50 protein-coding genes and 1 tRNA gene (1 of these 51 cut by a window edge) are annotated in these 56,419 nt (G+C 68.8%); 30 read left to right on the top strand and 21 right to left on the bottom strand.

Annotated elements, in window-relative coordinates; genetic code table 11:
• Positions 1-234: 234 nt before the first annotated feature.
• Together ACZ3HL_RS02635 and ACZ3HL_RS02640 are read left to right on the top strand one after the other, a co-directional pair.
• The gene (locus ACZ3HL_RS02635) at positions 235-1,311 is read left to right on the top strand and encodes a serpin family protein (protein WP_465528334.1); all 1,077 of its coding nucleotides are present in this window, start codon (positions 235-237) and stop codon (positions 1,309-1,311) included.
• 9 nt (positions 1,312-1,320) lie between these two features.
• Positions 1,321-3,120: a glycosyl transferase gene (locus ACZ3HL_RS02640; protein WP_465416212.1), complete on the top strand. Its 1,800-nt coding sequence runs from the start codon at positions 1,321-1,323 to the stop codon at positions 3,118-3,120.
• Here the strand turns inward: ACZ3HL_RS02640 and ACZ3HL_RS02645 are convergent.
• Entirely contained in the window at positions 3,110-4,360 is a 1,251-nt protein-coding gene (locus ACZ3HL_RS02645; RefSeq protein WP_465528336.1) for an aldehyde dehydrogenase family protein, read from the bottom strand. The genes ACZ3HL_RS02640 and ACZ3HL_RS02645 overlap by 11 nt on opposite strands.
• A gap of 175 nt (positions 4,361-4,535) precedes the next feature.
• On the opposite strand from ACZ3HL_RS02645, the gene ACZ3HL_RS02650 reads away from it, so the two are divergent.
• Positions 4,536-5,102, top strand: coding sequence for a carboxymuconolactone decarboxylase family protein (locus ACZ3HL_RS02650; protein ID WP_034316424.1), 567 nt, complete (start codon positions 4,536-4,538; stop codon positions 5,100-5,102).
• Positions 5,103-5,161: 59 nt separating this feature from the next.
• Here the strand turns inward: ACZ3HL_RS02650 and ACZ3HL_RS02655 are convergent, their stop codons facing one another.
• Positions 5,162-6,100, bottom strand: coding sequence for a sigma-70 family RNA polymerase sigma factor (locus tag ACZ3HL_RS02655; protein WP_465528338.1), 939 nt, complete (start codon positions 6,098-6,100; stop codon positions 5,162-5,164).
• A gap of 208 nt (positions 6,101-6,308) precedes the next feature.
• Here ACZ3HL_RS02655 and dnaG point away from each other — a divergent pair, with 208 nt between their 5' ends.
• Genes dnaG through ACZ3HL_RS02670 form a run of 3 tightly spaced genes read left to right on the top strand, consistent with a single transcriptional unit; the run spans position 6,309 to position 9,520 of the window.
• Positions 6,309-8,207, top strand: coding sequence for a DNA primase (gene dnaG, locus ACZ3HL_RS02660; RefSeq protein ID WP_465528340.1), 1,899 nt, complete (start codon positions 6,309-6,311; stop codon positions 8,205-8,207).
• Positions 8,208-8,209: 2 nt separating this feature from the next.
• Positions 8,210-8,722, top strand: coding sequence for a hypothetical protein (locus tag ACZ3HL_RS02665; RefSeq protein ID WP_465528342.1), 513 nt, complete (start codon positions 8,210-8,212; stop codon positions 8,720-8,722).
• A gap of 33 nt (positions 8,723-8,755) precedes the next feature.
• A complete protein-coding gene (locus ACZ3HL_RS02670) occupies positions 8,756-9,520 on the top strand; it encodes a trans-aconitate 2-methyltransferase (protein ID WP_465528344.1) in 765 nt (254 codons plus the stop codon).
• A 49-nt stretch (positions 9,521-9,569) separates the two neighbouring features.
• Here ACZ3HL_RS02670 and ACZ3HL_RS02675 read toward each other — a convergent pair whose 3' ends face one another.
• The gene (locus ACZ3HL_RS02675) at positions 9,570-9,749 is read right to left on the bottom strand and encodes a hypothetical protein (protein WP_007031230.1); all 180 of its coding nucleotides are present in this window, start codon (positions 9,747-9,749) and stop codon (positions 9,570-9,572) included.
• 163 nt (positions 9,750-9,912) lie between these two features.
• On the opposite strand from ACZ3HL_RS02675, the gene ACZ3HL_RS02680 reads away from it, so the two are divergent.
• From ACZ3HL_RS02680 to ACZ3HL_RS02690, 3 genes are all read left to right on the top strand, one after another.
• Positions 9,913-9,985 (top strand) — tRNA-Asn (locus ACZ3HL_RS02680).
• A 456-nt stretch (positions 9,986-10,441) separates the two neighbouring features.
• On the top strand, positions 10,442-12,178 hold the full coding sequence (locus tag ACZ3HL_RS02685) for an ABC transporter ATP-binding protein (RefSeq protein WP_465528346.1): 1,737 nt from the start codon (positions 10,442-10,444) through the stop codon (positions 12,176-12,178).
• Positions 12,175-14,007 carry an ABC transporter ATP-binding protein gene (locus ACZ3HL_RS02690; RefSeq protein WP_465528348.1) on the top strand — a complete coding sequence of 611 codons (1,833 nt, stop codon included), beginning with the start codon at positions 12,175-12,177 and terminating at the stop codon, positions 14,005-14,007. The genes ACZ3HL_RS02685 and ACZ3HL_RS02690 overlap by 4 nt, the downstream gene beginning before the upstream one ends.
• 85 nt (positions 14,008-14,092) lie before the next feature.
• On the opposite strand, the gene ACZ3HL_RS02695 is transcribed toward ACZ3HL_RS02690, so the two are convergent.
• From ACZ3HL_RS02695 to ACZ3HL_RS02710, 4 genes are all read right to left on the bottom strand, one after another.
• Positions 14,093-15,121, bottom strand: a complete 1,029-nt coding sequence (locus tag ACZ3HL_RS02695; protein ID WP_465416196.1) for a PLP-dependent cysteine synthase family protein — start codon at positions 15,119-15,121, stop codon at positions 14,093-14,095.
• Positions 15,118-16,260 (bottom strand): histidinol-phosphate transaminase, encoded by a 1,143-nt coding sequence (hisC, locus tag ACZ3HL_RS02700; RefSeq protein ID WP_465528350.1) that lies wholly within the window; start codon positions 16,258-16,260, stop codon positions 15,118-15,120. Before hisC ends, ACZ3HL_RS02695 begins: the two co-directional genes overlap by 4 nt.
• Before the next feature lie 61 nt (positions 16,261-16,321).
• Positions 16,322-17,299 carry an ornithine cyclodeaminase gene (locus tag ACZ3HL_RS02705; RefSeq protein WP_465528352.1) on the bottom strand — a complete coding sequence of 326 codons (978 nt, stop codon included), beginning with the start codon at positions 17,297-17,299 and terminating at the stop codon, positions 16,322-16,324.
• Positions 17,300-17,328: 29 nt separating this feature from the next.
• Complete coding sequence (locus ACZ3HL_RS02710) at positions 17,329-18,720, bottom strand: alanine racemase (protein WP_465528354.1); 1,392 nt, start codon at positions 18,718-18,720, stop codon at positions 17,329-17,331.
• Between the two features lie 256 nt (positions 18,721-18,976).
• Between ACZ3HL_RS02710 and ACZ3HL_RS02715 the strand changes: the two genes are divergently transcribed.
• From ACZ3HL_RS02715 to ACZ3HL_RS02730, 4 genes are read left to right on the top strand one after another with little or no spacing between them, the layout of a single operon-like run.
• Complete coding sequence (locus ACZ3HL_RS02715; RefSeq protein ID WP_465528356.1) at positions 18,977-19,996, top strand: ABC transporter substrate-binding protein; 1,020 nt, start codon at positions 18,977-18,979, stop codon at positions 19,994-19,996.
• 13 nt (positions 19,997-20,009) lie between these two features.
• Positions 20,010-21,107: a FecCD family ABC transporter permease gene (locus tag ACZ3HL_RS02720; RefSeq protein ID WP_465528358.1), complete on the top strand. Its 1,098-nt coding sequence runs from the start codon at positions 20,010-20,012 to the stop codon at positions 21,105-21,107.
• Entirely contained in the window at positions 21,107-21,949 is an 843-nt protein-coding gene (locus ACZ3HL_RS02725) for an ABC transporter ATP-binding protein (protein WP_465528360.1), read from the top strand. Before ACZ3HL_RS02720 ends, ACZ3HL_RS02725 begins: the two co-directional genes overlap by 1 nt.
• Positions 21,950-21,969: 20 nt before the next feature.
• Positions 21,970-22,404, top strand: coding sequence for a Fur family transcriptional regulator (locus ACZ3HL_RS02730; RefSeq protein WP_465528362.1), 435 nt, complete (start codon positions 21,970-21,972; stop codon positions 22,402-22,404).
• Positions 22,405-22,433: 29 nt separating this feature from the next.
• Here the strand turns inward: ACZ3HL_RS02730 and ACZ3HL_RS02735 are convergent, their stop codons facing one another.
• The 3 genes from ACZ3HL_RS02735 to ACZ3HL_RS02745 form a co-directional block, all read right to left on the bottom strand.
• Positions 22,434-24,044 (bottom strand): alpha/beta fold hydrolase, encoded by a 1,611-nt coding sequence (locus ACZ3HL_RS02735; RefSeq protein ID WP_465528364.1) that lies wholly within the window; start codon positions 24,042-24,044, stop codon positions 22,434-22,436.
• A gap of 33 nt (positions 24,045-24,077) precedes the next feature.
• On the bottom strand, positions 24,078-24,701 hold the full coding sequence (locus ACZ3HL_RS02740; protein WP_465528366.1) for a DUF1345 domain-containing protein: 624 nt from the start codon (positions 24,699-24,701) through the stop codon (positions 24,078-24,080).
• 628 nt (positions 24,702-25,329) lie between these two features.
• Positions 25,330-25,758: a hypothetical protein gene (locus ACZ3HL_RS02745; protein ID WP_465528368.1), complete on the bottom strand. Its 429-nt coding sequence runs from the start codon at positions 25,756-25,758 to the stop codon at positions 25,330-25,332.
• Between the two features lie 238 nt (positions 25,759-25,996).
• Between ACZ3HL_RS02745 and ACZ3HL_RS02750 the strand changes: the two genes are divergently transcribed.
• From ACZ3HL_RS02750 to ACZ3HL_RS02765, 4 genes are all read left to right on the top strand, one after another.
• Positions 25,997-27,091: a sensor histidine kinase gene (locus tag ACZ3HL_RS02750; RefSeq protein WP_465528370.1), complete on the top strand. Its 1,095-nt coding sequence runs from the start codon at positions 25,997-25,999 to the stop codon at positions 27,089-27,091.
• The gene (locus ACZ3HL_RS02755) at positions 27,088-28,194 is read left to right on the top strand and encodes a hypothetical protein (protein ID WP_465528372.1); all 1,107 of its coding nucleotides are present in this window, start codon (positions 27,088-27,090) and stop codon (positions 28,192-28,194) included. Before ACZ3HL_RS02750 ends, ACZ3HL_RS02755 begins: the two co-directional genes overlap by 4 nt.
• A complete protein-coding gene (locus tag ACZ3HL_RS02760; RefSeq protein ID WP_465416173.1) occupies positions 28,173-28,847 on the top strand; it encodes a response regulator in 675 nt (224 codons plus the stop codon). Before ACZ3HL_RS02755 ends, ACZ3HL_RS02760 begins: the two co-directional genes overlap by 22 nt.
• Positions 28,848-28,978: 131 nt before the next feature.
• Positions 28,979-29,665, top strand: a complete 687-nt coding sequence (locus tag ACZ3HL_RS02765) for a hypothetical protein (RefSeq protein WP_465528374.1) — start codon at positions 28,979-28,981, stop codon at positions 29,663-29,665.
• Positions 29,666-29,701: 36 nt separating this feature from the next.
• Here the strand turns inward: ACZ3HL_RS02765 and ACZ3HL_RS02770 are convergent, their stop codons facing one another.
• Positions 29,702-30,622, bottom strand: a complete 921-nt coding sequence (locus ACZ3HL_RS02770) for a phosphotransferase (protein ID WP_465528376.1) — start codon at positions 30,620-30,622, stop codon at positions 29,702-29,704.
• A gap of 198 nt (positions 30,623-30,820) precedes the next feature.
• Entirely contained in the window at positions 30,821-31,585 is a 765-nt protein-coding gene (locus ACZ3HL_RS02775; RefSeq protein WP_465416167.1) for a helix-turn-helix domain-containing protein, read from the bottom strand.
• Here ACZ3HL_RS02775 and ACZ3HL_RS02780 point away from each other — a divergent pair.
• From ACZ3HL_RS02780 to ACZ3HL_RS02790, 3 genes are all read left to right on the top strand, one after another.
• Positions 31,572-32,447 (top strand): FG-GAP repeat domain-containing protein, encoded by an 876-nt coding sequence (locus ACZ3HL_RS02780; RefSeq protein WP_465528378.1) that lies wholly within the window; start codon positions 31,572-31,574, stop codon positions 32,445-32,447. The two genes, ACZ3HL_RS02775 and ACZ3HL_RS02780, sit on opposite strands and share 14 nt — an antisense overlap.
• Before the next feature lie 211 nt (positions 32,448-32,658).
• Positions 32,659-33,489, top strand: coding sequence for a hypothetical protein (locus ACZ3HL_RS02785; RefSeq protein WP_465528380.1), 831 nt, complete (start codon positions 32,659-32,661; stop codon positions 33,487-33,489).
• Positions 33,408-33,950, top strand: a complete 543-nt coding sequence (locus ACZ3HL_RS02790; protein ID WP_465528382.1) for an outer membrane protein assembly factor BamB family protein — start codon at positions 33,408-33,410, stop codon at positions 33,948-33,950. The genes ACZ3HL_RS02785 and ACZ3HL_RS02790 overlap by 82 nt, the downstream gene beginning before the upstream one ends.
• On the opposite strand, the gene ACZ3HL_RS02795 is transcribed toward ACZ3HL_RS02790, so the two are convergent.
• Entirely contained in the window at positions 33,940-36,630 is a 2,691-nt protein-coding gene (locus ACZ3HL_RS02795) for an AAA family ATPase (RefSeq protein ID WP_465528384.1), read from the bottom strand. The genes ACZ3HL_RS02790 and ACZ3HL_RS02795 overlap by 11 nt on opposite strands.
• 76 nt (positions 36,631-36,706) lie before the next feature.
• On the opposite strand from ACZ3HL_RS02795, the gene ACZ3HL_RS02800 reads away from it, so the two are divergent.
• The 4 genes from ACZ3HL_RS02800 to ACZ3HL_RS02815 all read left to right on the top strand — a co-directional run bounded on the left by ACZ3HL_RS02800 (position 36,707) and on the right by ACZ3HL_RS02815 (position 40,892).
• Positions 36,707-38,071, top strand: a complete 1,365-nt coding sequence (locus tag ACZ3HL_RS02800; RefSeq protein ID WP_465528386.1) for an MFS transporter — start codon at positions 36,707-36,709, stop codon at positions 38,069-38,071.
• Between the two features lie 26 nt (positions 38,072-38,097).
• Complete coding sequence (locus ACZ3HL_RS02805) at positions 38,098-38,958, top strand: SDR family oxidoreductase (RefSeq protein ID WP_465528389.1); 861 nt, start codon at positions 38,098-38,100, stop codon at positions 38,956-38,958.
• The gene (locus tag ACZ3HL_RS02810; RefSeq protein WP_465416155.1) at positions 38,955-39,404 is read left to right on the top strand and encodes a Dabb family protein; all 450 of its coding nucleotides are present in this window, start codon (positions 38,955-38,957) and stop codon (positions 39,402-39,404) included. Before ACZ3HL_RS02805 ends, ACZ3HL_RS02810 begins: the two co-directional genes overlap by 4 nt.
• Positions 39,405-39,638: 234 nt before the next feature.
• Positions 39,639-40,892: an HNH endonuclease signature motif containing protein gene (locus ACZ3HL_RS02815; protein ID WP_465528391.1), complete on the top strand. Its 1,254-nt coding sequence runs from the start codon at positions 39,639-39,641 to the stop codon at positions 40,890-40,892.
• 538 nt (positions 40,893-41,430) lie between these two features.
• Here ACZ3HL_RS02815 and ACZ3HL_RS02820 read toward each other — a convergent pair.
• A complete protein-coding gene (locus ACZ3HL_RS02820) occupies positions 41,431-42,402 on the bottom strand; it encodes a helix-turn-helix transcriptional regulator (protein WP_465528393.1) in 972 nt (323 codons plus the stop codon).
• Positions 42,403-42,479: 77 nt separating this feature from the next.
• On the opposite strand from ACZ3HL_RS02820, the gene ACZ3HL_RS02825 reads away from it, so the two are divergent.
• Positions 42,480-42,818, top strand: a complete 339-nt coding sequence (locus ACZ3HL_RS02825) for a YybH family protein (RefSeq protein ID WP_465416696.1) — start codon at positions 42,480-42,482, stop codon at positions 42,816-42,818.
• A gap of 56 nt (positions 42,819-42,874) precedes the next feature.
• Here the strand turns inward: ACZ3HL_RS02825 and ACZ3HL_RS02830 are convergent, their stop codons facing one another.
• The 4 genes from ACZ3HL_RS02830 to ACZ3HL_RS02845 form a co-directional block, all read right to left on the bottom strand.
• A complete protein-coding gene (locus ACZ3HL_RS02830; protein ID WP_465416149.1) occupies positions 42,875-43,609 on the bottom strand; it encodes a hypothetical protein in 735 nt (244 codons plus the stop codon).
• A gap of 292 nt (positions 43,610-43,901) precedes the next feature.
• On the bottom strand, positions 43,902-45,323 hold the full coding sequence (locus tag ACZ3HL_RS02835) for an amino acid permease (protein ID WP_465416147.1): 1,422 nt from the start codon (positions 45,321-45,323) through the stop codon (positions 43,902-43,904).
• A 63-nt stretch (positions 45,324-45,386) separates the two neighbouring features.
• The gene (locus tag ACZ3HL_RS02840; RefSeq protein ID WP_465528395.1) at positions 45,387-46,016 is read right to left on the bottom strand and encodes a DUF2238 domain-containing protein; all 630 of its coding nucleotides are present in this window, start codon (positions 46,014-46,016) and stop codon (positions 45,387-45,389) included.
• Positions 46,017-46,050: 34 nt separating this feature from the next.
• The gene (locus ACZ3HL_RS02845) at positions 46,051-46,830 is read right to left on the bottom strand and encodes an isocitrate lyase/PEP mutase family protein (RefSeq protein WP_465528397.1); all 780 of its coding nucleotides are present in this window, start codon (positions 46,828-46,830) and stop codon (positions 46,051-46,053) included.
• A 101-nt stretch (positions 46,831-46,931) separates the two neighbouring features.
• Between ACZ3HL_RS02845 and ACZ3HL_RS02850 the strand changes: the two genes are divergently transcribed.
• Entirely contained in the window at positions 46,932-47,297 is a 366-nt protein-coding gene (locus ACZ3HL_RS02850; RefSeq protein WP_465528399.1) for an effector-associated constant component EACC1, read from the top strand.
• Between the two features lie 185 nt (positions 47,298-47,482).
• The gene (locus ACZ3HL_RS02855; RefSeq protein ID WP_465528401.1) at positions 47,483-50,425 is read left to right on the top strand and encodes a tetratricopeptide repeat protein; all 2,943 of its coding nucleotides are present in this window, start codon (positions 47,483-47,485) and stop codon (positions 50,423-50,425) included.
• A gap of 9 nt (positions 50,426-50,434) precedes the next feature.
• Here the strand turns inward: ACZ3HL_RS02855 and ACZ3HL_RS02860 are convergent, their stop codons facing one another.
• A complete protein-coding gene (locus ACZ3HL_RS02860) occupies positions 50,435-51,679 on the bottom strand; it encodes a PucR family transcriptional regulator (RefSeq protein ID WP_465528403.1) in 1,245 nt (414 codons plus the stop codon).
• 89 nt (positions 51,680-51,768) lie between these two features.
• Here ACZ3HL_RS02860 and ACZ3HL_RS02865 point away from each other — a divergent pair, with 89 nt between their 5' ends.
• Genes ACZ3HL_RS02865 through ACZ3HL_RS02875 form a run of 3 tightly spaced genes read left to right on the top strand, consistent with a single transcriptional unit; the run spans position 51,769 to position 55,003 of the window.
• Positions 51,769-53,262, top strand: a complete 1,494-nt coding sequence (locus tag ACZ3HL_RS02865; protein WP_465528405.1) for a flavin-containing monooxygenase — start codon at positions 51,769-51,771, stop codon at positions 53,260-53,262.
• Positions 53,259-54,158: an alpha/beta fold hydrolase gene (locus ACZ3HL_RS02870; RefSeq protein ID WP_465528407.1), complete on the top strand. Its 900-nt coding sequence runs from the start codon at positions 53,259-53,261 to the stop codon at positions 54,156-54,158. Before ACZ3HL_RS02865 ends, ACZ3HL_RS02870 begins: the two co-directional genes overlap by 4 nt.
• Complete coding sequence (locus ACZ3HL_RS02875; protein ID WP_465528409.1) at positions 54,155-55,003, top strand: SDR family NAD(P)-dependent oxidoreductase; 849 nt, start codon at positions 54,155-54,157, stop codon at positions 55,001-55,003. The genes ACZ3HL_RS02870 and ACZ3HL_RS02875 overlap by 4 nt, the downstream gene beginning before the upstream one ends.
• Here ACZ3HL_RS02875 and ACZ3HL_RS02880 read toward each other — a convergent pair.
• Complete coding sequence (locus ACZ3HL_RS02880) at positions 55,000-55,644, bottom strand: TetR/AcrR family transcriptional regulator (RefSeq protein ID WP_465528411.1); 645 nt, start codon at positions 55,642-55,644, stop codon at positions 55,000-55,002. The genes ACZ3HL_RS02875 and ACZ3HL_RS02880 overlap by 4 nt on opposite strands.
• A gap of 87 nt (positions 55,645-55,731) precedes the next feature.
• A protein-coding gene (locus tag ACZ3HL_RS02885) for a lipase family protein (protein WP_465528413.1) crosses the window boundary here: on the bottom strand, positions 55,732-56,419 show its 3' portion. The gene runs 623 nt beyond the window's last position; 688 of the gene's 1,311 nt are visible here — the last part of the coding sequence; the start codon falls outside the window, past its right edge; its stop codon occupies positions 55,732-55,734.

The following is a 56,419-nucleotide window of genomic DNA, read 5'->3' on the forward strand; positions in this document are numbered from 1 at the left end:
CCCGCCCCGTCCCCACCCCCCACCCCCACCCCACACCCGTGCCCACGCTGCTTGCCCCCACGTCGGGGGAGGCTGGGGAGCCGGTGACCGGCCCAGGGAGCGCCGAGCAGGTCGCGAAAGCCACTTTCGCAACGTCTGGTGTCCCGGAAGTGGCTTTCGCGACGCCCGCCCCGCGCGCAAGGCGGAACTTTCGGACAGGAGACGGGCGGCCCCGTCCACGGTACGGTCTGCGGCATGGGCGCCGTCGAAAGCCACCTCCGGTTTGGTCTGGACCTCTATCGGGTGCTGGCGAGCCGCGCGGAGAACGCGTGCTTCTCGCCGTACTCGATCGCGAGCGCGCTCGGCCTGGTGACCCAGGCCGCCAAGGGGAAGACCAGAGAAGAGCTGATCGCGCTGCTCGGCGACCCGGCCGAGCTGGCCGACCTGCTGGGCAAGGCCTCGTCGCTGCTCGACGACGGTCCCGAACTCGCGGTCGCGAACACGCTCTGGGCCTGGGACGGGCTCCCGCTCGAGGACTCCTTCCGCGAGGAACTCGCCACCTGGCCGGGCGGGAAGGTCGAAAGCGCCCCGTTCGGTGCCGATCCGGAGGCCGCGCGGCGGCTGATCAACGCCGACGTCGCCGAGGCCACCCGCGAACTGATCCCCGAACTGCTGAAGCCGGGGACCGTCGCGCCGGACACCGTCGCCGCGATCGTCAACGCCCTGTATCTCAAAACCGCCTGGACCAACCCGTTCTCGCGTGACAACACCGCGCCCGCGGACTTCCACGCGCCGTCCGGCACCCGTACGGTGCCGACGATGTGGCTCGAAAAGCAGCTCGACCACACCCACGAGGACGGCTGGCAGGTCGTCCGCCTTGGTGCGGAGGGCGGGGTGGAGGCGATCGTCCTGCTGCCGGACGGTGATCTCGACGACGCCGAACTCGACCCGGGCAAGCTGGCGCGGCTGCTGGAGAACACGCGGTCCAAGACCATCGCCCTGTCGCTGCCGAAACTCGACCTCGACGTCGACAGCCCGCTGACGGCGAAACTCCAGGACCTCGGCGTGCGGACGATGTTCACCGCCGACGCCGACCTCACCGGACTCGCCGACGACGACCGGCTCGAAGTGTCCGAGGTCGTCCACCAGTCCGTGCTCCGCATCGACGAACAAGGCCTCGAAGGTGCCGCCGCGACGGCGGTCCTGATGCGGTTGACGTCGCTCATCGTCGACGAACCGATCGAAGTCGTCGTCGATCGGCCCTTCCTTCTGCTCGTCAGGCATGCCTCGACGGGTGTGATCTACTTTCTCGCCCGCGTTGTCGAGCCGTGAGGACGGTCCGTGAGTCTTTTCCAGGCTGAGGCGGAGGTGGAAGCCGCGAAGACTCCCACGAGACCCCGCCGGTTCGCCGCCGCCGACGCCGCCATCATGGGCGGTTTCCTGCTGTTCGCCTTCCTGCTCTACAACGGGCTCTGGCTCGATCTCAAGGAGGGCTATCTCTGGAACAGCGCGTCGGACCAGAACCTGTGGGAGTGGTTCTTCTCCGTCACCGCGGACAACGTGCTGCACCTGAGGAATCCGCTCAGCACGCATTTCCAGAACCACCCGCTCGGCGTGAACCTGATGGCCAACACGGCCATGCTCGGCATCGGCATCCCGCTTTCGCCGGTCACGCTCACCTTCGGCCCGACGGTCACCTGGGCCATCGCGCTCACCGGCGGTCTCGCCGGCACCGCGGCCGCCTGGTACTGGGTGTTCTCGCGGCATCTGGTCACCCACCGGGTCGGCGCGGCCATCGGCGGCGCCTTCGCCGGTTTCGCCCCGCCGATGATCTCGCACGGCAACGCGCACCCGAACTTCGTCGCGTGGTTCGTCCTGCCGTTCATCGCGCTGCTGGTCTTCAAGATCGCCCGCGGCGAACGCCCCGTCCGCAACGGGATCTTCCTCGGTCTGCTGGCGGCGTACCAGATCTTCCTCGGTGAGGAACCGCTGCTGATCTTCGCGATGGCGTTCGCGATCTTCGCCATCGCGTACTTCGCGACGAACCACCGCGAGTTCCCGCCGATGGCGAAACCACTGGGGATCGGCGTCGGCATCGGGGTCCTCGTGGCGCTCGTGCTGTGCGCTTTCCCGCTGTGGTGGCAGTTCTTCGGCCCGCAGAGCTATCAGGCGATCGAGCACGGCCCGGTCGGGAACGACACGGCCGCGTTCACCCGGTTCGCGACGCAGTCGGTCGCCGGGCAGCCGCAGGCCGCCGCGGACGTGTCGATGAACCGCACCGAGGAGAACGCCTTCTTCGGCTGGCCGTTGATCGTGCTGATGGTGGTCGTCACCGTCTGGCTGTGGCGCGAGGTGTTCGCGCGGGCGCTGGCGATCTCCATGTTCGTGATGGCCTGGCTCTCGCTCGGCGTGCAGATCATCGTGGTGCACGAGGAAACCGGGATCCCGGGACCGTGGAAGCTCTTCTCGGAGCTGCCGCTGTTCGAGTCGCTGCTGGAATCGCGGCTCGCGATGGGCTGCATCCCGCTGATCGGCGCGCTGCTGGCGCTGGCGACGGAGCGCGTCTACACGGTCGCCTCGAAACTCCCGGAAGTGCCGGGGGAGCGGCGATTCCCGTTGCGGCTGCTGTGGATCGGCGTCGTCATCGCGGTCCTGCTGCCGATCGCGCCGACGCAGCTGATCGTCAAGGAACGGCCGCCGACACCGCGGTTCCTCGCCGACGGCACCTGGCGGAGCTACGTCGCGCCCGGCGGGACCGTGGTCCCCGTGCCGTTGCCGAGTTCCGGCGAATCCGAACCGCTGCACTGGCAGATCGACGCGGGACTCGGCTATTCGATGCCGGAGGGCTACTTCGTCGGGCCGAGCGGCCCGGACGACAAACGCGGCCGCTACGGCGCCGTCCAGCGGCCGACGTCGGTCATCTTCGACCAGATCAAGCAGACCGGGATACCGGCGACGATCACCGAGTCGCAGCGGATGCAGGCGCTGGAGGATCTGCGGTATTGGAACGCCGACGTGCTCGTGCTGATCCCGCGCGAACACCAGGACGCTTTCCGGACCACCGTGGACCTCCTGCTGCGGAAGCCCGCCGAGTTCGTCGACGGCGTCTGGGTGTGGGACGTCCGGACGATCACGCCCTGAGGCCGTCGCGGCTCGCCGACCACCGCGAGCCCGCGAACGGCCCGTCCACCGACAGCGCCAGGTGTGCGTTGACCCGGACCGTCCCGCTGCCGAGCCGTGCCGCGACTTCGGCGGCGTACTCCTCGTCCGCGCCCCACACCGAACCGCACAAGCCGGGCGCCGCGGCGTTCGCCAGGCCGACCGCTTCGTCCACTGTGGAGCATCGGACGACCGGCAGCACCGGGCCGAACTGTTCCTCGGTCACGACTCGCATCCCGTCGTGCGCCTCGGCGAGGATCGCCGGGGCGAAGAAGTACCCTGGCCCGTCGAGCGGCCCGCCGGTCACGATCCGCGCGCCGTCCGCCCGCGCCTCGTCGGTGAGACCGGTGACGCGGTCGTACCGCGGGCGGTTGTTCACCGGCCCGAGCTGCGTCCCGGGGGTCCGTCCGTCGCCGACCACCACTCGCGCCGCCACGGCCGCCAGCGCCTCGACGACACCGTCGTAGGCGGGCCCGACGGCGTAGACCCGCTCGACGGCCACGCCGATCTGACCGCAGTTGGCGAACGCGCTCCAGAAGAGCCGTTCCGCGATCGCGGCGGGATCCGTGCCGGGGAGGACGACCGCGGGATCGTTCCCGCCCAGTTCCAGCGTCAGCCGTCGCCAGTCCGGCGCGGCGGCCATCCGCTTCCCGGTGTCGGCCGAGCCGGTGAAGTCGACCTGCCGGATCCCGGGGTGGGCGACCAGGCACTCACCGAGGGGGTCCCGGCCGGTGAGCACGGTCAGCACACCGGGCGGCAGCACCTGCGCCAGCATCCGGCCGAGGTGCAGCGTGGTGAGCGGGGTGCGCGGCGACGGCTTGAGCACCACCGTGTTCCCGGCGGCGAACGCCGGCGCGAGTTTCGCGACGGCCGACTGCACGGGGAAGTTCCACGGCGTGATCGCGGCGACCGGTCCGCCGCTGTCGGCCCGCGGTTCCGGCCGCAGCCCGGCGAAGTACCGGAACCGCGACGCCGCCTCGGTGAACTCGGCTTCGGCCTCGTGAAGCGGTTTCCCCTGCTCTTCGGAGAGCACGGGGGCCAGCACGGGCGCGGCCTCCTCGACGACGACCGCGCACGACGTCAGCGCCGCGTGCCGGTCCGAGACGTGCCAGGCAGGCCATGCCGTGGCGGCGGCGCGGACCGCTTTGTCGACCTCGGCGGGCCCGCAGTCGGGGACGGCCGTGATCCGTTGTCCGGTGGCGGGATCCTCGACGGCGAGCATCGATCCTCCTCGGGGCCGACTCATCAGCCTACCGTCGATGATCGACTGGAGGTTCCGGCGAAAAGGCGAAATCGAGGCCCCGACCGGCCGCGTGGCTCACGTCACCGGCGTCGGTGTCACGTCCGCGCGGGCCGTCTCGTCCCTTCGGTGATCGCAACCGCACGAGGAGGACACCATGCCGCGTATTCCCGCCGTCAAGACCGCCGAGGCCGGCTTCCTGCTGAAGCTGTTCTACAAGTTCGCCGGCAAGCGCTTCGGCGCCGTGCCCGAGCCGATGGCCGTCTACGCGCACCACCCGGCCCTGCTCCGGGCGAACGGTATGCACGAAATGATGGCGGAGAAGGCCAGCAAGACGCTGCCGCCGAACGTGCGCGAGCTGGCCGTGTACCGCGTCGCGACCCAGCTCGGCTGCTCGTGGTGCATCGATTTCGGGACCATGCTGCAACTGCACGAGGGACTCGACATCGAACGGCTGAAGAACATCGACGACTACGCGAAGTCGCCCGCCTTCACCCACCAGGAACGGCTCGCGCTCGCGTACGCCGACGCGATGACCGCGAGCCCGGTGACCGCCACCGACGAGCAGGTCGCCGAGCTGGAACGCGAGTTCGGGCGCAAGGGCGTCATCGAGCTGACCTACCAGATCGGCCTGGAGAACATGCGTGCCCGGATGAACAGCGCGCTCGACATCACCGCGCAGGGCTTCACCTCGGGCGACGCCTGCAAGATCCCGCTTCCCTGAAAACTCCCGCGTTTAGTCCTCTGAATGCGCCCCAGGCGCATTCAGAGGACTAAACGCGGTCAGGGGCCGACGCGGGTCCGCGCGGTGGTGAGCTTGTCCGGGTTCGCCACGTCGTAGATCGCGACGATCTTCCCGTCGCGGATGACGAACGCGTCGACGTGCTCGTCGAGCGCCCGGAACCCGGCGGAGGCCGCCTGCGGCGGGATGTAGACCCCGAGGTCGCCGTTGACCAGCGCGAGCCTCGCCTGCTCCATCCCCGCCGGGTCGTACATCCGCATGAGGCCCTGGAACAGCCGGGTGACCTTGTCGAACCCGGCGACCGTGTGGATCGCCGTGCGCGCCTTGCCGCCGCCGTCGCCGACCAGGACGACGTCGGGATGCAGGACCTCGGCCACCGCCTGGATGTCGCCGGTGAGCATCGCGGTCATGAACTTCTCGATGATCTGCTGCTGCTCGGCGAGCGCCGTCCGGGGCGGCGGATCGGCGTCCGCGACCGCGCGGCGACCGCGGGAACCGTGCTGGCGCGCGGTTTCGGGCGTGCAGCCCAGGATCTCGGCGATCTCCCCGAACGGCACGGAAAACGCGTCGTGCAGGACGAACGCGACGCGTTGTTCCGGCGTCAGCCGGTCGAGGACCACCATCGCCGCCATGCGCATCCCGTCGTCGCGGACGGCGACGGTCAGCGGATCCTCCGACGACGGCGTGCCCAGCGGGCCGAGGACCGGTTCGGGCAGCCATTCGCCGACGTACCGCTCGCGGCGCACCACCGCGGACCGCAGCCGGTCGAGGCAGATGCGGCTGACGACGGTGGTGAGCCAGCCCTTCTGGTCTTCGATGGCCGAGCGGCGCCGTTCGTCCAGGCCGCTCAGGCGCAGCCACGACTCCTGGACCGCGTCCTCGGCGTCGGACAGCGTGCCGGTCAGCCGGTAGGCGACCGAGACCAGATGGGGGCGCAGTGCGGCGAAGTTCCCGGCGAGTTCGTCCAGGGCGGTGCTCATTCCCCGAGTGTGCCGCACAGCCCGTCGGAAGGAAGAACTCGGCCGTGTCCGGTTAGTCACTACGCGGTCTTCGCGCCCAGGCGGCCCCTGACGGCACGGGCGGATGCGGCCGAGTACGACCCGGTACGAGGCCGATCCGCCCGCACCGCCAGGAACCACCTGGATCACGAAGCCCATCGAAGCGACTAACCGGACACGGCCTAGAGTGATGAGCGTGGCAGGACGGATTCGGGAAAGCGACATCGCGGAGGTGCGCGAGCGCAACCGGATCGACGAGGTCATCGGTGACTACGTGGCCCTCCGCAACGCCGGCGGCGGCAGCCTGAAAGGGCTTTGCCCGTTCCACAACGAGAAGACCCCGTCGTTCAATGTGCGCCCCACCCACGGCACCTTCCACTGCTTCGGCTGCGGCGAAGGCGGTGACGTGATCAAGTTCATCCAGAAGATGGACCTGATCTCGTTCGTGGAAGCCGTCGAGCGCCTCGCGGATCGCGTGGGGTTCCGGCTGACCTACGAAGGCGGCGGCGGAAGCGTCCAGCGTGATCGCGGCACCCGCGCCCGGCTGATCGAGGCGCACCGCGCGGCGCAGGAGTTCTACGCCGAGCAGCTGCTCACCCCGGACGCGCGGGCGGCGCGGGACTTCCTGTCCGAACGGGGTTTCGACTCCGCCGCCGCGCAGACGTTCGGCTGCGGGTACGCGCCGGCGGGCTGGGACAAGCTCACGAAGCATCTGCTCAACCGCGGGTTCGAGGTCAAGGAACTGCTCACGGCCGGGCTGGCGAAGGAGGGGCAACGCGGGCCGATGGACCGGTTCAACCGGCGGCTGCTCTGGCCCATCCGCGACGTCGGCAACGAGGTGGTCGGGTTCGGCGCGCGGCGCCTGTACGACGACGACCGCGTCTCGGCGAAGTACCTGAACACGGCGGAATCGCCGATCTACAAGAAGTCGCAGGTGATGTTCGGCCTCGACCTGGCCAAACGCGAGATCGCGAAGCGGCACCAGGTCGTCGTCGTCGAGGGCTACACCGACGTGATGGCGATGCACGCCGCCGGCGTCCCGACGGCCGTGGCGTCGTCGGGGACGGCGTTCGGCGAGGACCATATGAAGGTCCTCCGGCGGCTGATGATGGACGACGACGCCTTCCGCGGCGAGGTGATCTTCACCTTCGACGGCGACGAAGCGGGCCAGAAGGCGGCGCTGAAGGCGTTCGAGGGCGACCAGACCTTCGCGGGGCAGACCTACATCGCGGTCGCCCCCGACGGCATGGATCCCTGCGAGCTGCGGCTCGCCAAGGGCGACGCCGCGGTGCGCGACCTGGTCGCGCGGCGGATCCCGCTGTTCGAGTTCGCGATCAAGAGCATGCTCAAGGCCTTCGACCTCGATTCCGTCGACGGTCAGGTGGCGGCGCTGCAGAAGACCGTCCCGATGGTCGCGGGTATCAGGGACCGCGCCAGCCGTGACGGGTACGCGTCGAAACTCGCGTGGTGGGTCGGCTGGCAGGACGCGGCGCAGGTGGTGAACCGGGTGCGCGGCAGCGCGGGGGCGGCGGCGAAACGCTCCGCCACCGTCGAGGTCCGGCGGCCCGCTCCCGCCGCGGCCGCCGAGGAGGATCTGCCCAGGCCCGCGCCCGGCGACCCGCGGTTCATCGCGCAGCGTGAGGCCCTCAAGGCGGCGCTGCAGCAGCCGATGCTCGCCGGGGCCGAGTACGACGCGCTCCCCGAGGACGCTTTCACCCATCCGGTTTACGTCACCATCCACAAGGCGTTGCTGGCCGCCGGGGGAGCGGGTTCCGGGCTGACCGGGCCGGCCCTGCTCGACGCCGCCGCTCCGCACTGCCCGCAGGGAACCGTGCGGCGGGTGCTCAGCGAGCTTTCGGTGGAACCGTTGCGTGCCAAGGGCGAGGTCGATTCGCGCTACATCTCCGCGCAACTCGCGGCGGTACAGGAGAGCCTCGTCGGCCGCCAGATCAACGAGATCAAGTCGAAGCTCCAGCGGCTTTCCCCGGTCGAGGCGCCGGACGACTACCGCGCCCTGTTCGGCGACCTCGTCGCGCTCGAGCAGTACCGGAAGGCGCTGAAGGAACAGGCCATCGGCGGATTGGACTGAGCATGGGCTGGCTGCGTCACCTGCTGGGTGACCGTGTCCCGGCGGATTTCGACGGCTCGCTGGACGACGGCGAGCACGTCGTCGGCGCCGCGTCGGTCGAGGGCGGCGGATATCTGCTGGTCACGGCGCTGGGACTGTGGATCCCGGGGCCGCGCCGGGTCGGCTGGCATCTGGTCGGCAAGGCCGCGTGGTCCGACGGCGTGCTGACCTTGACCGAGTCCGAGGAGACCGGGACGGCGGGGGACGCCGTACTGCTGGCCGACAGGACGCCGGTCCGGTTCCGGCTGCCCAGGCCCGGCAAGGTCCCGATCCTGGTGCGGCAGCGGGTCGACGGCTCGGTGCGGGGGCGGCACCGCAAGGACCTCGAAACCGGCGGAGCGTGGTTCGTCGAGCGCAAGGTCCCCGGTCAGGACGGCACGGTGCTGCAGGTGCGGCCCGACCCGGGCACCGACGCCGACGTCGTCAAGGCGATCGCCGAGGAAGCGGCCAGGAAGCTGGCGAAGCCCGGCGGCTAGCAGTACGCTCGTACTGTATCGCTGGGAGGCGCCATGTGGGATCCGGTCAAGTACCTCGACTACGCGGACCTGCGGGCCAGGCCGTTCCACGACCTCGTGGCCCGGATACCGGCCGAGGAGCCCCGCCGGGTCGCCGACCTCGGCTGCGGGCCCGGAAACCTGACCGCCGGCCTGGCGGAACGCTGGCCCGGCGCGATCATCGAGGCGAGCGACAGTTCACCCGAAATGGTCGAAGCCGCCCGCTCGCGGGGCGTCAACGCTCGAGTGCTCGACGTCAACGACTGGGTGCCCGGACCGGACACCGACGTGGTCATCTCGAACGCGGTGCTCCAGTGGGTCCCGGAACACCGCCGCCTGCTCCGCCGCTGGGTGGATCTGCTGCCGTCCGGGGCGACGCTCGCGTTCCAGGTCCCCGGCAACTTCGATGCCCCGTCCCACGCCCTGGTCCGTGCCCTCGCGCGCACCGAGGAGTGGGCTCCGCGCCTCGCCGACGTCGTCCTGCGGGAGAACGAGGCCGTCGATAGCCCGCTCGGCTACGGGAACCTGCTGGCCGACGCGGGGTGCGCCGTCGACGCCTGGGAGACGACGTACCTCCAGCGGCTGACCGGGGAGGACGCCGTACTCGAATGGATCACCGGCACCTCGCTGCGGCCGGTCAAGGAGGCGCTGCCGGGGGAGGACTGGGACCACTTCCGTGCCCAGATCGCCCGGAAGCTGGACGAGGCCTACCCGCCGCGCCCCGACGGGACCACCTGGTTCGAGTTCCGGCGCGTTTTCGTGGTCGCCGTCGTGGGCTGAAGGCCCTTTCCCTTCGTCAAACGTAGGGAAAGGGCCCTTTCGGCCCGGGTCAGCGCTGAGGCCGCCCGAACCGCTCACCGACCTTGGCGCGAGCGACCCCGGCGGCGCCCTGCACCATGGGGTGGTCAGCGATCTTGCGGTAGGTCCGCACGATCTGCTCGTACCGCCCCCGGCCGGCCTTCGCGCCCAGCACGTAGCCCGCGGCCGCGCCCAGCAGGAACATCTTCATCCGAGTCCACGCCTCCGTTCGATCTTGCTCCAGCTGTCATTGTCCCTCAAAACGCGAGCTTGACGAGGTGATCCCGAAAGTGGGGGGTGGGTGCGCGGCCGCCCGGGGGCATGGGCTAAAGTTCTCTCATCGGTCGGAGCGATCCGGCCGGTACGGAGCACGATCCCCTGTAGCTCAACTGGCAGAGCATTCGGCTGTTAACCGGAGGGTTCTTGGTTCGAGTCCAAGCGGGGGAGCACAAGGCCCAGGTCGATGACCTGGGCCTTCTTCGTGTTCGGGTACCAAGGGCGATTCAGCGTCGATTTTGACGATCGTCCAGTGAACGTGATCGCCCCCGCCGCTGGCGCGCGGCCTGTGGACCTCCTTCTCTGACGCGTCACCTTTGCCTCACCCCGCAAGGAATCCGCGATTCTCGGGCAGTGGCACCAGGGCCTCGAGCGGGTCGGGCGCAGCCAGTAGCCGGCCGTCCACCTTGACATGATTATCATTTTCAATAAAGTGGACGCATGCATCGTCCTTTGGGCGTGTGCTTGGGAAATCTCGGCGGCCCGACTGCTGTTGATAACGGTTTTCATTGTAGGGTTGGTGCCGGTGAGGCCGGCGAGATCGATCCCGGTGGCCGGGCGGTTGCCGGCCCGTTCCGGCGGGATCACCCGTCCGCAAGCGAACGAAACCTTTGTGGAGGTGCGGCCGTGTGGTCGACGATCAAGTTGTTCCTGGGCTTACGACCACGGGCTTGGGCGGAGATAGCCGGTCTCGTCGGCCTGATGTTGCTGATCACGGCGACGTATGTCGGTCAGGGCCTGATGATCGCGGATCTCCTGTTCAAGGCGTTCTCCTCGGGTGACGTCGGTGGTCTGCTGGCGACGTTGGCCGGGATCGGTGTGCTGCAGTTGGCGCGTATCGGCTTGATCGTCGTCCGGGACTGGTGGGCACCCCGGGTGTCGGCACGGGTGAAGGAGGCGGTGCGTGAAGGGCTGACGGTCAAGCTGATGGAGATCGGGCCCGGTCAGGCGCAGCGGATGCGCACCGGCGATCTGCAGTCGACGCTGGTGGACTCGGTGGAACTGCTCGACCCGCTGGTGGGCCGGTTCGTGCCTGCCGTGGTGGCGTCCGTGCTGGGGTCCTGCCTGGCTTCGGTGTACCTGATCGCGGTCGATCCGTTGGTGGGACTGGTGGTGCTCGCGTGCGCTCTGCTGGCGCCGCTGTCCAAGTTGTTCGGGGAACAGGCGATCAGGGAACGCGGCGGACGCTGGATGGTGTCCTACCGCGGCATGTACTCCGAGAGTCTGGACGCCGTGCAAGGGATGGGGACGCTCAAGGCGTTCAACGCCAGCGGCAGGCGCGGACGGGAGATGGTCGAACGGGGTGAGGTGTTCTGCCGGGATTCGATCCGGTTGATGATCGCCTGGTGCGGCACCTCGAGTATCGGCGCGTTGATGGTGCCGATCGGCACGACGGCCGCCGTCGGCCTGGGCGCCTGGCACGCGACCACCGGCTCGGTGAGTATCGCGGGGCTGTTCACGATCCTGATGCTGACCCGCGAGACTTTCCGGCCCATGAGCGAACTGGAGGCCGCCTATCACTCGGCGTATCACGCCATCCCGGCCGGCCGCGCGGTCGCCGACGTACTGTGTCTGGAACCCGACGCGCGGGACACGGCGACCACGGCCCCGGTACTGCGGAAGAACCCTCCAGGACTGGAGTTCAGCGACCTCCGGTTCTGCTATCCGACCCGGCGTGCCCCGGCCCTCGACGGGTTCGGCCTGACGGTCGCGCCAGGCGAGCGGGTGGCCATCGTCGGCCGCTCCGGAGCAGGCAAGAGCACGGTGCTCGGACTGATGATGCGGTACTTCGACGTCGACGCGGGCTCCATCCGCGTCGACGGGCGTGACATCGCGGAGTTCCCGCTGGCGCGGCTGCGATCACTGATCGGCGTCGTGGCGCAGGACACCTATCTGTTCCACGGCACGATCCGGGAGAACTTGCTGCTCGCCAAACCGGACGCGACGGACGAGGAGATCCGTCGCGCGGTGACGGCGGCTCAAGCGGCCGACTTCATCGCGCGCCTGCCTCAGGGCTTCGACACGATCGTCGGCGAACGTGGCCTGAAACTGTCCGGTGGCGAGCGCCAGCGCATCGCGATCGCCCGCGCGCTGCTCAAGGACGCTCCCGTGCTCATCCTCGACGAACCGACGTCGAGCATCGACGCCGCCAACGAAGCCGAGATCACCCAGGCTCTCGGCGATCTGACCCGCGGCCGCACGACGATCATCATCGCCCACCGGCTGTCCACGGTGCGCGACGCCGACCGCATCGTGGTGATGGACTCCGGCCGGGTGGTCGAATTCGGCAGCCACCCGGATCTGCTGGCGCGCAAGGGCCTTTACGCCGAACTCGTCGCGACCCAGACTGGAGTACCGGCATGACCTCGACCATCCACATCCACGAGCACGGCCACGGCCACGCTCACGGGCACGGCGACGCGGTAGTGCCACGATCGGACCGGTCGCTGGTGACCAGGCTGCGGAGCCTCATGCCCCTGCTGGGCGAACACCGACGGCTCATCACGGTGGCCTATCTGGCCGGTGTGCTGCACCAGCTGCTCCTGCTCGCCTCGTCCGGGATCGGCGCGTACGTGGTGGCACGGGCGGCCTCGGGGGCTTCGCTGGAACAGCTCACCGGCTGGCTGATCGCGCTCGGCTGCCTGATCCTCCCGCTGGTCGTCCTGAGTATCGCCGACAGCACCTACGCCCACGTCGCCGCCTTCCGGGCGCTGGCCGATACCCGGGCCAAGGTGTTCGCCGCCTTCGAACGGCTCTCGCCCGGCTACATGCTCGAGCGGCGATCCGGTGACCTCGGCTCGGCCGCCGTCTCCGACGTCGAACAGATCGAACTGTTCTTCGCCCACACGCTCAGCCCACTGGCCGTCGCGTCGACCGTTCCGGTGGCCACCACCGTCGCCTTGGGCTGGTTCCATTGGTCGCTGGCCTGCGTGCTGGTCCCGATCCTGATTCTGCTCGCCTCGGTCCCGGCGTGGCTGCGGCGTCAGGCCGAACTGCACGGCCACGAACTGCGTGACTCCCTCGGCCGGATGAGCGCGGACAGCACCGACACCTTCCAGGGATTGCGCGAACTGGTGAATTTCGGCGCACACGAGCAGCGGCTCGGGTTGCTGCGCAAACAGAGTGCACGGCTGGCGAAGGCGAAATCCGCGCACGGGCGCCGAAGCGGCATCGAATACGCCGCCACGGACACCATCGCCCTCCTGGGGATACTCGTCGTCCTCGTCCTGGGCGCGCAGCTCGTCATCGCGGGTGAACTCGACCGCTCGCTCTTCCCCGTCGCCGTCGTGCTCGCCGGGATGGCGATGCTGCCGGTGCTGAAGGTGACCGAGGTGGCGCGCGAGCTGTCCATGGTCGCCTCGTCGGCCGATCGCATCAACACGCTGCTCGACGCGCCGGCCCCGGTCACCGACCTGGTCAGCCGCCCGCCCGAGGGGCCGGTCGTGCCGCATGTCCGCTTCACCGACGTCACGTTCGCCTACCGCGACGATCTTCAGCCCGCCGTGAGCGACATCGGCTTCGAGATCCGTCCCGGCGAGACCGTCGCGCTGGTCGGGCGTTCGGGCGCGGGCAAGTCGACCTGCGCCAACCTGCTGCTGAGGTTCTGGGACGTCACGTCCGGCTCGGTGTCCGTCGGTGGGCACGACGTCCGCGATTTCCCGCAGGAGGACCTGCGTGGCCTCATGACCCTGGTACCGCAGGACACCTTCCTGTTCAACACCAGTCTGCGGGACAACATCCGCCTCGGTCGCGCCGACGCCTCCGACGAAGAGGTCGAGGCGGCCGCACGGGCCGCACAAGCCCACGAGTTCATCACGACCCTGCCGAACGGCTACGACACCGTCGCGGGCGAGCTCGGCGCACTCATGTCCGGCGGGCAACGGCAACGAATCGCGATCGCACGGGCACTGCTGAAGGACGCCCCCATCCTGGTGATGGACGAAGCCGTGTCGAACCTCGACGCCGCCAGCGAGCAAGCGGTGACCGAGGCGATGGACGAAGCCCGGCACGGCCGCACCACGCTCGTCATCGCCCACCGTCTCTCCACCATCCGTACCGCCGACCGGATCGTCGTCATCTCCGACGGACGCGTCGCCGAGACCGGAACGCACGAAGAACTTCTCGCGCTCAACGGTGCCTATGTCGAGTTGCTCGCCTCGCAGCTCGAAGGATTCATCGAGGACGCCTCCTGATCGGTGGACGACGAGAAAAGTCCCGCCCGCGTGACCGCGGGCGGGACTTTCTTCGCGTCGGACGAACATCGTCGTCCGCGGTGATTCAGTGGATTTCGGCGGGGGCCTTCCTGATGGCCTCGGCCGGGGTGGGCCGCAGCATGGCGGCGAGCCGGTCGGCGACCCGCGCGTCGATGAGACCGTTGGCCGCCATCCACTCGTCGTTGTACACGGTGTCCAAGTACCTCTCGCCGCCGTCGCACACCAGCACGACGATAGTGGTATCGGGTCCCGTGGCCTGTGCCCTTTCCAAGGCCTTGTAGACCACGCCGCCCGCCGAGCCGCCGATCAGGATCCCGAAATTCCTTGCCAGGTAGCGGCAGGTCTCGAAGGCTTCCGAGTCGCTGACCTTGATCCCTTCGTCGATCAGCGCGTAGTCGAGGACGTCGCAGATCTCCGATACTTCCGGTGTCCCGGTACCGGTTTGGTGGTACGGCGCTTCTTCCCCGCCGAAGGCGATGGAGCCGACCGGTTCGATACCGATGATCTTCAGATCCGGGATGCGCTCCCGCAGGACGCGGCCGGTCCCGCAGAGTGAACCGCCGGTGCCGACCGCTCCGTACAGGTAGTGGATGTCCTCGCCCAGATCGTCGCGCAACTCGCGCGCGAGCGGCCGGTAGCCGTTGGGGTTGCCCGGATTGCTGTCCTGCGCGGTGCAGAACGCGCCCTGCTCGGCGGCGAGCCGTCGAGCCGTGGCGTAGCGCTCGGCGGTGGCCAGTCCGTCCTCGTCCCCGGAGACGTTGAGCAGTTCGGCGCCGTAGGCGAGCATGCCGCGCAATTTGTCGATACTGGCGTGGTTGTCCACCACGGCGGTGAACTTGTAGCCACGTTCGGCGGCGATGAGCGCCAAACCGATCCCGGTGTTGCCGGAGGTGGCCTCGACCAGCCAGCCGCCAGGGGCGAGCAGCCCCTGCTCCTCGGCCTCGTCCACCATGTTCCTGGCCATCCGGATCTTGGCGGTGCCGGTGGGGTTGTACTGCTCCATTTTCAGCAGGACGGTTCCCGCCCCGTCCGCCACCGCCAGTCTGATCAGCGGCGTTCGCCCGACCAGGTCGGACACCCTGTCCTTGATCATCGCTTGCCCTTCGCGCAGATCTCCGTCAGACAGCTGACGAAGACGTCGTTCTCTTCGGGGGTCGACAGTGAGGCTCGAATGAAGTTCTCGTATCCCGGTTCGCGCCAGGCCTTGACGATGATTCCGGCGCGGTGCAGTTCCTTCGCCACCCAGTCCGAACCGTGGTCCGTGTCGATGAACAGGAAGTTGGCCGAGGACGGCACGACGCGGAATCCCGCGCCGCGCAACCGTTCCGCGACCCTGGCGATCTCGAGGCGGGTCCGGCGCACGGTGTCCGCCAGATGCGTGTGATCACCCAGCGCGGCGACGGCGGCGTCCTGGGCCAGCTGGTTGACGTTGTAGGGAGTGCGAACCCGGCTCAGTGCGTGGACCAGGCCGGCGTCCGAGGCGATGCCGAATCCGACCCGGATGCCCGCGAGCCCGTAGGCTTTGGAGAACGTGCGCAACACGATCCACGGCCGGTCGAGCCCACGCAGAACCTCCAGCCCGTCGGGGTATTCCGGATCGGGACGGGCGAACTCGCCGTAAGCCTCGTCGAGCACCAGCAAGGCCGAACGCGGTGTGCCGGCCACGACGCGCTCCAATTCACCGGCGTCGAGGATCGTGCCGGTGGGATTGCACGGATTGGCGAGGAAGACCAGTTTCGGGCCCGCGGCGAGGGCGTCGCGCCATGCGGCCGCGTCGAACCCGAATTCGGTCGTGACCGGGACCTTCTCCACCCGGGCGCCCATCATGCGCGGGAAGATCTCGTGCAGGCTGAACCCCGGCGCCTGGGTGGTGACCAGGTCGCCTGGGTCGAGTACGGCCTGGCACAGCAGTTCCAGGATGTTCTCCGAACCGTTGCCGAGCACGATGTGGTCGGCCGGTACGGCCAGGTTCTGCCCGATGGCCTCGGCGAGCCGTTTGCCGGTGGGATCGGGATAGCGGGAGAAGCCCCCGGCCAGGCGCAGGTGCACGGCTTCGGCGACCGCGGGGGAGATGCCGAACGGGCTCTCGTTGTTGGACAGCTTGATCACGCGGGTGGTGCCGCTGAACCGGGCGACCTCGTCCGGGTCGGCGCCCGGATCGTACGAGGGCAGGCCCATGACCTCCTGGCGTACCAAGGAGATCGAGGACGCCGGTTCGAGGACGTGGTTCATGGGATGATCGCCCCCGGAGTCCGTGCCCGCCGGCGGGCGCCGATCTCGATCGTGCCGTCGCTCACCAGAAGCCGACCCGTTCCCCGCGCCCGGCCGCCAGCGCGAGATCCGCGATGTACCGGCCCAGCGCGGCGTCGGTGACCGCCATTCCGCTGTTGTAGGCGAAAACCACGTCGGACGGGTCGCGCCGGGCGGGTGTGTGGCCGAGCAGGATGTCCGGCAGTTCGGCGTCCACCGGCGGCAGGCTGCCGTCCGGGGCGCGGAGTTTGCCGCAGGTGACGTGCATTTGCGTGGTGTTGGTGGCGATCCGGTAGTCCGCGCCGTGGAACACGTCGTGCACGCCGTATCCGAGCAGCACGGAGATCGATCCCGGTTTCACCCAGTCGCGCTGGACCGTCTGTGTCACGGACAAGCCGGAGGTGCCGATCAGGATGTCGGCTTGGCCCGCGGCCTTCTCCAGGTCGTCCACGATTTCGACGTCGCGGCCCTCGACACTGTCCTGAACGGCGCGCAATCCCTCGGGGTAGGTGCCGAACACTTGCAGGCGCTCCAGGCCGGGCAGCGCCGCGAGCAGCATCGGCAGGGCGATCTGCCCCTGGACGCCGGTGCCGACGACCAGGGCGCTGCGGGCGTCGGGGCAGGCCGCGCGGGCGAACAACGCGCTCGTGGCCGACGACCGCAACGGCCCGAGTTTCACCACGTCCATCAGCGCGATCGGCGCACCGGTGGTGTCGTCGGCGATGAAGATGAAGGAGTGGAACCGGTATTCGTCGCGGCGGCGGCTCGGATCGAACTCGTAGACGGCCTTGAAACACACGGTTTCGCTGGCAGCGTCCCTCGCCACCATCGAGTAACTCAGCGAGTGGTCGTCGGGGTCTTCGATGACCGTCTTCACCGGACTGTCCGACCCGTTTTCCCGCACCGCGCGATAGGCCTGCTCGACGACCTCGAGCACCTGCCGGTAGTCGAAGTCCAGCCCTTCTTGCTGCGACTGCGGCAACAACCACAATTGCCCGGGTTCGGCGTAGCTCTGTGACATGCGAGAGTTCTCCTTTGTTTCGAGGCTGCTCAGATTCCGTCAAGTCGCCAGCGCGGTGGCCCGTCGCCGCCGAGCCGGATCACGGCCTTCGACGGCAGCGGGACGTCGTGGAACCGTGATTCGAGGAAGTCCATGTGGTAGCCGGCCGTGTTGAGGTAGACCAGGTGATCACCGGGCCGCACCGGCCGGGGGAACCCGATCTTCCGCCAGGTCACCATGTCCCGTTCCAGACAGGTCGAGCCCGCGACACAGGCCGGGAACGCCTCGTCGTCGGCGGGTTCGGCGGAGAGCAGCACGGGATCCGGGAGATAGTCGGTGTTGAACCACGGTTCGCTGAGACTGAGGCTGGTGCCCGCGACGGTGACGATCGCGTACCCGTCGGTGTCCCGCCGGTCGTCGACCTGCTGTGCGCGGTACACGGTGAAACCGGCCTGGTCCAGCAGGGACCGGCCGGGCTCGACGATGAAGCGGATGCCGTTGCGGGCCGCCTTCGCCGCCAGGCTTTCGTTCCCGTCGACGGGGTGGTTCATGAGTGTGCGGGCCGCCTGCGCGGGAGGCTGCCCGCCGTACGGGTAGAAGGAGAAACCGTTGGCGGCCTTGGTCCCGTGGTAGTGGTCGGTCTCGTTCTGCTGGAGGAACTCGTCCCAGAGCCGCGGTTCGACATAGCGCATCGGTAGCCCGCCGCCGATGTCGACCACTTCGGCGGAGAGCGCGCCACGTCGCCTGGCGCCGAGGCAGTGCTCGATCATCTCGTTCGCCGCCGTCGCGCGTTCCTCCGGCGAGTAACCGTTCAAGTGGAACGAAAATCCTTGAAAGCGCACGTGGTCCGCGAGGTCGAGACTCAGGCCGACGGCCGCATCGCGTTCGGCGGCGGCCATGCCGAAGCGGCTACCCGGCTGGCCTGCCGTCCGGGAACGCAGCAACACGCGGACCCGCCGGTCCGCGAGCCGTGCCGTCGCGGCCAGCCTGCGGAGTTCATTGATCGAGTCGACGGCGACGATGCAGTTGTGCTGGACGGCGAGCGAATGCAGCGCGTCGTCCTTTTCCGGGCCGGAGACACCGATCCGGTGTCCGGGCACGCCACCTGCCAGCGCTTTGACCAGTTCGGGGCCGCTGGCGGCGTCCACTCCGGCATCGAGGGCGGCGGCGGAGGAGACGAAGCAGCCGGCTTTGTTCGCCTTCTTGGCGAACAGGATGTCGACGTCGGCGCCCGTCTCGGCGAACGCCTGCCGGAGACCGGTGACGTTCTCCTCGAAGACCTCCGGCAGGACGACGTGCAGAGGTGACCCCAGGCCGGCCAGAAGTTCGGTCAGCAGGGCCCGGTGATCGTCGAGGAGCGTGGAGACGGCGGGATGTCGGAGAGCGGTGAGCGGGAAGGGCTGGGCTGCGGTCAGCAGGGACCCTTGTCCGTGTCGAGGCATGGGCACCCCACAGTTCTACTGCAAGTGGTTATCATTTTCAATAGGCCGCCTGGTCGTTTCGAGTTGGGCCTCGAGAGGGCCGGTAACGCTGGGAGGTAAGGGAAAACGACTCGCGAGATGTCGAGGGCGACGCGGTGACGCCAGGGCGGCCCCTCGCTCGACGTCCTGACGCCCGACCGCATCGTGACCTGATCTCCCACGCCGTCAAAGGCTCTGCGTTGTCCGCTCGCAGCCTGCTATCGTGTCCTTAATGAAAATGAAATCGGGTATCAGTGTCATGACCGCCGCGATGCTGATCGCTCTCGCGGGCTGCGCGGGCGGTGGCTCCTCCGGAGCGGACAGGCCGGAAGCAGCGCCCGGGCCGGGTGGGACGGCCTATCCGTTCACTATCAAGAACTGCGGCACCGACGTGACCTTCGAGGCGGCGCCGAAGCGAGCCGTCACGATGAACCAGACCGCCGCCGAGATCCTGCTTCATCTGGGGGTCGGGGACCGCATCGTCGGATCGGGCTACGAGACCTTCAAACCGCCGGACGACACCGCCGAGCAGTACCGGAAGATCCCGATCCTGTCGGCGCGCAAGGAGACGATCAAACACGAGAAACTGCTGGAAGCGCAGCCGGACTTCGTCTACAGCTCCTTCGCGAGCTTCCTCACCGCGGCACAAGGCGGTGAGCGGGACCAGTTGCACAAACTGGGGGTGCCGACCTATCTGTCCGAGTTCGACTGCTCTTACCACGCCAGCGTGGCGGGCGCGGACTTCCCGATGCTGTACGACGAGTACCGGCGGCTGGCCAAGATCTTCGGCGTACCGGCCGCGGGGGAGAAACTGGCGTCCGAACAGCAGGCCGTCGTGGACAAGGCGCTGGGCAAGGTCAAGAAGCGGGACACCCCGCTGAAGGTGATGTGGTTTTACTCCACCTACGCGGGAACTCCGTGGGCGGCGGGCCCCGGCGGGCTGCCGCAGCGCGTCTCCGACCTCGTGGGGGTGAAGAACATCTTCGACGACGCGTCGACCAAATGGGCCGAGGTGAGCTGGGACGAGGTCGCCGCCCGGAATCCCGACGTCATCATCCTGGCCGACCTGACCAGGGGGGAACCCAACGACACCGTGCAGGAGAAGATCGACCTGCTCAAGAAGGATCCGCTCACCAGCAAGCTCGGCGCGGTGGCGGGCAACCGGTTCGTCACCATCCCCGGCGCGCACATGGATCCGGGCTACGGCAGCGTGCGGATGGTTCCCGCGCTCGTCGACGGCCTGAACGAAATCCCGTGAACGGTCTGCCGTCATGACGACGAGTTCAGCCAGTGCCGCCGGACGCGGTAAGAGCCCGGTCGTGAACCGCGGGGCGGTTCCGATGCGCCCACGGCGCGCCTCGACGGTGTTGTACTTCTTCGTGGCGGCCGCGGCTCTGCTCGTGTCGATCATCGCGGCTTCCCTGTTCGGGAGTGCCGACATCGGCCCGCTCGACGTGGTCTCCGTGATCTTGCGGCATCTCGGCCTGGACGGGATCGCGCCTGCTCCGCCGCTGCCGAGACTGCTGGACGCCCTGATCTGGGAATCGCGCTTCCCCAGGGTGCTGCTCGCCGCCGTCGTCGGCACGGCGTTGGCCGTCGCCGGCGCGGTCCTGCAAGCGATCACCAGGAACCCCCTGGCCGACCCGTACCTGCTGGGCGTCTCCTCCGGTGCCTCCACCGGCGCGGTGGCCGTTCTCCTCCTGGGCATCGGCGGAGGCATCTCCCTCTCGACCGGCGCCTTCGTCGGTGGCCTGGTCTCCTTCGGCCTGTTGCTGGCACTGCTCGGTGGCGGCCGGGTGGCCAGTCCTTCCCGGGTGGTGCTCACCGGCGTGCTCGTGTCCCAGTTCTTCGCCGCGGCCACGGCGGTCATCCTCATGGTCAGCGGGGACGCGAACTCCACCCGAGGCTTCACCTACTGGCTGCTCGGCACACTGGCCGGTGCCCGGTGGGAGGGGGTGACCGTCACCATCGTGATCATCCTGGTGGGGGTGCTCGCCATCCTGTTCTTCGCGCCGGCCTTGGACGCCTTCACCTTCGGCTGGGACTCCGCCGCCGCGCTGGGCATCAACGTCACCGCGGCCCGCGTCTGGCTGATGGTGCTGACGTCGGTCATCACCGCGGCCGCCGTGGCGTCCTCCGGTGCGATCGGGTTCATCGGGCTGCTCATCCCGCACGCCGTCCGCATCCTGGTGAGCCCGATGCACCGCCTCCTGCTTCCACTGTCCGGGATCGTCGGTGCCATCTTCCTGATCTGGGTGGACACCTTCGCCCGCACCGCGTTCTCTCCCCACGAACTACCCGCCGGCGTCATCACCGCCCTGCTCGGCGCGCCCGCGTTCGCGCTGGTCCTGAAGCGTCTGGAGTCCTGATGGGGCGTATCACCGCCACTGAGCTGTCCTGGTCGGTCAAGGGGCACCGGTTGCTCGACAACATCGCGATGACGGCGCACGACGGAAAAATCGTCGGTCTGCTCGGGCCCAACGGTTCGGGCAAGTCCACCCTGCTTCGCCTGCTCGCCGGTTTGCGACGACCCGATACCGGAACGGTCCGCTTCGACGATTCCAGCCTGCGCGACCTCGGCCGCCGCGTACTCGCCCGGCGGCTCGCCGTGGTCGAGCAGGACGTGACCGCCCACAGCCACGTCAGCGTCCGCCAGGTCGTGGAACTCGGCCGCACCCCCTTCCGGGGCCGGTTCGACGCGTTGACCGAACACGACCGGCACATCGTCGACGCGGCCCTGGAGCGGGTCGACATCGCCGACAAGGAGCACCAGAGCTGGCACACCCTGTCCGGGGGCGAGAAACAGCGCACCCAGCTCGCCCGCGCCCTCGCGCAGGAGCCGCTCGAGATCCTCCTCGACGAACCGACCAACCACCTCGACATCCGGCATCAGCTGGAACTACTGGACCTGCTGACCACCCTGGGCGTCACCTGCGTCGTCGCCCTGCACGACCTCAACCTCGCCGCACGCTACTGCGACCACGTCGTCATCCTCGACCACGGAGAGGTCGTCACGGCGGGACCACCGGAGTCCGTCCTGACCGCTCCGTTGATCGAGTCGGTCTATGGCGTCGAGGTCCTCATCGACCGTGAATCCACTACGGGCGTCCTCCGGGTCACCTACCTCGCCGCCGCACCGGGAGCGGCCGCCGGGAAAGCGGTCAGCGCGGCACGCGGGCGGGTGACCGCGGGCGACGGTGCCGGATCATGAACCCGGCGAGGAGGTAGCCGATGGGCCGGGACACCCTCCACTCGACAGTGCCGGGTCAGCGCACCACCCGGCAACGTACCGCGGTGGTGCGCCTGCTCGACCAGCTCCAGGGTCTCCGGTCTGCCCAGCACCTGCACGAACTGCTGCGAGAACGCGGCGAGGACGTCGGGCTCACCACCGTCTACCGGGCGCTGCAGGCCCTGGTGGCCGCGGGGCAGGCCGATATGCTGCGCCTGGACAACGGTGAGGCCGTCTACCGGCGACGCTCGAGCCGCCGTCATCATCACCTGGTCTGCCGGACCTGCGGGTACGCGGTCGAGGTCGACGGCCCCACCGTGGCGTCCTGGGCTCGCCGGATCGCCGACGAGCATGCCTTCACCGAAATCGCCTACACCGTGGAGGTCTTTGGACTCTGCGCTCGCTGTGCTGGTGCTTCAACCGACAACGCCGGGTAGGTGATCAGGCGGATGCCCGGCGTCACCGATCAGCGGGCCGGGTGGGGCAGCACGGCGTGCAGGAGTCGTTCGGCGATGCTGCCCAGGTCGGTGATCAGGTCCTCGACGCCCGGTGCCGGGTCGGTGGGGATCGCGGCGGGCGGGTTGGCGGTCTCGCAATCGGTACGTCGTGGCGGGAGCTTCCCGTCGATCAGGTAGGCGTTGACCCGGTCGTCGACGCACGGGTTGGGCTTGACCGGGATGTCGGGGTCACCGCTTCCCGCGGCGTACTGGCCGTGCTGACCCTCGTCGCGTACCGCGATCAACGAGCTGCCCAGGGTCCTGGCCATGGCTTCCCCGTTCACCAGCGGCGTCTGGGTGTCTCCCTCGGCGGCCAAGACGAGCCCCTTCGGATACCGCGCCGCGCCGATCTTCGGCAGAGGTTCACCGGTGCGCTGGTGGTAGAAGCAGTTGTTCGGCGCCATTTGCGGCACGGTGCCGCCGAACGGCAGCGTCTCCCGGACCCGCCGCATGTCGCGGTAGTAGCTGTTCAGGTCGGTAGGCCAGGACCAGTCGCACAGGATCGTCCGGTAGACGCCGTTCTCGGTTTTGGCCTGTTCGGTCAGCCGGGTCGCGGCCATCACCGCGCGCCGGTTGCTGTCGGCCAACGCCGGGTCACCAGCGGGGAGTGGCAGTTCCGCCAGTACTTTCTGGAGGTTCTTCGCCAGTGGCGCCCACACCTGCCGGTAGCGCGTGTACTGGCCGATCACGACGTCGAGCTCGGTTTGCCCTTCGATCCCGCCGACGGGGCCGGCGGCCAGCCGGTCGGCGAGCTCGTCGATGGCGGAGCGGACCTTTTTCGGTGTGTCGCCGAGGTGGAACGTCGCGTCGCGTCGTGCGGTCCAGGACGCCCAGTGGTCGAAGTTCGCCTTGGTCGAGTCGACCACGTCGTAGGCCTGGTCGTGCCAGGTGGTGCCGGGATCGAGGGACGAGTCGAGCACGCTCCGGTCGAGGCGTTGCGGGAAAAGCTGCCCGTAGACCGCGCCCAGCCAGGTCCCGTAGGACACACCCAAGTAGTTGATCTTGCGCTCGCCGAGTGCGGCGCGGATGCGGTCGAGGTCCCGCGCGGTGTTCGGAGTGGTCACGTGGCGGCGGAATTCGCCGCCTCCACGCACGCAGCCCTCTTCCCACAGCTTCTCGTACTCGGCGATGCGCGGAAACTGCGCGTCACTCGGCCGCGTCGATCCTGAAGGTTCCGGCGTGGTGGGTGCCTCGCAGTTCAAAGGGGTCGAGCCGCCCAGCCCACGCACGTCGATGCCGATGATGTCGTACACCTTGGACAAGGGGGTGTCCGAGTAGTTGTGCAAGAACTCGCGACCGACCCCGCCAGGGCCGCCGGGATTGGTGAACAGCACTCCCCGGCGTCGCTGGGGTTCAGTGGCCTTGCTCCTGCTGATCGCGATGGAGATCTGTTCGCCGCCGGGATTGGCGTAGTCCATCGGCACCGCCACTGTGGCGCACTCGAAACCTTTCAGGGATTCCTCGGCGCAGGGCGCCCAGGAAACCATCGGGGCACCGTCGGCCAGGTCGGCGACGGCCACCATGAGCGCGCCGGTCATCACGGCGGCACTCACGCCGGCGATGAATTTGTTCCGAACCATCTCTTTCTCTCCAGTGTCTCGATCGGACGGACGTTACTTGCCGGTGATCACGCCGACCGCGATACCGACGATCGCGGTGTTGTAGAGGAAAGCCAGCACGCTGTGGGTGAGGACCCGCAGCCGGATCGCCGTACCCCGGGTCTCCACATCGGACACCGCGAAGGACGTCCCGAGCGTGAACGAGAAGTACGTGAACTCCACCAAGGTCGGCCGAGGGGTGCCGGGGAACACCAGGATCTCGTCCGGCGACGCGGCGTAGTAGTCGCGCGCATAGCGTTCGGCGTACCCGAAATGCAGGATCACCCAGGCGAAAACCACGGCGGGAACGCCGACGAGTTTGGCCACCACGCCGTCGATGTCGCCGGTGTCGCCCAGCACGATCGCCAGTCCCGCCGAGATCCCGACCAGGCTGGCGAACAGGGTGAAAAGGGGCCCGCCGCGCCGCCCCAGGGTGGATCGCAACCACGTGAGGTCCGCCGGGGCGGTCGAGCGTCGTGCCCTGGACAGGCGGCTCACCCGGATCAGGAGGTAGATGAGTGCGAACATGTCCCACAACGCCAGATAGAGGCCGCTGTCGAAGACGACTACCGCGACCCCCAGCAGCACCAGCGCCATCTCGATGCCGCGGGCGAGGACCAATGAGCCAGTACGGAGCATGCGCCGATTTCCTCGCAGAATTTTCTTCGTCACCGCAGTTGAAAACTGTTCATAAAGACGATTTCGGTTGCCGAATCGAGTCGCGAACGTAGCAGGTGAGCCGATCCGCGACCACTGGTCGGCGGCTTCGGGCAAAGGGGAATGTGCGGCCTGCGAGAAAACGGGAGTTTCGTCTGTCCGGGAATTGGCTTCCGAAGGTGATGGGTATCCGAGACTTTTCGTCCCGTGGTGACAAAGAATGGGCCCGCGGGGAATCAGGCCACTCCTTCGAGTGATCTTGGTCGGCAATGCGGGGGTCGGGTATGCGCGAAGTGCGTAAGAGACTTCCCTGATCGTTCCGAATCCGCCGGTCTTCCCGAAACCGGGACGGCTCCAGCCCCCGCCGCCGCGCTTACGGGCATGGGAAGTGAACGCGGGATTGTCCGGCCGTTTGATCCCCGGCGTGAGCGGTGCGCTCCAGGCCAGGGCAATACCCGCTCTGTGAAGGACGCTGCTTGCGACGACGATTTCGTCTACGCGCAGTGGAAGACCCAGGGCGGCCAGGTGCGGAGGCTCGGCAACGAACCCCGGCTGCGCCACGACGGTCAGTCTGGGCGGGAGCGCCGCACCCGGCCGGACGGGGTGAGGGTCAGATCCGGGTCATCGTCGAGGTGTAGCCGCCCCCGTCGGGATAGACCCAATCGCCGGTGAGAGAAGTGCCCTCGGCGTCGAACGTGCCCCGGAAGTAGGCGGGGCTGCCTTTCGCGCCGGCCCAGATGGTCAGGGTGTCGCCGGTGAGTTCGTAGGTGTAGTCGAGGGTGTTCCCGGTCGAGTCGTAGAACCGGGAGACCACATCCTTGCCCGGGGGCTCGCCGAAGGGGCGCAGGTTGCCGATGACCTCCATACCGGTGATCGACTCGCCGAACTGTTCGAGATCGACGTGCTGCAGCAGGAAGAATCCGCCTGGCATCCATTCGTACCGCACGGTGCCTTCGGCGCCGCCGGTCACCTTCCAGGTGCCCACCAGCCGGTCGAGCGCCCGCAGCTCGGGGCTGGGCTCGATGGTCGTTTCGGTCATGGTCTCCTCCTTGGCTCGTCTGTCGGGTACCCCGTACCCCGGGCTGCGCGCACTTCCGAAGTGATCTGGACCATATCCACGTCGTGCCGAGAGTGCCGGGGTGGCGGTGAAGGTTCACCGAGGAGGGGCATGGCCACTGCCGCACGACGGCATCCTGGAATCGGCCCGATCGGACCTCGACTGCCGGTATGGTCACCCGTGCGAGGTATGCCGGGTTCGACGGTGGGCGAGGTAGCGGGTGGCGGGGGAGGCCGGGCGGCTGCTGACCGGGTTCGGGCACCGGTACGCCGTCGCCGTGCGGGTCGCGACCTTGCCACCCATAGCGGCGATCGGTCTGCTCAGAAGCTCGCCGACCGCATTCGCGGCCACGGCCGTGGTGGTCGCCGCCGCCGTGACCTGGACCTGCGCGCGGGGATGGTGGCTGCGGCGGGTACCGATCGCCGTGGACGTGGCGGTGCTGCTGGCCTTGTGTCTCACCGTTTTCTGGACCGACGCCGAGGCGGACGGCAACACGGGCTGGCTCCGGCTCCTGGTCGTCTTCGCGTGCGTGACCTGGCAATGGCACACCCCGCCGCTGACCGGTGGCCTCGCGGCACTGATCGCCGGTGGCGGGATGCTCGTCGTCTTCGCCGCCGCCGGGCTCGACCTGACCGCGTCGCAGCTGTGGGTGCTGGCGATGGCGGCGATGTCCAGGGTCGCCTGGGTGCTCGTCACCCGCGCCGCCGAACGTGCCGATCGGACGGCGGCCGAGGCCGAGCGGGTGCGCAGAGAGGCCGCCGTGGCGGCGGCGGTCCGCGCCGACGAACGTGAGCTCGCGAACTCGCTGCACGACACCGTGGCGACCACCCTGCTGATGGTCGGCCTCGGGCAGGTGCCCCCGGACGCGGATTGGCTGGCCCCGCAGGCACGCCGCGACCTGGCCCGGTTGCGGTTCCTCGACGACGGGCGAACCTCGCCGGAGACCGACCTCGTCGAGGTGCTCCGCGCGGACCTCGGCAACGGCCACCTCATCGTCGAGTTCGATGTACCGCCGCGGCTTTCGCTGCCGTCCGAGGTGGCGGGTGCGATCGCCGGAGCCGTCCGGGAGGCACTCAACAACGTGCGCCGCCATGCCGGGACGGACCGGGCGAGGGTCCGGCTGAGCGGCGACGCGCAGGCGCTCTCGGTCGAGATTTCCGACGAGGGAAAGGGATTCGCCGTCGGTGACGGTACGACGGCGCGGCGCGGGCTGCGGGAATCCGTGCACGGCCGGATGAACCGGGTCGGTGGCACGGCGACGATCACCTCCGCCGAAGGGGCGGGCACGGTGGTCCGGCTGAGCTGGCCGACATGAACGGCGGCGAAGCGACCCAGGAGCAGCTCAGGCGCGGGCTGCGGATCGCCGTGCTGCTCGTCGCGATACTGACCGTGGACGTGCTCGGGTCGAGCAATCTGGTGCGGGGCCTGAAATCCCACGACCTGCCCGCCGCCCAGTTCACCGCGCTGGCCGCACTGACCGCGGTGCTGGCCGTCGAAGCGGTGCTGGTCGTACTGAGACGCCCGTGGGGCGGGGCGCGGTGGCCCGCCGTCGCCGTCGTGCTGGCCGCGTCCGCGCTGGCGTATTTGACCTTGCCCGACGGCAAGACGGCGACCACGGTGGACTGGTTGTTCGGCGCGGCCAACTGGGTCGGCGTCGTCGTCCTGCTCGACCGTCCATTCCGGACGATGCTGGCCTTCCTGCTGGCCCACGAGTCGCTCGCCTTGGCGAACCTGCTGCTGTTCCACGACGTGAGCCGGAGCGTGCTGGCCCGGTTCGTGACCGGGTCGGTCACGGTGATCGGCCTTCCGCTGTGCGTCGCCGTGGTCGCGGCCGTGCTGGGCCGGATCGGCGCGCGGGCGGCCGAGGCCACGCGGGAACTGGAACGACTGCGCACCGCGGAGGCCGTCGCGGCCGGCGCGCACGATCGTCGCAAGCAGCGGCTCACCGAACTCGCCGACACGGCCGTACCGTTGCTGACGGGGCTGGCGGACGGTTCGCTCGCGCCCTCGGATCCCTTGGTGCAGCGAGGATGCGCGATCGAAGCGGCCCGGATGCGGCGGCTGTTCGCCGAAACCGACGCGGTGGAGAACCCGCTGCTGCACGAGCTGAGACAGTGCGCGGACATCGCCGACCGCAAAGGCGTCGAGGTCGATTTGGACGTGCGCGGCCAGTGGCCCGTGCCACCCGTGGCCGTCCGGCGCGACCTCACCGACGCCGCGCTCACCGCACTGGCGACGGCCGGATCCTGGGCGCGGGTCACCGTGGTCGGCAGCCCCGGACTGGTGTCGGTCAACGTGGTCGCGGACTGCGCCGAGCCGATCGCGTCGACGCCGAGGACACCGGACGTGCGGATCGAGATCTTCGACGGAGACGGAACAGTCTGGATGGAGGCCCAATGGCAGCCGGCGGAGAGCTGATCTCGGCGGTGATCGTGGACGATCACGCGGCGATCGCGGCGGGTGTGCGGTACTGGTGTGCGCAGGCGGACCCGCCGATCGGTCTCATCGACGCCGGAGACCGCCTCGGCGACGTGTGGACCGGCCCCGGCGCGGACGCCGACGTGGTGATCTTCGACCTCGAACTGGTGCCCCGCAAACCGGATTTCGGCGAACTCCGCCGCCTGGTCGAGAGCGGACGCCGCGTGGTCGTGTACTCCCAGCACGCGGACAACGCCACCGCGATCAAATGCATCGATCTCGGTGCGCTCGCGTATCTGACCAAACGGGAGGGGCCGGAGCATCTCGTACCCGCCATCAGAGCCGTCGCCGGCGGGCAGGCGTACACGGCGCCGTCGCTGTCCGGCGCGCTCGCCGCGGACGACTCCCCGGGCAGGCCACGCCTGTCCCCACGGGAAATCGAGGTGCTGCGGGCATGGTTCGCCGCCTCCTCCAAGGAACTCGTCGCCGCGAAACTCCATATCACGGTCAAGACCGTCGACACGCATATCGCCAGGGTGCGCGTGAAGTACTCGAACGTCGGACGCGAAGCCCGCACCAAGAGCCAGCTCGTCACCCGGGCGCTCGACGACGGTGTCATCACGCTAGCCGAGCTCAACGAGGCTTCGCTGTAGGGCGTTCACCGGACATTCCCGGGGCCGCGATCGGTCTAGCGTCACCGGAGCAGGGGGCGTCGCGGGCATTCGGTGTCGAGGGGACCGGATGCCCGCGGCACCGCTCCGAGGAAGACGCCCGAGGGAGTTCGATGAGTCAGCCCGGCCCGCCAGGGGCCTATCCCGTGCCGCAACCGGGGTGGCAGTACTACCCACAGCCGCCTCGCAAGAAGAAGACCGGGCTGCTGATCGTGATGCTGGCGCTGGGCACGGTCACGGTGCTGGGGCTGGCTTTCGGCGGGTACTGGTTCTTCGTCCGGGACGGCGACTCCGACGCGCCACCGCCCGTGGACGCCTCACAGGACTTGGCGAAGGCGCCGATCGGTTGTGCCGTCTTCGACAAGAGCGAGGTGGCCCGCCACATTCCCGGCCGGACGGACTTCAAGGCGGGTTCGGCCAATTCGACCTCGGACTCCCTGGAGCAGGGGCAATGCGTCTGGGGCAACGGCGACACCTTCATCAAGGACAAGGTCCGGGCGGCGCACGTGATCGTCACCAGCTACGTCTACCGCGCCACCCGCACGAAGTCCGGGGTGGACGCCGCGACGGAACACCTGAAACGCCGTGTCCGGAACGGGGTCGCGGTGCACGTGAAGGACGCTGACGAGGCTTTGCTCGTCGAGCAAGGGAAACGCGGTCACTCGGTGGCGGTCACCGCCCGGTATCGCAACGTCGTGTACCACGTCGACTACTCCAACCAGACCGACGGCGCGCCCGTCAAGGACGGGGTGACCGCGCTGGCCACCGCCGCCATCGGCAAGGTGGCGCCGAAGCACTGAGCTCGGCCGGCCGCGGCAAGGCGCACTCGGTCGTCGTCAGGTGTTCGCCCGGCGCAGCCGCTCGGCCACTTGCGCGCGGACGGCGTCATGCGAATCCGGGGGAGCGCCGTGCAGCGTCTCCCAGCGCACGTCGTGCGCCGCCGGCCACAGGCTGGCCGCCCACGCGACCTCCTGCTCCTCCGTCGTGAACCGGCGGCCCCGGATGTCTTGATAGGCCGCCAAGAACGCCTCGGAGCTTGCGATCGGCGGCAGCAAGGCCGGCCCGGTCTTGGGAAAGACCGCGCTCGCCGCTCCCGCCAGTGCCGCCTCCGGCTGGAACGCCAGGCTGTCCCAGTCGTGCACGGCCCAGATGCGGCCGTCCCGCCAGCGGAGATTCTGCGCTTCGAAGTCGGCGTGACCGAGTACACGGGGCAGGTCGGCGGCGAGCAGCCGTTCGCGGATCCGCCCGGCCGCCTCGACGACGTACGCGGGCACGGCGTCCTGGTCCCGCCGATCGAGGTCCTCGATGGACGGCCACAACCCGGGATCCGGGTGATCCCAGCGTATCCAGCGGGGATTCGGCAGTGGCGGCGAGACGGTCACGTCGGCCAGCCCGTCCATCAGCCGGGCGAACACCGCCGCGTAGCGCGCGGCGACGTCCGGTGCGTCGCCGCGCAGCAGTTCACCGCCGGGCCTGGATTCCTCCGCGTGCACGGCCAGCGCCCCCACCTCCGTCACGGGCGTGATCGGCCGGGCGCACGGAAACCCCCGGTCGGCCAGCCGGGCCTGCGCGGCGACACACGACGCGGCGCGGCCGCCGTCTTCCCGCGCCTTCACCACGACGTCCCGCCCGGTGGCCAGCCGCAGCCCGAACACCGCCGAGATCGACCGTGCCTCGAACAGTACGGCGACCGGCTCGTCTCCCAGGTGCTCCACGCACCACCCGGACAGCCAGTCCGGAAGATCGCCCCCGGTCACGAATCCGCTCCTACCGGCGACGTTCGTCCTCGTCGCCGATCAGGCCGTTTCCGCGGAGCATGCCCTCGGGGCCGCAGAGAGCCCAAAAACCCTGTCCGCGGGGTGGCCACATCCGGGTGCGCGCCGGAGTGGAACGGGAGGGCTTCGCGGGCATCGGCCGGGGTCACGAGAGGACCGTAGCGCGAGATCGCGCATCACTCAGCTCGCCAGCGCCGCGCCGAGGGTGCGGGCGGCGCGGGCGACGGTGTCGGACATCGTGACGGGTGTCCGGGGCGTCGTGAGCACGGTCGCGATCGAGCCGACCGTGCCGCCGGTGGGCAGCCGGACGGATGCTTCGACGGCGACGAGTTCGTGTTCGGCCTGCCAGGTGGGACAGAAGCGGCCGGTGCGCTGGGGCACGGTCGATCCGGGTCGGAGCAGGGCGCCGTCCTCCGGCCGGGTGAGGCTGGCGGCGGCGATCAGGATGCGGCCGTCGCAGGGGACGGCGAGTACCGCGCTGGCCCGGGTGGCCGCGGCCAGGCGCCGGAGTTCGCCGCGCGCGAGTTCCAGCAGCCGCGGATAGGGCTGCCACGATTGGCCGAGCCGGAATGCCTGCGCACCGACGCGATAGCGGTTTTCGCTGCGCTGGACAACCTCCAGTGCGGTCAATTGCTCGAGTAATCGATATGCCGTCGATTTCGGTATCGAACAGGAATTGGCCAGCTGGGTCAATCCTGCTTCACCTTGATGTCGTACCAAGGCATCCAATAGGGTGAAGGCGCCTTCGAGAACGCTTCTTGGTCTTCTCTTGGTCTCCACTGAAATCCCCTCGCACGGTCCGCTGGACGGAATCCTTGCTGACAAGGTCACGCCGCCGGTGTCAGGCTGGAACGGCCCCGGTCCGTATCTTCGGGCAAAAAGCGCGGGCTGGGAAGAGCACGTCCACCGAACGGAAAGGGATTCCGGCAAAATGCGAAGATCCATTCGGCTGGGTACGGCATTGGCGGGTCTGCTCGCGGGTCTGCTCGTGACGCCACCGGCCGCGGGCGCGGACGATATCGGTATCGCCGCCTCGCCATCGTCTCAGAAGCCCGCCGCGGATTTCGACGGCGACGGATTCGCCGACAAGGCGGTTTGGCGTCCCGGTAACGGTGTCTGGTACGTGATCCGCAGCAGCAACGGCAGTGTCGTGACCCAGCAGTGGGGTGTCTCCGGCGACGTGCCGGTGGCCGCGGACTACGACGGCGACCACAGAGCCGATTTCGCCGTGTGGCGGCCGAGCAACGGTGTTTGGTACATCATCCAGAGCAGCACCGGCACGGTGGTGACCCAGCAGTGGGGCGTGTCCGGCGACGTTCCGCTGACCGGCGATTTCACCGGTGACGGCCGTTCCGATTTCGCGGTGTGGCGGCCGAGTAATGGCGTCTGGTACGTGCTCGGTGTCGCCACCGTGCAATGGGGTGTGGCCGGTGACGTTCCGGTCGCCGGCGATTTCAACGGTGACGGGCGCGCCGACTTCACCGTTTGGCGGCCGAGCGACGGCGTCTGGTACGTGCGGGGAATCGCGACCCAGCAATGGGGGGTCGCGGGCGATATTCCGGTGGCGGGCGATTTCAATGCGGACGGGCGGTCCGATTTCGCCGTTTGGCGGCCGGGTAACGGTGTCTGGTACGTGCTCGGTATCGCGACCCAGCAATGGGGTGTGGCCGGTGACGTGCCCGTGGCCGGCAATTTCGGCGGCGACCCGCGAGCGGACTTCGTGGTGTGGCGGCCGTCGAACGGGACCTGGTACGGCCTCGGCCTGTTCACCACCCAGTGGGGGACGGCGGGCGACATCCCGGTCTGAGTCGTGAGCGGCTGCCTCCGTCTTCCGCGCGGAAGACGGAGGCAGCCGGTGCCGGATGTGGATCAACGATAGCGTCGTGACCAGCCAGTAGTGACACTTTTGATGAAAGTGCCACACAGCGGGGGAGAGTTCGGCTAACGTCCTGCCGTGGCTCCGAGCGGAGCGGAGAACCGAGCGGGAAGGTGCGCACACGCGGCGATTTCTGGTCTTCGTGGCCTGTCTGGGGGCCGTGCTCACGGCGTCGGGCTGCGGAACCGACGACCCGGCCCCGGCGCCGAGCGGCTCGGCGACCGCCGCGCAGCCACCCACGTCCGCCGCGCCGGAGGCGAAGACCGCCGATCCGCCCCGGTCGTTCGACAAGAACGCCCCTGTCGGGCTTCCCCCGGGCGCGTTGCGCGCCAATGTGGCGGGCCACGTCACCTCGCTGTTCATGACGCTGCGCGATCGCACCGGCCACATCGTCACCCCCACCGCGTTGAACGTGGTGGATGTGCTGACGGGACAACAGAAATGGACCGTCCCGTTCGAGCGCACGCCGGGTGACCCCTACAACCAGAGCGGGCCGTTCGTCAACACCACCGGGCCGCGTCCGCCCGCGGTCGGCGACAAGCTCGTCGTGGCCGCCGTCCCGGTCGTCATCCCGGAAAAGGACACCACTCCCGGCTACGTCGCGTTGTCGGTGATCGCGGCGGACCGGGAGAACGGCACCAAGGTCTGGCAGTCCGAGACCAAGGTCTCCGACGACCAGTACGCCGACGCGAGCAACGCCGTCACCGAGGTCGTCGCCGTCACGGACAAGGCCGTCATCGCCCGCTACGGCCGCTCGGACGACCACGTCACGGTCGCGCTCGACCCTGTCAGCGGGAAGACCTTGTGGGAGCGCAAGGATTACGAGGCAGGCAGCGTGCACGGCGACGTCGTCGCCGGCGCCGACTTCAACGTCGCCGAGAGAACTCTTCGATGGTCCAGGCGACCGCGCTCGACCTGGCCACCGGCGGGCAGAAATGGGTCGGCGCCGCGCGATCGTCCGCGGTCGTCCTGACCCGCGCCGATCCGGCACTGGTCGTGCTCACCAGGACCGACTACGGCAGCGGTGATTCGTCACTCCTGTTCCTCGACCCGGCCACGGGCGCGGAAAGGCGCAAGGTCGACGGCGAGGACCAGTTCGGTCCCAGCTCGTACGGAACCTGCCGCCACGACGAGCGATCGGTGCTCGTCTGCGACGCGGGCGGCGTGCTCACCGGCTACGACGCCGCGACCGCGGCCCCGCTCTGGACCCTGCCGGACAAGGCGGCCAACCGGGTGGCTCCCGGCATCACGCTCGCCTGGCACGGCGCCGTCTACGGCAAGACCGGCGGTGGTCAGCCGATCGTGCTGGACGCCAAAACGGGCAAGGATCTGGCCACCGACGACGTCGGCCTCGTCCCGGCCCTCGTGAGCGAGTACGCCGGTATCGGCGCGGGTGAGAACGGCGAGCCGCTGGCCTATCCGGTCAAACACTGAGCTCCGCGTCGCGGAGATCGGGCATGTCCCTCAGCTGCCTGCGTGAGGAGATGCCGAGCTTGCGGAAGATGTTGCGGAGGTGGGCGTCCACCGTGCGGGGACTGAGGAACAGGCGGGTGGCGACTTCCTTCGAGGTGGCGCCCGCGGCGACCTGGCGCGCGATATGCGTCTCCTGCATGGTCAGGTGGTCGTAGGAACGCCCGGAGCGACTGCGGGCGACCTCCCCGGTCGCCCGCAGTTCGTCGGCGGCCCGCCGGGTGAACGCTTCCAGCCCGATCTTCGCCAGCTGTTCGTGCGCGGTGCGCAGATGTTCACGCGCCTCGCGACGGCGTCCCTCGCGGCGCAGCCACTCGCCGTACCGCAGCCGCGCCCGCGCGAGGTGCACCGCGAGCGGGCCGTCCGCCAGATACCGGAGCGCCTCCAGGTGGTCGGGTTCCGCGTCGCTGACCATGGCCCGCGCGCTCGCCGCGATCCCGAGGGCGAAGGTGGTGCCCGCGGGTTCCGTGCGGGCGGTCAAGGAGTCCAGCGCGGACCGGGCGACGGACTCCTTCCCGCAGCGCACCGCGGCTTCCACGAGTTCGGGCAGCGCGATGCCGGTGAGGAAGAGGTCGCCGCTCGACACGGCCTCGGTCGCCGCGTCCAGTGCGGCCGGGTACTCGGCGAGTCCGTTGTACAGCACGGCCGTCGCCCAGTGGGCGTTCGCGGTCAGCTGCCCGCTGCCGCGGGTCGTCGCTTCGGCGAAGAGATCGAGTACTTCCCGGCGGCGTCCGCGCATCGCCGCCAGATGCACGCGCGGGTAGAGCTGCGGTGGATCGCCGACGGCGTCCGCGATCGCCTCCTCTTCGGCGATCGCGGCCATCGCCCGCCCGAAGTTCCCGGTGAGCACCGCGTGCAGTGCCACCTGGGACAGGCCGAGCCGGATGGTCATCGGCGACCCGGTGTCCCGGCCGGTCCGCACCAGCCAGTCGACGATCGTCGCGTGCAGGTCGATGTCCCACAGTTCGCCCGCGAGCACGGTCGCCAAGGCGGGCGTCCTGGTCCAGCCGGCCTCGTCGCCGGTGAGAACCCGGCGTAGCGCCGGTACCCCGGTGTGGTGTCCTTCGGCGGTCAACCGCACCAGCGCGTCCAGGAGATCCGGCGGCCCCGGAGGAGCCGAGCGGGCCGCGTCGAGCACCCGGTCCAGCACTCCCGCGGCCCGTCCGACCACGAGCCCCATTTCCAGCGCCGCGACGAAGAACTCGCGAGACCGCTCCGGATCGACGGCGGCGAGCCGTTTCGCCGCCCGCAGAATGAGGTCCGGCCCGCGGACGGCGCCCTCCGCGCCTTGGACGAAGGCGATCCGCCCGCGCAGCAGATCGACCGAGGCGTGCTGGGGGACGTCCAAGGTCGCGGTGTCGACGCTGGCCAGCAGATCCGCCGCCGCGTCCGTCGCGCCCGCCTCCAGCGTGGTCCGCGCGGCCGCGAGGGTGCGCTCGGTCTGCTTGGCGGGGTCGAGGGAAAGCGCCGCCGCACGTTCGAGGAACGCGGCCGCGGCCGCCACCCCGCCGCGTGCCTGCGCCCGCGACGCCGACAATTCCAGCTCCGCCGCGACCTGTTCGTCCGGTCCCGTGGTGGCCTGGGCCCGGTGCCAGGCCCGCCGGTCACCGGCGGTTTCCGCGTCGGTGACTTCGGCCAGCGCTCGATGGGCCGGGTGGCGCTGCTCCGGTTCGGCCGCGCGATACGCGGCGGAGCGCGCCAGCGGATGGCAGAAACGCGCCCGCGTGCCGAACCGGATCAGCCCGGACGCCTCGGCCGCGGCGCTCGCGGCGGGCACGTCGATGTCCAGCCGCCGCGCCGCCGCCCACAGCAGACCGGGATCGCCGGTGGGGTCGGCGCTCGCGAGGGTCAGCAGCCGCCGCGCGTCCACCGGCAGTTCCGCCATCCTGGCCCGGAAACTCCGCTCGATCCGGCTCGCGATCGGCGACGGTGCCGGCGGCGCGAAACCACCGGCCTTCGGTAGTTCGATGAGCGCGAGCGGGTTGCCGCGGGCCTCGGCGAGCAGGCGATCGCGCACACGCTCGTCCAGCGTCACGGTCTTTTCCCCGGCCAGCAAGGCACGCGCGTGCGTATCGCTCAGGCCGCCGACCGTCAGCCCCGGCAACTCGTCCAGCCCGCGAACCGGATCCTGATCACGGGCGGCGAACACCATCGCGATCGGCTCGGCCGCGATCCGCCTCGCCAGGAACGTCAACGCCCTCGCCGACGCCGTGTCCAGCCAGTGCGCGTCGTCGACCACACAGAGCATCGGACGCGTCGCCGCGGCGGTCGCCAGCAGTTCGAGCGCGGCGAGACCGACCCGGAACGGATCCGGAGCCCCGTCGGCCAGCCCGAAGGCGACGAGAAGGGATTCGCGGTACGGAGCCGACAGCGTGTCGAGATGCGCCAGCGCCGGAACGCACAGCTGGTGCAGTGCCGCGAACGGCAGCTCACCCTCGAATTCCGACCCGGACGCGCGGATGAGCTGGAACTCCTCCGCCGTGACTCGTTCGAGGTGCTCCAGCAGCGCGCTCTTGCCGATACCCGGCTCGCCGCGGAGCACGAGCACCCCGCCCTCGCCCCGGGCCGCCGCGTGGACCAGGGCGAGGAGGCGATCGATCTCTTCTCGTCGGCCGACGAGCGAGTGGGGGGACGTCGTGGGCATGGTCTGAACCCTAGCGAGACGAACTAGGTGATTGTCGCCGACGCGAGCGGACGGGGGCTCGCGCGATCGTGGCGGCATGACAGTACGAGCGACGAAACGGATCTCGCGCGGGGTGGCGATGCTCGGCCTCGCGAGCGCCATGTTCCTGGTCATCCTCGACGCCGCGATGGTGAACCTCGCCGGGTCCTCGATCCGGCAGGGCCTCGGGCTCACCGCCGCCGAACTCACGGTGGTCGTGGACAGCTATCTGGTGACGTTCGCGGGCCTGCTGCTGCTCGGCGGCAGGCTCGCCGACGTGCTCGGGGCCAGAAAGGTGTTCCTCGCCGGAATGGCCGTCTACCTCGCGGCGTCGGCCTTCTGCGCGCTGGCCACCAGCGGCGGGCTGCTGATCGCCGGGCGGATCGGGCAGGGGGTCGGGGCGGCGGTCCTGATGCCTGCCGCGCTCTCGCTCGTCCTCGGCCTCTACTCGTCGCCCGCCGAACGCACCCGCGCGATGGGGATCTGGGGCGCGGTCGCCGGAGCGGGCAGTCTCGTCGGGGTCTTCCTCGGCGGAACACTGACCGAGCTGCTCGGCTGGCAGGCGGTGTTCGTGGCCCCGGTGCCGTTCGGCGCCGTCGGGGCGCTCGTCGTGTGGCGGGCCGTGCCGCCGGTGCCGGGCAGGCCGGGCCGGTTCGACGCGCTGGGCGCCGTCACGATCACCGTCGGGATCTCCGGGCTCGCGCTGGGCATGGTCTCCGCTTCCGACGCCGGGTGGACCGCTCCCGGCACGATCACCGGCCTCGTGGCCGGACTCGTTTCGCTGGTGGCGTTCGTGTTCGTCGAACGGCGTTCTTCGCGTCCGCTGGTCCCGCTGGGCGTGTTCCGCCGGAAGCCGGTGGTCACCGCGAACCTGGTGATGGTACTGATCGGCGGAACCCTGACCAGTCTGTTCTTCTTCCTGCCCCAGTACCAGCAGGACGTACTCGGGATGAGCCCGCTGGCGACCGGCATGGCCCAGCTCCCGCTCGCCGTCATGATCATCGTGGGCAGTGTTCTCGCGCCCATGCTGGCGAAACGGATCGGGCTCGCCCGCGCGCTGCCGACCGCACTGGTCGTGCTTCTCGCGGGATTCCTTTGGCTGGCCTGGGATCCCACGGCCAGCGGCTTCTCGGTCAGCCTGCTGGGCGCGTTCCTGGTGATCGGCACCGGGCTCGGGCTGGGTGCCGTCAACGCCACCGCGATGGCGGTACGCGACAGCGCGGACGGTGAATCGGGCCTGCTCAGCGGACTGGTGAACGCCGCGCAGCAGTTGGGCGGCGCGGTCGGGCTGGCCGCGCTCGCCGGAATCGCCATCGGCGCCGCGGGAACACACGGGGACATCTCGTTCACCACCGCGTTCCTCGGTGAAGCCGTGCTCGTCTTCATCGCCCTCGCGGTGTCACTCTTCCCCACCCGTCGTTGACTTCCGTCAAGAAAGGACACTCCACAATGGACACCATCCTGGTGACCGGCGCGACCGGAACCGTCGGATCCGCCCTGATCCCCGCCCTGCGAGCCCGCGGTGCCGCCGTCCGCGCGATGACCCGGGACCCCGGGCTTTCCGTGCCCGGCGCCGAGACCGCCGTCGCCGACCTGCGTGATCCCGAGGCCATCGGCGCCGCGCTGAAAGGCGTCGACGCGGCTTTCCTCAACAGCCCTTCCGCTCCCGACGCCGCCTCGCTCCAGATCCGGTTCGCCGACCTCGCCCGGGACGCCGGGGTGAACCGGCTCGTGCTGCTCTCGCAGTACGCGGCGCGGGCCGACTCGCCGGTGCGGTTCCTGCGCTGGCACGCCGAAGTCGAGGCGCACGTCCGATCGCTCGGGATCGAGTACACCGTGCTGCGCCCCAACCTCTATTTGCAGGCGCTGCTCGCCTTCGCCGGCACCATCGCGCAGGGTTTCTTCGCCGCACCCATCGGCGATGCCGCTGTCAGCGCCATAGACACCAGGGACATCGCGGACGTCGCCGCGGCCGTGCTGACCGGACCGGGGCACGCCGGCCGGACCTACACGCTGACCGGACCGCGTGCGGTGACCCACGGCCAGATCGCCCAGGCGCTCTCGGCCGCCATGGGGCGGGACGTCACCTTCCACGACACCTCCGCCGATCAGTTCGCCGCGGCACTGACCGGTCTGCTCCCGCCGTGGCAGATCGAAGGCCTCATCGAGGACTACGCGCACTACGCCACGGGCGAAGCGGCCGAAGTGCACACGGCCGTCGCCGATCTGACCGGAAAACCCGCGCGCGACGTCACCGACTTCGCCCGTGACCACCTTTCCGTACTCCTGCCCGAAGGGGAAATCCGATGATCTATCACTGCATTCGGTTCACGCTCAAACCTGATGTCTCCGAGGAGGACAAAGCGGCCGGGCTCGCGCGGATGGGTGAACACATCAACGCCATTCCCGTCATCAAAGCACGTGTCGTCGGCCCCGATTTCGGTGGCGAATTCGAGTACGGCGCCGTCACCGTACTCGAAGGCATCGAGGCTTACGAGGAGTACATGAATCACCCGGCGCATCTCGAAATGGATCGACTCGGCTTGCCGCTGATCGACAGGTTCGTGTCCTACGACGTCACCGACGACCCGGATCCGGAGATCGGCGCGAAGATCGCCGACGTGCACCGGCGACGTTTCGAGAACGTGCCCGATGTGGCCGGGCTGGTCTCCGGCCTCAGGGAGTACAGCGGCAGTGCCGCGCCCGGCAGGCATGGGCCGCCTGCCGGTGGCCCCCTTTCGCAATTAGCCGACTAATTGCGTGGGTTTTGGGTGTCGGCTGGTGGGTCTCCTTGCATTTAGTCGGCTAAATGCGCGGGTTCGGAGTTTCGATCCGATGGGTCTCCTCGCAATTAGTCGGCTAATTGCGCTGGGGGGTTGCCCAGGGTGATTCAGCTCGGAGGGCGGTTCACTCGTCAGTGTTGGCTGTCCCTCTTGCAGGTTGCTTAAAATTACGAACACGTGTTCGATAAATCTTGGTATTATGGAGGCGTGTCCGAGACCTTTCTCCCTGAGTTGCCGCAGGAGTTGTGGCGTGCTGGCAAGCTGGAGCTTGCGCATGGTGTGCAGCAGTCTTTGCGGGTGATTCGGATGGCCACTGCCGGTTTGGGGCAGTTTTTGGCGGAGATCGAGAATCGGGGCCCCAAAGACTTGTACGGGTATGGCCGTACGGATAAGTGGTTCGCGGATATGGCGGGGTTGTCGGTCGGGGAAGCACGTGCGGTGGTGAACCGCGCGCTCGCGTTGAATCCCACCCGTGCCTTGGATGGTAGCGAGGTTCCGCCGGTTGCTCCCGCGACGGCTGCGGTGGCGGCGGAGGGGTTGGTGGGGGATGAGCGGATCGATCAGATCCTGGAGATCTTGAAGCGGCTTCCCGCCGACACCTCCACCGAAGACCGCGCCACCGCGGAGAAGATCCTCGCGGACCTTGCCCGGGAGGCCGGTCCGCAGCAGTTGGCGGACGCCGAGGCGAACCTGCTGGGCTGGCTCGACCCCGACGGCAAAGAACCGAAAGATCCCGAACCCAAGGAACCACGCCGCGAAATCACCCTGGAGCGCCGCAAGGACGGGTTCTGGAAACTCACCGGCCTCTTCGACGACGAGACCGGGGCCCGCACCGCCGCCGCACTGGAGGCGCACGCTCAGCCACGGCCGGTGGACGAATTCGGACAAGCCGATCTGCGGATGAAGTGCGAACGCATGGGAGACGCCTGGGTCGACCTCCTCGACTTGGCGATCGCCTGCCCCGACCAGCCCGGGACCAGCGGCTACCGCACCCTCGTCCACGTCACCATCGGGCTGGAGGAACTCAAATCGGGCCTCGGGACCGCGTGCCTGGACTTCGTCGGGACGATGACCGCGCGGGAAGCCCGGCTCGCCGCCTGCGACTGCCTGATGCTCCCGGTCGTGATGAGCGCCTCGGGTGAACCGCTGGATATGGGACGGCTGAGACGGTTCGTCACCCCAGGCCAGAGACGTGCGTTGAACATCCGCGACGGAGGCTGCGCCTTCCCGGGCTGCCATCGGAAACCGAAGAACTGTCACGCCCATCACATCGTCCATTGGGCAGACGGCGGACCCACCGATCTCCGGAATCTCGTGCTGCTGTGCGGTTTTCATCACCGGTTGATTCATCATGGTGATTGGGCAGTACGGATGGCCGCTGATGGGTTACCGGAGTTCATTCCGCCCCAGTACCGGGATCCGCTCCGACAACCCCGGCGCAACACCCTGCACCACGTCTGAACCCCCGAGGAGCCCGTCGGCCACACCGGCGACGGGCCCTTCGGCCTGCCTGCAGGCAGGTGGGTTGGGATTCTGTCCGCTGGTGACTGGCTGAGTGTCTCGGTCGTTGGGTTGCCGGAGTTCGTTCCGCCTCAGTGCCGCGATCCGCGGCAGTATCCTTCGCCGCCGTTGAGCCCGAGAGATGCCCGTAGGCAGGTGGGTTGCGATCCTGCCCACAGGCGACAGCCCGGTCGTCGGGTTGCCGGAGTTCGTTCCGCCTCAATGCCGCGATCCGCAGTAGCACCCTCCACCCCCCCGCGAGCCCTGAGGCAACCGGCTTGCGAGGGCGGAAGGCTTAACCCCATGCAATAGCAAGGCCCGTTCTGCCGGGAAGGCTGCATGGACCCGGACATCGGCCAGACCTAGGTTCGCGCCGATCGCCCAGCGGCGACGAAGTCGATGACCAACAACCAACGCGCTACGAACCGAAACCACCACGCCGAACCGTTCCTGGACAAACGAAACCGACGTGCGTCATCCCGCCCCGCCGCGTTCGGCCTCACCCCTCGCCATAGCGGCTGCTGATCGCGACGGCCCGATCCCGCAGGGAAGCGCGTAACCAAGGAGGGTCGACGGCCTCCGCGTCCGTGCCGAGTCGCCACAACGCCCACTCGGCGTGCCGCCCGTCCTGGAAGGCCACTTCCATGCGCAGCCTGCCGTCCTCGGCGGCTTCTTCCGTGAGTACGGCCAGCGCGGTGCCGGCCAGCTCGTCCCGCCGCACCGGATCCACCAGCACCGACACGGCGACCTGGTCCCCGCCGCTCCGGAACCGTGTGCTGCGTTCCTGCCAGGTCCGGTCGAGGTCCACCCGGTCCGGGCGTTGCGCGGGTTCGGGGAGTTCCTCGGCGGCCCGTAGCCGGGACAGCCGGTAGGTGCGGTCCTCGCCGGACCTCGTGGCCAGCAGGTAACCCCGGTCCCGGACGGTGACCAGGCCGATCGGATCCACCGTGCGCCACCGTGGTGCCCGGCCCTCGGCCGCGTAGTGGATGCGCAGCTTGTGTCCCGCGAACACCGCGCGCCGGACCTCGGAGACGACAGTGTCCGGCACCTCCTCGGCGGCCACCCGGCGCGAGAGCAGATCGGTCTCCGGGTCGATGAGCAGGCGCCGGGCCGCGCCCGCCGCGGTGTCCCGCTGGCCTTCCGGCAGCGCGTCGACCACCTTGAGCATGGCCGAAGCGAGCGCCGAGCCGAGACCGAACGCCTGCGCGCCGCGCCGTGATCCGGCGATCAGCAACGCCAGCGCCTCGTCGTGGGTCAGCCCGGTGAGTTCGGTCCGGAAACCGGGCAGCAGCCCGAAACCACCGTGCCTGCCGCGTTCGGCGTACACCGGGACACCCGCCGCGGACAACGCCTCGATGTCCCGCAACACGGTGCGGGTGGAGACCTCCAGTTCGCGCGCGAGCGTGGTCGCGGACAGGCGGCCGCGGTGCCGCAACAGCAACACCAGTGAGACCAACCGGTCGGCGCGCATATCCGGAACTCTAGCGGAATACACGACACAGGATGTCGTGATTCGCTGCGAGGCTCGTTCCCATGACAAGCAGGACTGTGGCCACCGAGCCGAACGATCTGGGCAGATTCTTCATCGAGCGAGGCAACGCGGGCGATGTCGACGGACTGGTGGCGTTGTACGAACCGGACGCCGTGCTGGCGTTCCCGCCGGGCAACATCGCGACCGGGCACGCGGAGATCCGCAAGGTGTACGAGGAGTTCGTCGCGGCCGCGCCGGAACTCCTGCCGGGCAGGCAGCATCCGGCGCTGGTGGGCGGCGACCTGGCGCTCACGGCGTCCACGCTGACCACCGGTGAGACGACCATCGAGGTCGCCCGCCGTCAGCCGGACGGATCCTGGCTCTGGGCGCTGGACCAGCCGGTGTTCGTGCCGTGACGCGACGGCTCGCCGGTGGCGGACCCGGGTCTGCCACCGGCGAGCCGCGCGCGGCGTCAGAGCGTGCAGTTCCTGGCCGAACCCGTGTTCACCTTGGCGCCGGTGAACTCCTCGATGATCGCGATGTTCTCCGGGGCGTAGTTCTTGGCGACGATCTTGGCCACGTCCGCGCTGCCGAGTTTGGCGGCGTGGGGCGCGGATTGATCCAGCCAGTAGGCGGTACGGAGGAACTCGATGAGCACCAGTTCGCGTAATGCGGGCTGTGCCTTGATCTTGGCCCAGTAATCGGGATGTTTGGTCTTCGCGACGCGCAGATAGAGCTGCAGGTAGCGCATGTTCGTGGCCGCGATGTCCCGCGAATTGCTCGCGCCCACGCCCTGGATGTATTCCGCGACGACCGTCGCCGCGGGCAATCCCATGAGTCCGGCGTTGAGTTCCGCGATGACCCCTTGGATCCGGTACGAGCCCTGCTGCTGATCCCGCAGGTAGATGTCGTCCATCGAACGCGTGAGATCGTCCGTGATCAGCGGCAGGATCTCGCGGCGGGGGAATCCGCCGTGGATCGGGACCTTCATCGCCTTGCGGGACGCGTCGATCCACGCCGAAACGTACACGTCCCATGACGTTCTCGAGGGATCCAGATCCCACATGTGGGTCTCTTCGTGGATCGCCACCATCAGGGACTCGGCGAGCGCGTTGAAGCTGGTCTTGTTCACGAACTGGCTGAAGTACTTGTCCTTGGCCTGCGCGATCGCGAGGGCTTCGCCGCTGGGCCAGCGCCGCTTGTACACGGCTTGGATCGTCTGCAACCACTTCGCGGACTGGAAACCCGCCTTTATGTCACTGACATCGGCTTTCGGTTGGACGGGTTCCTCGTAACAGAAGGGAGCCGCCGTCTCTTGAGCGGCAGCGGATACGGGGAATGAGGTGAGGGACAAGGCGAGGCACGCGGTCAGCACGGTAATGCCATATCGGCGCATGGGGACCTCGGTTCACGGTAGGGTTTTCCGTGGGGGCGGACGGAAGTGTCCCCTACCGATCACCGTCACTTCAATGATCCGGCTCGTACTAGGGCTGGACAGGCTAGGAATTATGGCGGCGAACGGGCGAATCCGCGGCCAGCCGGGATCGGCGCATGCTGTAGCCGAAGTAGATGAGCAGGCCGAGTGCCATCCAGCCGGCGAAGACGATCCAAGTCTCGCCGTCGAGGCTGAGCATCATGTAAGCGCAGCACAGCACCCCGAGGACCGGGGTGACAGGGGCGAACGGCACCCGGAACGAGCGCGGGGCCTCCGGTTGCCGCTTGCGCAGCAGCAGGACAGCGACGTTCACCAGTCCGAAGGCGAACAGCGTGCCGATGCTGGTGGCGTCGGCCAGCTTCCCGAGTGGGATGAACGCGGCCAGTGTCGCGACGAAGCCGGAAACCACCAGGGTGTTGATCCGCGGCGTCCCGGTCTTGGGGTCCACTTTGGACAGCGAGGCGGGGACCAGCCCGTCGCGGGACATCGAGTACAGGATGCGGGTCTGTCCGTAGAGGACGGTCAGCACGACGCTGGAGATCGCCACGATCGCGCCGACGGCGAGCAGCCCGGCCCACAGCGGGTTGTCGGACACGGCGCCGAGCACGTGCGCGAGCGCGGCCTCCTGGCCGTCGAAATCCTGCCACGGCAGGGCGCCGACCGCGGCCACGGCGACAAGGCAGTACAGCACGGTGACGATGGCGAGCGAGAGCAGGATCGCCCTCGGCAGGTCCCGTTGCGGGTTCTTCGCCTCCTCGCCCGCGGTGGAAGCCGCGTCGAAACCGATGTAGGAGAAGAAAAGCTTCGCGGCACCGGCGCTCAGTCCGGCCAGGCCGAGCGGCAGGAACGGGGCGAAGTTCGCCGCCCGCACCGCCGAGAACGCGATCGCGCAGAACAGCACCAGCGTGCCGACCTTGATCACGACCATGATCGCGTTGGCCCGCGCGCTCTCCTTCGCGCCAGAGAGCAACAGGAACATGGCGAGCAGCACGACGACGATGGCCGGGACGTTGACGATCCCGCCCGAGCCGGGCGGCTGGCTGAACGCGTCGGGGATGGCGAAACCGAACGTCAGCCGCAGCAGTTCGTTGAGGTACTGACCCCAGCCGACGGCCACCGACGCCACCGAGACGCCGTACTCGAGCACCAGGCACCAGCCGCAGACCCAGGCGACCAGCTCGCCGAGCGTGGCATAGGCGTAGGAGTAGGACGAACCGGACACCGGGATCATTCCGGCGAGTTCGGCGTAGGAGAGCGCCGAGAACAGCGCGGTGATACCGGCGAGCACGAACGACAGCACGACCGCGGGGCCCGCCACGGGAACCGCTTCGCCGAGCACGACGAAGATCCCGCTGCCCAGCGTCGCGCCGATGCTGAGCATCGTCAGCTGCCCGAGGCCGAGGGATCGCTTCAGCGTGCCGTGATCACTGTCGGCGATCAGATCGGCGACCGGTTTCCGCCGCACGGCCGCGGCTCGCAGAGTCATGCCGAGGACCGTATCTGCCGCGTTGAACACGCAGAACAGGAGATCGTTGCTTGGTTACCTGCATTACAGGTGATTCGTTGAGACCCCCCGGAGTTGCCGATCGTGCACCCTGCGCCAGATCAGCAGGGAAAGCACCGCGCCGCACAGGCAGAGGAACATGTCCCACTGCGTGTCCCAGACGTCGCCCTGGGTGCCGAGGAAATCGTCCGCGCCCGCTCCGGCGACCATCGCGCTGAACCATTCCACGAACTCGAAACCGGCGGCGATCGTCACGCAGACGCAGACGGTCAGGAACGCGACCCAGGCACCGGGGCGCAGCGGGGTCCGGCGCAGCAGCACCTCGCGTACGGCGATCGCCGGGACGAAACCCTGGACGACGTGGGCGAACCGGTCGTAGTTGTTCCGCTGGGTGCCCATCAGCTCCTGCACCCATTCCCCGGCCGGGGTCTCCGCGTAGGTGTACTGCCCGCCGTAACACAGCACGAACGCGTGCAGCACCAGCAGCCAGCACAGCAAGCGAGTCAAGGGAAAGCGTTTGCGCAGGGCCACCACCAGCGGCAGCCCGATCAGCACCCAGACCACTTCCAGCAGCCAGGTGCCGGGGGACCTGGCGAGGACACCGGTCACCACGAGCACGGCGACCACGGAGCCGGCCAGCAGGATGCCTTCCGTCCGGCCGACTCCGCGCACCATGCGTGGGACCCTACTGCGAGGGGCCCTGGCTCGCTCAGTTCAGCTTGCGCATGTCGGCGGGCAGGCCGCCGCCGGCGTAGACGTCCTCGGCCAGCTTCGCCAGCGCGGTGAGCGCGACGTTCTGGCTGAACGGCCCGTAGGACACCCGGGAGACACCGAGCTTCTGCGCGGTGGCCAGCGGGATCGAGCCCGGGACGCCGATCAGGTTGACCTTGCGCTCGCCCAGCGCCTCGACCAGCCTGCCGACCTGGCTCTCGTCGAGCTTGCCGGGCACGAAGACGTTCGACGCGCCGGCGTCCAGGTACGCGCGGCCGCGGGTGATCGCGTCGGCCAGCACCTCCTCGGGGTCACGGTCGCCCGCCCGGAGGAAGGCGTCGGTGCGGGCGTTGAGCACGAAGTCGATCCCGGCGGACTGGGCGGCGGCGACCGCGGCCTCGACGGCCTTGACGGACTCGTCCAGCGGTTTCATCCGGTCTTCGAGGTTGCAGCCGACCGCGCCGGCCTCGATCGCGCGGGCGACCGTGCCGCCCGGGTCGCCGTAACCCGCCTCCAGGTCCGCGGTGACCGGCAGATCGCCCGCCACCCGGACGATCAGGGCGACCTCGGCGATCATCTCGTCGCGGGGGATCACCTCGCCGTCGGGGTAGCCGCGGGCGGCGGCGATACCGTGGCTCGGGGTGGCGAGGGCCTGCGTACCAGGGGTTTCGGCGACGACCTTCGCGGTGATCGCGTCCCACACGTTGACGACGAGCAAGAGTTCGGGGGCGGCGTGCAATTCCTGCAGCCGCGTGGCCTTCTCGGCGATGGAAACCATGGTCTCAATCTAGAGGTTTCGCCCAGCGTCGGCGCCGATTGCTGTTACGCCCCGGGCCGGGGTGGCGACTGGTAGGGATACCGCGTTTCGAGGAGGCCCCCGTGGAGCTGACCATCAACGCCGCCGGCGACGAACAAGCGCTGACCGAGTTCTACGGCTGGCTCCGCGACGACGCCGACGTGACACGGTCCGCGACGATCAGCCTCGCCGGGTCGGGGAGCACCGGGGAGATGGGGGCCTTCGAGGTCATCTGCATGTCCATCGGCTCCCTGACCGGGCTGGCGAACCTGGGCATCGCCTGGAGCAACTTTCTCCGCTCCCGCGAGGAAACGCCCCCGTTCACCATCACGGTCGAGGGTGAATTGACCCCCGAACAGCGCGCCATGCTCCGCAACCTCGACCTTCCACTGTGGCCGGACGAGCCGGACAGCGGACGTCCGACTCGATCGGGTGAAACCGGGCTGTAAGCGCTAACGAAGTCGCTCACGCCGCTGCTCGGCTGTATCGACCGCTGGGCGAAGGACCGCTGAAACGCCTGGCTGGTTCACACGGCTTCCGCCACGGTCGAAACAAGCGCGAGTCCCACTGAGAGGTGGTGACTTGCTGCTGCGCAATGCGAACAGACCGAGCGGCGAAAGAGGCGGATGAACTGGTGGACGTGCTCAACCTGGGCAGGCTGGAACGCGTGCCCGAGGCCACCATGGGTGTCTCCTTGGCCGACTGCGTTCCGAGCCGGCTGGAGATCCTTCCGGTGCGGGGCACGATCCGGAACATCGCGGGCTTGCCGAACGACACCGCGTACGTTCAGCGGGACCATGACGAACTCCTGCGAGCGAAGGTCGCGCCAGTTGTCGGAGGCGCGAGCGGAATCGTCACTCTCGTCAGCGAATCCACGGCGGGCAAAAAGCGCTCCGCTTGGGAAGCGATCCGATGGACACGGCCCGGGGAGCCGGACCCCTGGATGGCCGACTGGCGGTTGATGCCGAGCATCAGCCCCAGTGATCCGCGCGAGTTGCTGGACTCGCTCGGAAAGGTCGGTCCGCGAACGGTCATCTGGCTTCCGAAGGCCGAGCGCTATTTCAAGGAACCCGGCGTCGGCGTCGGCAACAAGATCGCGAAGGTACTCCGGGAGCTGCTTCACGATGCCGAGCGCGGGCCGGTGCTGATCATCACGACGCTGCGTACCAAGTACTGGCGGCTGCTGACGGCACAGTCCTCGGAGGGAAAGGATCTCTTTCCCCATGTTCGCCTGCTCCTGGCGGGCAGTAGCGTCGTCGTGCCCGACACGTTCAGTGGCGCGGAGGAAGACCGGGCACTGTCGGGTGCCGATCCGCGGCTCTCCGAAGCGGTTTCGCGTGCCGAAGTGGGACACGTGATCCAGTACCTCGTCGATATCCCTGATCTTCAGGAGCGCTACGACACAGCCGGGGCGGGCGAGCGGGCGATCCTCGACTGTGCGGTCGACGCGCTGGTCGCCGCGCACGGCACGTGGCTGCCCCACGAACTTCTCGAGGCGGGATCGGCTCTGCATCTGTCTTCGGGGGCGCGTAGCGGCCTCGGCGACAGGTGGTTCTCCGACGCGATCACCGAGCTGACCCGTCGAGGAAACGGCGGGCGGAGCGTCCTGGTCGACCGCGGGCCGTCGGCGGCAGGTGGCTCGAAGTCTTACCGGTTCGACGACTACCTCGAACGCAGGCAAGTGGCCGACATCGCCCGGCCGCGTCTGCCGGACAAGCGCCTTTGGGAGGTCTTGGTCCGCCACGCGGATCCCGCAAACCTGTCCACGATGGCCCAGGAGTGTGAAAGGCGGGGCCTTCTCGAACAAGCGGCCCGCTTCTATCTCCGGGCGGTGAATGAGGGCGAGAAGAGGGCTCGGCTCGATCTGGCGGGACTGCTGAGCCGCGCCGATCGTATCGACGAAGCGCTCGAACAGTACGCCCACTTCGACGCCGACCACGACGCGAATATCGCAGCGGCCGAGATGCTGCTGTCGGCCGGACGGCCGGAAGAAGTCGTCCATTGTCTCGCGAAGCTGGTCGCGCGGCGAGACAAGCGTGCGACCACCCTGACGGCCATGGCGTACAACGATTTGGGCCGTCGGAAGGACGCACTGTGCCTTTACGGCGACCTCGCGCAGCGCGGCGACGCCACGGCCGCCGCCGTGGCCGCTGACATGCTGGCCGTCACCACCGGCGTGCCATCGGCAGTGGAATGGCTGATGTCCCTGGACAACCACAACAGCCCGGAGATCCTGCGAGCCGTCGCGGACATGCTCACAGATCACGAGGAGACGAAGTTCGCCCTTCGCGCCCTGCACGAACTGGGCGTTGCGGGGAGGCACCACGCCTTCACGCTCGGTGCGGAGATCCTGGTCGCGCACAATCTTCTCGAGGACGCACTGTATTGGAGTGAGACGGCGGTCGCCTGCGAGGCACCCGGCGCGCTGGCCTCCGCCGCGCGGATCAACGCACTGGCGGGCTTCTTCCACGTGGCGATGGCACACGCCGCGACCGCGTCGGCGAACGGGAACCCCGAAGCATTCACCGCGGTCGGTGATGTTCTTGCCGTCAAGAAGCTGATAAAACACGCGCTCGATTGCTATCAGCAAGCCATCGACGCGGGTGATGAATCCGCATTGGCCAAGGCAGCGGAGGTTTCAGCAGCGGCGGGATGGACGACCGAGGCCATCGGTTTCTTTCGTCGTGCCCAGCGGTCCGGACAGGCTCCGCGGCCTGAAGAGCTGGCCAATGCGCTGTGCCGGGCAGGGCACCTTAAAGAGGCTTTCGAGTGGTATATCAAAACTGTCGACATTTCGACTCCGGACATTCTCGTTCCGCTCAGTGACTTCCTGCTCCATGAAGGGATCATCGCTCATGTCGTGAGCAGCTACTCGCGACAAGCCAAGGCCAGCAAGGGGCAGGCCTTCTGCTGGGTCGCCGAAGGACTGGTCGCGGCCGATCGGGTGGAAGCGGAGACCGACACGCGTCTGTTCGAGAGAAGTCTCGGGTCGGTCGCGGTGCGGGGCAAGAAACTGACTGCCGCGGTGGACGCCTTCACGACCGCAATAACCGAGGGGTACGCTCCCGCGCGTATGCGTGCCGTGGAGGTGCAGTTGCACCTCCACCGTTCCTACGGCGCCAAACGTCTTCTCGAGAAATGTGACGCCGCTGATCCGCGTTACGCCCATAACCATGTTCTCGCGCTGGCGGTCGAAGGTGACGTCGAGAAGGCGATGGCAGAAGTCGAGAAACAGCTCGCGAACTCCGACACGACGGTCGTCGCCTCGGTTGCGATGTCGCTCCTGGAGCGAAAAGAACACCGGGAGCGGGGGATCGCCCTCCTCGAAAGAGGCATAAGTGCCGGTGACGTGAAGTCTCGCGTGTGTCTCGCTGATCATCTGCGTCGCGAAGTCCGCTACACCGATGCCTTGGATCACTACCTCATCGCCTTGGCGCATGGCTATACGGAGGTGTGGGGCAGCATCGAAACACTCTTCGCGAAGATGCAGGACCGCGGCGGTCGCATGCGGTTGCGCAAGTACGGAGTGACACCTGACGGGACGGTCTCGCCACCCTGGTCGGTGAACATGCTCTAAGTGAACTGTTCACGCGCCGCTTCCCAGCCACCGCAGCGTTTCCAGCGCGACGGCCACGTCCACCGCGTTCTCCGCCAGCGGCCGGGGGAGCAGTTCGTCGGCCCGCGCCAGCCGCCGGACGACGGTGTTCCGATGGGTGTAGAGCCGTTCCGCGGTCCGCGTCGTGTTGCCCAGTTCGTGCACGTAGGCCCGCACGGTCTCCCGGGTCTCGGCATCGGCGTGCCGGAGTTCGCCGAGGGTGTCGGCGATGAACTCGCCCGCCTGCGCCGGATCGCCGGTGAGCAGGGCGAGCAGCTGGATGTCCTGGTATCGCGCGATCTGCTGCGGCGAGGTGAGCCGGGCGAGCATCCGCTGGGTGGCTGCGGCGTCCAGATGGCTGCGGCGGAACCCGTCGATCCCGCTGCCGGGCCGCCCCAGCGCGACCCGGACGTCGGGATGCGGTGCGAGGTCTTCGGCGAGCCGGTCCGCGCGCGGCGGGGTCCGGCCGGGCAGCCAGACCCACAGGGCGGCGGCGCTGGCGACGACGGTCAGCCGGTGGGAGGCGCCACACGCCCGCATGAGTGTCTCCGCGGCGGTTTCGAGCTGCTGGGACGACGGGGTGGCCGAGCCGCTCCAGACGATCGCGGCCGTATGCGGGCCGGCGAGCGGGTAACCGAGCTGGGCTTCGGCGCGCGAGCGGCTGATGGGCGCGCCTTCCAGCAGCAGCGTGACCGTGGCCCGCCGTTCGGCGTGGGCGCCGCGGGTCAGTTCCGTCCGTTCGGCGGCCATCCGTTCGGACACGGCGGCGACCGTGTCCTCGATGAACGTGGTGATCGACAACGACGAGACGTCCAGCAGTTCGCGGAGCAGGACCGGGTCGGACGTGAGATCGAAGCAGATCTCGATCCACCGGCGCCAGGCCACGCCCTGCGCCCGCCGGTAGGCGTCCAGGCCGCCGGAGTCGAAGCCCCGGCGCACCATGTCGCGAGCGCCGTCGAGCACTTCCCGGTTCAGGTTGGCGGCGACCCGTTCACCGGGCCGCTGCACGTTGGCGGCCGCCCAGTGCAGCAGATTCGCCAGGTTGGCGCGTTTGGTCCCCTCGGTGAGCACGGGGTCCTCGGCGACCGCGCGCATACTGTCCCCGCCGAGCGAGGCCTCGTGCAGCTCCTCGATCCATTCGGCACGCGGATGCAGCACGATCTCCGCGCCCCGCCGGAAGAGGTCACGCGCCTCGGGCGTCAGGGTCGGCCACGGCGATGTGACACTTTGCACCATGCGTCCATCATGCTGGTGCAGATAGCGCTAGCGCAATTCCTCGGTGAACCCGCATCGTGGAGACAACCGAGACGAGGCTGGAGTACCGCATGACGACGAGCACCCCCGTCGAGCACCTCGACGTGGTCATCATCGGTGCCGGGATTTCCGGGATCGGGGCCGCGCGCTACCTGAAGACCGAGAACCCGGGCAAGACGTTCGCCATCCTGGAGGCGCGCGGCGCGTCCGGCGGCACCTGGGACCTGTTCCGCTACCCGGGCATCCGGTCGGACTCCGACCTCCACACCTTCGGCTACGAGTTCAAGCCGTGGCGGGACAAGCAGTCCATCGCCGACGCGCCCCGGATCCTGTCGTACCTGCGCGAGACGATCACCGAGAACGGGATCGAACCCAGCATCCGGTACCACCACAAGCTGCTCTCGGCCGCCTGGTCGAGCGACGAGGCCCGCTGGCTGCTCGAGATCGAGCGGACCGACACCGGCGAGCGCACCAGCCTCAGCACGGGCTGGCTGTTCAACGCGGGCGGCTACTACCGCTACGACGAGGGCTTCACCCCGCGTTTCGAGGGCCGGGACCGGTTCACCGGCACGATCGTGCACCCGCAGCACTGGCCAGAGGACCTCGACTACGCGGGCAAGCGGGTCGTCGTGATCGGCAGCGGCGCCACCGCGGTCACCCTGATCCCGGCGATGGCGGGCACCGCGGCGCACGTGACGATGCTGCAGCGCACCCCGACCTACGTCATGCCGGTGCCGCGCGAGGACAAGATCGCCAACGGCCTGCGCAAGATCCTCGGCGAGGAGCGGGCGTACGCGCTCACCCGCCGCAAGAACATCCGCAAGGGGCTGGCGGTCTGGCAGTTCTGCCAGAAGTTCCCGAAGACCGCCCGCGGGCTCATCCGCTACGTCAACAAGAAGCAGCTTCCCAAGGGCTATCCGGTCGACGAGCACTTCAACCCGCCGTACGACCCGTGGGACCAGCGGCTGTGCGCCGTGCCCGGCGGCGACCTGTTCGCCGCCATCCGCAAGGACAAGGCCGACGTTGTCACCGACAAGATCGCGACCTTCACCGAAAAGGGGATCCTGCTCGAATCCGGGCGTGAGCTGGAGGCGGACATCATCGTCACCGCCACCGGATTGAACCTCCAGGTGTTCGGCGGGGCCACGCTCAGCGTCGACGGGAAACCGGTGATCCTCCCGGAAACCGTCGCGTACAAGGGAATGATGCTTTCGGACGTGCCGAACGCCGCGTTCGCGATCGGCTACACGAACTCGTCGTGGACGCTCAAGATCGGCCTGCTGTGCGAGCACTTCTGCCGTCTGCTGGCGCATATGGACGCCCACGGCTATGACGTCTGCCGTCCCGTCGTCGCCGACCCGGACATGCCGACGAAGCCGTTCCTGGACTTCGCCGCCGGATACGTCCAGCGCGCTCTCGACCAGCTCCCGCGCCAGGGCGACCGCATGCCGTGGCTGACCTCGATGAGCTACCACTCGGACATCAAGCTGCTGCGCGCGGACGACATCACCGATCCGGAGCTGCACTTCTCCCGCGTCGAGGTCCGGGAGGCGGTGAGCTCGTGACCGACGATTTCGCCGACCTGCCCGGCGGGCCGCGGATCTGCTACCGCGAGGACGGCCCGTCCGACGGGGTGCCGCTGGTGTTGATCGCCGGGCTCGGCCTGGATCTCACGTCGTGGCCGCGGCCGATGATCGAGGGGTTCACCGGCCGCGGTTTCCGCGTCGTCCGGTTCGACAATCGCGACGCGGGCTGCTCGGACCGCATCAAGGCGCCGAATCCCGGCAAACTCCGGCAACTACTGGCCCGGCCGCTGCCCGGCGCCTACGACCTGGGCGACATGGCGGCGGACACCGTCGGCCTGCTCGACCACCTGGGCGTCGAGAAGGCTCATCTGGTCGGCATGTCGATGGGCGGCATGATCGCGCAGACCGTCGCCGCCAGGAACCCCGGCCGCGTCCTGTCGCTGACGTCGATCTTCTCCACCACCGGGCATCGCCGGGTCGGGCAGCCGGCGAAGTCGACGTTGGTGCGCATGGCGAGGCGGCCCGCCCAGACGGTCGAGGAATCCGTGGCCGGGCACCTGTCGCTGATGGGGCACCTCGGCTCGGCCACGTTCCCGCTGGACAAGGACGTCGAAACGGCGTGGGTCGAGGAACTGTGGGAACGGGCCGGGGGACGGCGCGCCCGCAGCGGTATCGCCCGTCAGATCGGCGCGATCCAGGCCAGCGGCGACCGCACCGCCGAGCTCGCGCGCATCACCTGCCCGACGGTCGTGGTCCACGGCGACACCGACCGCATGGTCCACCACAGCGGCGGGCGGGCGACCGCCAAGGCCATCAGGGGCGCCCGTTACGTCGAAATCCCCGGAATGGGGCACCACATCGCCCCGGACCTGGTCGAGCGGCTCGTCGAGCTGACCGCCGAACTGGCCCTCGACCCGGCGGGAGAAACTCGATGAGCAGTGTTCGCGGCAAGGTCGCCGTCGTCACCGGCGCCGGTTCCGGCATCGGCCGCCAGCTGGCTCTCGAACTCGCACGGCGCGGGGCACGGCTCGCGGTGTCCGATGTGGACGAAACCGGACTGGCCGAGACCGTTGCCCAGGTCAAGGCCCTCGGTGCGGAAGTGCAGGGCGCCGCGCTGGACGTCAGCGACCGGGCGGCCGTGCTGGAGTACGCGACCGCCGTCGCCGCGCAGTTCGGTGTGGTGCACCAGATCTACAACAACGCGGGGATCGCGGGCGGCGGGCAGACCGTACTCGACGCCGACTGGGAACTGTACGACCGCACGCTCGCGGTCAACCTCTTCGGCGTCATCAACGGCACCAAGGCATTCCTGCCGCATTTGATCGATTCCGGCGACGGCCAGGTAGTGAACATCTCCAGCCTCAACGGTTTCATGGCCCAGCCGACGCTAAGCGCCTACTGCGCCAGCAAGTTCGGCGTCCGCGGGTTCACCGAGGTGCTGCGCACCGAGATGATCGCGGCCGGACACCCGGTGCGGGTGACGGTCGTCCATCCCGGCGGGGTCAAGACCGGCATCGCCTCGGCGGCGTTGAAGGAAGCCGAGGCACGCGGTATCGAGCCCACCGCCGAACAGCGGGAACGCGTCCGCGTGTACAACGAAAAGCTGCTGAAGATGCCGGCGGATCAGGCCGCCCGCATCATCGTCGACGGGGTCGAGGCCGGGAAACCGCGCGTGCTCGTCGGGAACGACGCGAAACTGGTAGACCGGCTCGTCCGGCTGCTCCCGCGCCGGTATCCGAAACTGATCGTCGAGTTCGAACGGCGGCGTCTCGCGCGCTAAGCGTCGACGCTCCGGTGCCCGAACAAGCCGAGCAGCCACGTGTAGCGGACGGCTTCGCGCACCTGGCCGTAGGCGTCTTCCGTGCCGGTCCAGATGGCCTGCGTGATCAGTTCGATGGTGGCGGCGACGACCGTGCGCGCGGTGAACGGCGGCGGTGACGGCAGCGCGGGATCGGTGGCACGCAGCCATTCCGCCGTCCGTTCGAAGACGGCTTCCCCGGCGCGCAAGGTCTTCTCGCGGGCTTCGAGCCCCGCGTCGCCGAGCGCGTAGATCTCCAGCAACGCGGCGCGGACGGCCGTGGGGCGCCGGCGCACGTAGTCGACGAGGAAGTCACAGCAGACTGCGACGGCGTCCAGCGGGGTCGCGGCCTCGGCGCCCGCGGCGACGCCCTGGGTGATGAACTCGGTGGTGATCTCGCGATAGGCGGCGAGGAACGCGTCCTGCTTGCCGGTGAACTGTTCGTAGAACGAGGTCCGGGACACGCCCGCCGTGGCGGTGATGTGGCCGACGGTGGTGGCGACGTAGCCGCGTTTGCCGGTGTTCTCCAGTACCGCGTCGATCAGCCGGGCGCGCTGGGTTCCGGCGACCTCGTCGCGGCTGAGGTTGTGCGGCCCCTTCGGCAGCTTGCGGTGCTCGGTCACGTGCGGCACCGTACCGGCTTGGAGGTCCGTGAAGGCCTCCTTCCCTACTGTCAGGGTAGGGAAGGAGGCCTTCACGGACCTGTGCGGTCAGCCGACCGGCACCTCCGGGGCAAGGGAGTTGCCGGGCGCGATCTTCCCGCAGCTGGACGGCGCGGCCTTGCCCGCGAACCGGTCGTTGAGCCAGCCGATGGCCAGCGGCGCCCAGACGACGGCCGCCCCGACGTGGCTCAACGTGTTGTACTGGTCGTACTTGATCGACTTGTTGCCGGTGTCGCAGTACTGCCGCGCGAGCGAGCGCACGTCACCGGCGACCATCACCCCGTCGCCGGTCCCGATCCCCGGCGGATTGCCGAAGGTGCCTTCCAGGACACCGTTGTTGCCCTGCGCGATGTAGCCGGGCACGGTGGGCGTCGGCGCGGAGCCGAGGTTGATCTTGTTCACGGCCTCGACGTACGGCAGCACCTTGTTCGGGTTGACGTACTCGGGCTTGACGACCTTCTCCCACGTCAGCCCGGGGTAGCGGCCGAGCGCGTCGACGATCGACGCCTTTTCCATGTCCTTGAGCACCTGAAGGCCGTAAGAATTCGCGTACGGCTTGAGGTCGATGCCGAACGAACGCGAGACACCGATGAGCGCCATCGGAATGACGCCGGTCCACGCGACGCTGCCGTTGACGTACTTGAGATTGTGCGACGGCTTGACGAGCACTCCGCCTTCGGTGAAACCGACGAGGTTCTTGTTGACCTCGGGCGCGTAATCCGGCGCGAGCGCGGCG

This window comes from Amycolatopsis sp. NPDC000009 (genome assembly GCF_055563465.1).

Bases quoted from the DNA above. Each gene is read 5' to 3' on its own strand.
- ACZ3HL_RS02635 (WP_465528334.1), top strand. From the start codon at position 235: ATGGGCGCCGTCGAAAGCCACCTCCGGTTTGGTCTGGACCTCTATCGG.
- ACZ3HL_RS02645 (WP_465528336.1), bottom strand. From the start codon at position 4,360: ATGCTCGCCGTCGAGGATCCCGCCACCGGACAACGGATCACGGCCGTC.
- ACZ3HL_RS02650 (WP_034316424.1), top strand. From the start codon at position 4,536: ATGCCGCGTATTCCCGCCGTCAAGACCGCCGAGGCCGGCTTCCTGCTG.
- ACZ3HL_RS02655 (WP_465528338.1), bottom strand. From the start codon at position 6,100: ATGAGCACCGCCCTGGACGAACTCGCCGGGAACTTCGCCGCACTGCGC.
- dnaG (WP_465528340.1), top strand. From the start codon at position 6,309: ATGAGCGTGGCAGGACGGATTCGGGAAAGCGACATCGCGGAGGTGCGC.
- ACZ3HL_RS02665 (WP_465528342.1), top strand. From the start codon at position 8,210: ATGGGCTGGCTGCGTCACCTGCTGGGTGACCGTGTCCCGGCGGATTTC.
- ACZ3HL_RS02670 (WP_465528344.1), top strand. From the start codon at position 8,756: ATGTGGGATCCGGTCAAGTACCTCGACTACGCGGACCTGCGGGCCAGG.
- ACZ3HL_RS02675 (WP_007031230.1), bottom strand. From the start codon at position 9,749: ATGAAGATGTTCCTGCTGGGCGCGGCCGCGGGCTACGTGCTGGGCGCG.
- ACZ3HL_RS02690 (WP_465528348.1), top strand. From the start codon at position 12,175: ATGACCTCGACCATCCACATCCACGAGCACGGCCACGGCCACGCTCAC.
- ACZ3HL_RS02695 (WP_465416196.1), bottom strand. From the start codon at position 15,121: ATGATCAAGGACAGGGTGTCCGACCTGGTCGGGCGAACGCCGCTGATC.
- hisC (WP_465528350.1), bottom strand. From the start codon at position 16,260: ATGAACCACGTCCTCGAACCGGCGTCCTCGATCTCCTTGGTACGCCAG.
- ACZ3HL_RS02705 (WP_465528352.1), bottom strand. From the start codon at position 17,299: ATGTCACAGAGCTACGCCGAACCCGGGCAATTGTGGTTGTTGCCGCAG.
- ACZ3HL_RS02710 (WP_465528354.1), bottom strand. From the start codon at position 18,720: ATGCCTCGACACGGACAAGGGTCCCTGCTGACCGCAGCCCAGCCCTTC.
- ACZ3HL_RS02715 (WP_465528356.1), top strand. From the start codon at position 18,977: ATGAAATCGGGTATCAGTGTCATGACCGCCGCGATGCTGATCGCTCTC.
- ACZ3HL_RS02720 (WP_465528358.1), top strand. From the start codon at position 20,010: ATGACGACGAGTTCAGCCAGTGCCGCCGGACGCGGTAAGAGCCCGGTC.
- ACZ3HL_RS02725 (WP_465528360.1), top strand. From the start codon at position 21,107: ATGGGGCGTATCACCGCCACTGAGCTGTCCTGGTCGGTCAAGGGGCAC.
- ACZ3HL_RS02730 (WP_465528362.1), top strand. From the start codon at position 21,970: ATGGGCCGGGACACCCTCCACTCGACAGTGCCGGGTCAGCGCACCACC.
- ACZ3HL_RS02735 (WP_465528364.1), bottom strand. From the start codon at position 24,044: ATGGTTCGGAACAAATTCATCGCCGGCGTGAGTGCCGCCGTGATGACC.
- ACZ3HL_RS02740 (WP_465528366.1), bottom strand. From the start codon at position 24,701: ATGCTCCGTACTGGCTCATTGGTCCTCGCCCGCGGCATCGAGATGGCG.
- ACZ3HL_RS02745 (WP_465528368.1), bottom strand. From the start codon at position 25,758: ATGACCGAAACGACCATCGAGCCCAGCCCCGAGCTGCGGGCGCTCGAC.
- ACZ3HL_RS02755 (WP_465528372.1), top strand. From the start codon at position 27,088: ATGAACGGCGGCGAAGCGACCCAGGAGCAGCTCAGGCGCGGGCTGCGG.
- ACZ3HL_RS02760 (WP_465416173.1), top strand. From the start codon at position 28,173: ATGGCAGCCGGCGGAGAGCTGATCTCGGCGGTGATCGTGGACGATCAC.
- ACZ3HL_RS02765 (WP_465528374.1), top strand. From the start codon at position 28,979: ATGAGTCAGCCCGGCCCGCCAGGGGCCTATCCCGTGCCGCAACCGGGG.
- ACZ3HL_RS02780 (WP_465528378.1), top strand. From the start codon at position 31,572: ATGCGAAGATCCATTCGGCTGGGTACGGCATTGGCGGGTCTGCTCGCG.
- ACZ3HL_RS02775 (WP_465416167.1), bottom strand. From the start codon at position 31,585: ATGGATCTTCGCATTTTGCCGGAATCCCTTTCCGTTCGGTGGACGTGC.
- ACZ3HL_RS02790 (WP_465528382.1), top strand. From the start codon at position 33,408: ATGGTCCAGGCGACCGCGCTCGACCTGGCCACCGGCGGGCAGAAATGG.
- ACZ3HL_RS02795 (WP_465528384.1), bottom strand. From the start codon at position 36,630: ATGCCCACGACGTCCCCCCACTCGCTCGTCGGCCGACGAGAAGAGATC.
- ACZ3HL_RS02800 (WP_465528386.1), top strand. From the start codon at position 36,707: ATGACAGTACGAGCGACGAAACGGATCTCGCGCGGGGTGGCGATGCTC.
- ACZ3HL_RS02805 (WP_465528389.1), top strand. From the start codon at position 38,098: ATGGACACCATCCTGGTGACCGGCGCGACCGGAACCGTCGGATCCGCC.
- ACZ3HL_RS02810 (WP_465416155.1), top strand. From the start codon at position 38,955: ATGATCTATCACTGCATTCGGTTCACGCTCAAACCTGATGTCTCCGAG.
- ACZ3HL_RS02820 (WP_465528393.1), bottom strand. From the start codon at position 42,402: ATGCGCGCCGACCGGTTGGTCTCACTGGTGTTGCTGTTGCGGCACCGC.
- ACZ3HL_RS02835 (WP_465416147.1), bottom strand. From the start codon at position 45,323: ATGACTCTGCGAGCCGCGGCCGTGCGGCGGAAACCGGTCGCCGATCTG.
- ACZ3HL_RS02840 (WP_465528395.1), bottom strand. From the start codon at position 46,016: ATGGTGCGCGGAGTCGGCCGGACGGAAGGCATCCTGCTGGCCGGCTCC.
- ACZ3HL_RS02845 (WP_465528397.1), bottom strand. From the start codon at position 46,830: ATGGTTTCCATCGCCGAGAAGGCCACGCGGCTGCAGGAATTGCACGCC.
- ACZ3HL_RS02860 (WP_465528403.1), bottom strand. From the start codon at position 51,679: ATGGTGCAAAGTGTCACATCGCCGTGGCCGACCCTGACGCCCGAGGCG.
- ACZ3HL_RS02865 (WP_465528405.1), top strand. From the start codon at position 51,769: ATGACGACGAGCACCCCCGTCGAGCACCTCGACGTGGTCATCATCGGT.
- ACZ3HL_RS02875 (WP_465528409.1), top strand. From the start codon at position 54,155: ATGAGCAGTGTTCGCGGCAAGGTCGCCGTCGTCACCGGCGCCGGTTCC.